34 protein-coding genes and 23 pseudogenes (1 of these 57 running past the window's edge) are annotated in these 57,671 nt (G+C 59.1%); 40 read left to right on the top strand and 17 right to left on the bottom strand.

What is annotated here, in order from left to right; genetic code table 11:
• The 4 genes and pseudogenes from tgt to secF all read left to right on the top strand — a co-directional run.
• Positions 1 to 1,056, top strand: a pseudogene (gene tgt, locus B4967_RS11145) (tRNA guanosine(34) transglycosylase Tgt); it begins 71 nt to the left of the window's first position.
• Positions 1,057 to 1,133: 77 nt separating this feature from the next.
• On the top strand, positions 1,134 to 1,460 hold the full coding sequence (gene yajC, locus B4967_RS11140; protein WP_083025241.1) for a preprotein translocase subunit YajC: 327 nt from the start codon (positions 1,134 to 1,136) through the stop codon (positions 1,458 to 1,460).
• Between the two features lie 134 nt (positions 1,461 to 1,594).
• Positions 1,595 to 3,449 (top strand): annotated as a pseudogene (secD, locus tag B4967_RS11135) (protein translocase subunit SecD).
• A gap of 49 nt (positions 3,450 to 3,498) precedes the next feature.
• Positions 3,499 to 4,425, top strand: a complete 927-nt coding sequence (gene secF, locus B4967_RS11130; RefSeq protein WP_083025240.1) for a protein translocase subunit SecF — start codon at positions 3,499 to 3,501, stop codon at positions 4,423 to 4,425.
• Positions 4,426 to 4,508: 83 nt separating this feature from the next.
• Here the strand turns inward: secF and B4967_RS11125 are convergent.
• Positions 4,509 to 5,304, bottom strand: a pseudogene (locus B4967_RS11125) (inositol monophosphatase family protein).
• A 140-nt stretch (positions 5,305 to 5,444) separates the two neighbouring features.
• On the opposite strand from B4967_RS11125, the pseudogene trmJ reads away from it, so the two are divergent.
• The 15 genes and pseudogenes from trmJ (at position 5,445) to B4967_RS11045 (ending at position 19,741) form a co-directional block, all read left to right on the top strand.
• A pseudogene (gene trmJ / locus B4967_RS11120) lies at positions 5,445 to 6,225 on the top strand (tRNA (cytosine(32)/uridine(32)-2'-O)-methyltransferase TrmJ).
• A 164-nt stretch (positions 6,226 to 6,389) separates the two neighbouring features.
• The gene (cysE, locus tag B4967_RS11115; RefSeq protein ID WP_083025239.1) at positions 6,390 to 7,253 is read left to right on the top strand and encodes a serine O-acetyltransferase; all 864 of its coding nucleotides are present in this window, start codon (positions 6,390 to 6,392) and stop codon (positions 7,251 to 7,253) included.
• A gap of 77 nt (positions 7,254 to 7,330) precedes the next feature.
• Positions 7,331 to 7,798, top strand: a complete 468-nt coding sequence (locus B4967_RS11110; protein WP_083025238.1) for an Rrf2 family transcriptional regulator — start codon at positions 7,331 to 7,333, stop codon at positions 7,796 to 7,798.
• A 31-nt stretch (positions 7,799 to 7,829) separates the two neighbouring features.
• Positions 7,830 to 9,000 (top strand): annotated as a pseudogene (locus tag B4967_RS11105) (aminotransferase class V-fold PLP-dependent enzyme).
• 54 nt (positions 9,001 to 9,054) lie between these two features.
• Positions 9,055 to 9,381 carry a HesB/IscA family protein gene (locus B4967_RS11100; protein ID WP_058579867.1) on the top strand — a complete coding sequence of 109 codons (327 nt, stop codon included), beginning with the start codon at positions 9,055 to 9,057 and terminating at the stop codon, positions 9,379 to 9,381.
• A 178-nt stretch (positions 9,382 to 9,559) separates the two neighbouring features.
• A complete protein-coding gene (gene ndk, locus B4967_RS11095; protein ID WP_083025237.1) occupies positions 9,560 to 9,985 on the top strand; it encodes a nucleoside-diphosphate kinase in 426 nt (141 codons plus the stop codon).
• An 83-nt stretch (positions 9,986 to 10,068) separates the two neighbouring features.
• Positions 10,069 to 11,253, top strand: a complete 1,185-nt coding sequence (gene rlmN / locus B4967_RS11090) for a dual-specificity RNA methyltransferase RlmN (protein WP_083025235.1) — start codon at positions 10,069 to 10,071, stop codon at positions 11,251 to 11,253.
• A 118-nt stretch (positions 11,254 to 11,371) separates the two neighbouring features.
• The gene (pilW, locus tag B4967_RS11085; RefSeq protein WP_083025234.1) at positions 11,372 to 12,106 is read left to right on the top strand and encodes a type IV pilus biogenesis/stability protein PilW; all 735 of its coding nucleotides are present in this window, start codon (positions 11,372 to 11,374) and stop codon (positions 12,104 to 12,106) included.
• A gap of 40 nt (positions 12,107 to 12,146) precedes the next feature.
• Positions 12,147 to 13,130, top strand: a complete 984-nt coding sequence (locus B4967_RS11080; protein ID WP_083025232.1) for a RodZ domain-containing protein — start codon at positions 12,147 to 12,149, stop codon at positions 13,128 to 13,130.
• A gap of 8 nt (positions 13,131 to 13,138) precedes the next feature.
• Positions 13,139 to 14,254 (top strand): annotated as a pseudogene (gene ispG, locus B4967_RS11075) (flavodoxin-dependent (E)-4-hydroxy-3-methylbut-2-enyl-diphosphate synthase).
• A gap of 69 nt (positions 14,255 to 14,323) precedes the next feature.
• Positions 14,324 to 15,631 (top strand): histidine--tRNA ligase, encoded by a 1,308-nt coding sequence (gene hisS, locus B4967_RS11070; protein WP_083025231.1) that lies wholly within the window; start codon positions 14,324 to 14,326, stop codon positions 15,629 to 15,631.
• 80 nt (positions 15,632 to 15,711) lie between these two features.
• Positions 15,712 to 16,370, top strand: a pseudogene (locus tag B4967_RS11065) (YfgM family protein).
• Positions 16,371 to 16,411: 41 nt separating this feature from the next.
• Positions 16,412 to 17,552, top strand: a pseudogene (gene bamB / locus B4967_RS11060) (outer membrane protein assembly factor BamB).
• A pseudogene (gene der, locus B4967_RS11055) lies at positions 17,549 to 18,951 on the top strand (ribosome biogenesis GTPase Der). Before bamB ends, der begins: the two co-directional pseudogenes overlap by 4 nt.
• Positions 18,952 to 19,125: 174 nt before the next feature.
• Positions 19,126 to 19,741, top strand: a pseudogene (locus B4967_RS11045) (hypothetical protein).
• A 15-nt stretch (positions 19,742 to 19,756) separates the two neighbouring features.
• On the opposite strand, the gene B4967_RS11040 reads toward B4967_RS11045, so the two are convergent.
• Positions 19,757 to 20,629: an ATP-binding protein gene (locus B4967_RS11040; RefSeq protein WP_083025227.1), complete on the bottom strand. Its 873-nt coding sequence runs from the start codon at positions 20,627 to 20,629 to the stop codon at positions 19,757 to 19,759.
• A 97-nt stretch (positions 20,630 to 20,726) separates the two neighbouring features.
• On the opposite strand from B4967_RS11040, the pseudogene B4967_RS11035 reads away from it, so the two are divergent.
• A pseudogene (locus tag B4967_RS11035) lies at positions 20,727 to 21,538 on the top strand (M48 family metallopeptidase).
• A gap of 8 nt (positions 21,539 to 21,546) precedes the next feature.
• Positions 21,547 to 21,732, top strand: coding sequence for a hypothetical protein (locus B4967_RS11030; protein ID WP_243470527.1), 186 nt, complete (start codon positions 21,547 to 21,549; stop codon positions 21,730 to 21,732).
• Positions 21,733 to 21,868: 136 nt separating this feature from the next.
• Here B4967_RS11030 and aroE read toward each other — a convergent pair whose 3' ends face one another.
• From aroE to B4967_RS21350, 5 genes and pseudogenes are all read right to left on the bottom strand, one after another.
• Positions 21,869 to 22,687: a shikimate dehydrogenase gene (gene aroE, locus B4967_RS11025; RefSeq protein ID WP_083025225.1), complete on the bottom strand. Its 819-nt coding sequence runs from the start codon at positions 22,685 to 22,687 to the stop codon at positions 21,869 to 21,871.
• 9 nt (positions 22,688 to 22,696) lie between these two features.
• Positions 22,697 to 23,628: pseudogene (hemF, locus tag B4967_RS11020) on the bottom strand (oxygen-dependent coproporphyrinogen oxidase).
• Between the two features lie 101 nt (positions 23,629 to 23,729).
• Positions 23,730 to 24,276 (bottom strand): annotated as a pseudogene (gene tsaC / locus B4967_RS11015) (L-threonylcarbamoyladenylate synthase type 1 TsaC).
• A gap of 61 nt (positions 24,277 to 24,337) precedes the next feature.
• Entirely contained in the window at positions 24,338 to 25,459 is a 1,122-nt protein-coding gene (gene dprA, locus B4967_RS11010) for a DNA-processing protein DprA (protein WP_083025223.1), read from the bottom strand.
• A 34-nt stretch (positions 25,460 to 25,493) separates the two neighbouring features.
• Positions 25,494 to 26,542, bottom strand: a pseudogene (locus B4967_RS21350) (LysM peptidoglycan-binding domain-containing protein).
• Between the two features lie 174 nt (positions 26,543 to 26,716).
• Here B4967_RS21350 and def point away from each other — a divergent pair.
• The 8 genes and pseudogenes from def to B4967_RS10965 all read left to right on the top strand — a co-directional run bounded on the left by def (position 26,717) and on the right by B4967_RS10965 (position 34,861).
• Positions 26,717 to 27,229 carry a peptide deformylase gene (def, locus tag B4967_RS11000; RefSeq protein WP_044628953.1) on the top strand — a complete coding sequence of 171 codons (513 nt, stop codon included), beginning with the start codon at positions 26,717 to 26,719 and terminating at the stop codon, positions 27,227 to 27,229.
• A 149-nt stretch (positions 27,230 to 27,378) separates the two neighbouring features.
• A pseudogene (gene fmt / locus B4967_RS10995) lies at positions 27,379 to 28,359 on the top strand (methionyl-tRNA formyltransferase).
• The gene (rsmB, locus tag B4967_RS10990) at positions 28,356 to 29,690 is read left to right on the top strand and encodes a 16S rRNA (cytosine(967)-C(5))-methyltransferase RsmB (RefSeq protein WP_083025222.1); all 1,335 of its coding nucleotides are present in this window, start codon (positions 28,356 to 28,358) and stop codon (positions 29,688 to 29,690) included. The pseudogene fmt and the gene rsmB overlap by 4 nt, the downstream one beginning before the upstream one ends.
• 73 nt (positions 29,691 to 29,763) lie before the next feature.
• Positions 29,764 to 29,946: a dodecin gene (locus B4967_RS10985; protein WP_243470532.1), complete on the top strand. Its 183-nt coding sequence runs from the start codon at positions 29,764 to 29,766 to the stop codon at positions 29,944 to 29,946.
• Between the two features lie 112 nt (positions 29,947 to 30,058).
• Positions 30,059 to 31,185: pseudogene (gene trkA / locus B4967_RS10980) on the top strand (Trk system potassium transporter TrkA).
• A 32-nt stretch (positions 31,186 to 31,217) separates the two neighbouring features.
• Positions 31,218 to 32,665 (top strand): annotated as a pseudogene (locus B4967_RS10975) (TrkH family potassium uptake protein).
• Between the two features lie 39 nt (positions 32,666 to 32,704).
• Entirely contained in the window at positions 32,705 to 33,958 is a 1,254-nt protein-coding gene (locus B4967_RS10970) for a TraB/GumN family protein (protein WP_083025220.1), read from the top strand.
• Between the two features lie 102 nt (positions 33,959 to 34,060).
• Entirely contained in the window at positions 34,061 to 34,861 is an 801-nt protein-coding gene (locus B4967_RS10965; protein WP_340638747.1) for a DMT family transporter, read from the top strand.
• Between the two features lie 5 nt (positions 34,862 to 34,866).
• On the opposite strand, the gene B4967_RS10960 is transcribed toward B4967_RS10965, so the two are convergent.
• Positions 34,867 to 35,628, bottom strand: a complete 762-nt coding sequence (locus B4967_RS10960; protein ID WP_083025219.1) for a tRNA-uridine aminocarboxypropyltransferase — start codon at positions 35,626 to 35,628, stop codon at positions 34,867 to 34,869.
• A gap of 171 nt (positions 35,629 to 35,799) precedes the next feature.
• On the opposite strand from B4967_RS10960, the gene bioB reads away from it, so the two are divergent.
• The 7 genes and pseudogenes from bioB (at position 35,800) to bioA (ending at position 41,503) form a co-directional block, all read left to right on the top strand.
• Positions 35,800 to 36,888 (top strand): biotin synthase BioB, encoded by a 1,089-nt coding sequence (bioB, locus tag B4967_RS10955; RefSeq protein ID WP_083025217.1) that lies wholly within the window; start codon positions 35,800 to 35,802, stop codon positions 36,886 to 36,888.
• Complete coding sequence (bioF, locus tag B4967_RS10950) at positions 36,875 to 38,020, top strand: 8-amino-7-oxononanoate synthase (protein WP_083025215.1); 1,146 nt, start codon at positions 36,875 to 36,877, stop codon at positions 38,018 to 38,020. The genes bioB and bioF overlap by 14 nt, the downstream gene beginning before the upstream one ends.
• Positions 38,017 to 38,478 (top strand): alpha/beta fold hydrolase, encoded by a 462-nt coding sequence (locus B4967_RS20910; RefSeq protein ID WP_340638746.1) that lies wholly within the window; start codon positions 38,017 to 38,019, stop codon positions 38,476 to 38,478. Before bioF ends, B4967_RS20910 begins: the two co-directional genes overlap by 4 nt.
• Positions 38,435 to 38,737, top strand: a complete 303-nt coding sequence (locus B4967_RS20905; protein WP_340638745.1) for an alpha/beta fold hydrolase — start codon at positions 38,435 to 38,437, stop codon at positions 38,735 to 38,737. Before B4967_RS20910 ends, B4967_RS20905 begins: the two co-directional genes overlap by 44 nt.
• Complete coding sequence (locus tag B4967_RS10940) at positions 38,734 to 39,519, top strand: methyltransferase domain-containing protein (RefSeq protein ID WP_083025214.1); 786 nt, start codon at positions 38,734 to 38,736, stop codon at positions 39,517 to 39,519. The genes B4967_RS20905 and B4967_RS10940 overlap by 4 nt, the downstream gene beginning before the upstream one ends.
• A pseudogene (bioD, locus tag B4967_RS10935) lies at positions 39,516 to 40,237 on the top strand (dethiobiotin synthase). Before B4967_RS10940 ends, bioD begins: the two are co-directional and overlap by 4 nt.
• Positions 40,234 to 41,503 (top strand): annotated as a pseudogene (bioA, locus tag B4967_RS10930) (adenosylmethionine--8-amino-7-oxononanoate transaminase). The pseudogenes bioD and bioA overlap by 4 nt, the downstream one beginning before the upstream one ends.
• 185 nt (positions 41,504 to 41,688) lie before the next feature.
• On the opposite strand, the pseudogene B4967_RS10925 reads toward bioA, so the two are convergent.
• The 6 genes and pseudogenes from B4967_RS10925 to B4967_RS10900 all read right to left on the bottom strand — a co-directional run bounded on the left by B4967_RS10925 (position 41,689) and on the right by B4967_RS10900 (position 48,727).
• A pseudogene (locus tag B4967_RS10925) lies at positions 41,689 to 42,401 on the bottom strand (SIR2 family NAD-dependent protein deacylase).
• A gap of 32 nt (positions 42,402 to 42,433) precedes the next feature.
• Complete coding sequence (aceK, locus tag B4967_RS10920; protein ID WP_083025212.1) at positions 42,434 to 44,200, bottom strand: bifunctional isocitrate dehydrogenase kinase/phosphatase; 1,767 nt, start codon at positions 44,198 to 44,200, stop codon at positions 42,434 to 42,436.
• Between the two features lie 82 nt (positions 44,201 to 44,282).
• On the bottom strand, positions 44,283 to 44,792 hold the full coding sequence (locus B4967_RS10915; RefSeq protein ID WP_083025210.1) for a CIA30 family protein: 510 nt from the start codon (positions 44,790 to 44,792) through the stop codon (positions 44,283 to 44,285).
• Positions 44,793 to 44,862: 70 nt separating this feature from the next.
• Positions 44,863 to 46,322, bottom strand: a pseudogene (gene eat, locus B4967_RS10910) (ethanolamine permease).
• 155 nt (positions 46,323 to 46,477) lie between these two features.
• Positions 46,478 to 47,266 carry an ethanolamine ammonia-lyase subunit EutC gene (gene eutC / locus B4967_RS10905; RefSeq protein WP_243470531.1) on the bottom strand — a complete coding sequence of 263 codons (789 nt, stop codon included), beginning with the start codon at positions 47,264 to 47,266 and terminating at the stop codon, positions 46,478 to 46,480.
• 54 nt (positions 47,267 to 47,320) lie between these two features.
• The gene (locus B4967_RS10900) at positions 47,321 to 48,727 is read right to left on the bottom strand and encodes an ethanolamine ammonia-lyase subunit EutB (protein WP_083025208.1); all 1,407 of its coding nucleotides are present in this window, start codon (positions 48,725 to 48,727) and stop codon (positions 47,321 to 47,323) included.
• 212 nt (positions 48,728 to 48,939) lie between these two features.
• On the opposite strand from B4967_RS10900, the gene B4967_RS20900 reads away from it, so the two are divergent.
• The 3 genes from B4967_RS20900 to B4967_RS10890 all read left to right on the top strand — a co-directional run bounded on the left by B4967_RS20900 (position 48,940) and on the right by B4967_RS10890 (position 51,963).
• The gene (locus B4967_RS20900) at positions 48,940 to 49,296 is read left to right on the top strand and encodes an AraC family transcriptional regulator (RefSeq protein WP_340638744.1); all 357 of its coding nucleotides are present in this window, start codon (positions 48,940 to 48,942) and stop codon (positions 49,294 to 49,296) included.
• 5 nt (positions 49,297 to 49,301) lie between these two features.
• Positions 49,302 to 49,901 carry a helix-turn-helix domain-containing protein gene (locus B4967_RS20895; RefSeq protein WP_340638743.1) on the top strand — a complete coding sequence of 200 codons (600 nt, stop codon included), beginning with the start codon at positions 49,302 to 49,304 and terminating at the stop codon, positions 49,899 to 49,901.
• 400 nt (positions 49,902 to 50,301) lie between these two features.
• Positions 50,302 to 51,963: a methyl-accepting chemotaxis protein gene (locus B4967_RS10890; RefSeq protein ID WP_083025206.1), complete on the top strand. Its 1,662-nt coding sequence runs from the start codon at positions 50,302 to 50,304 to the stop codon at positions 51,961 to 51,963.
• 109 nt (positions 51,964 to 52,072) lie between these two features.
• Here B4967_RS10890 and B4967_RS10885 read toward each other — a convergent pair whose 3' ends face one another.
• The 3 genes and pseudogenes from B4967_RS10885 to B4967_RS10875 form a co-directional block, all read right to left on the bottom strand.
• Positions 52,073 to 53,212 (bottom strand): HD-GYP domain-containing protein, encoded by a 1,140-nt coding sequence (locus B4967_RS10885; protein ID WP_243470526.1) that lies wholly within the window; start codon positions 53,210 to 53,212, stop codon positions 52,073 to 52,075.
• Positions 53,155 to 54,122, bottom strand: a pseudogene (locus B4967_RS10880) (FecCD family ABC transporter permease). The gene B4967_RS10885 and the pseudogene B4967_RS10880 overlap by 58 nt, the downstream one beginning before the upstream one ends.
• Positions 54,123 to 54,178: 56 nt before the next feature.
• Complete coding sequence (locus B4967_RS10875; protein WP_083025205.1) at positions 54,179 to 55,114, bottom strand: ABC transporter substrate-binding protein; 936 nt, start codon at positions 55,112 to 55,114, stop codon at positions 54,179 to 54,181.
• 289 nt (positions 55,115 to 55,403) lie between these two features.
• Here B4967_RS10875 and B4967_RS10870 point away from each other — a divergent pair.
• A pseudogene (locus B4967_RS10870) lies at positions 55,404 to 57,533 on the top strand (TonB-dependent receptor domain-containing protein).
• Positions 57,534 to 57,671: the final 138 nt, after the last annotated feature.

Below are 57,671 nucleotides of genomic sequence, written 5' to 3'. Positions count from 1 at the left end.
GGAAACCCCTGCCTTTATGCCCGTAGGCACCTACGGCACGGTAAAAGGCATGACGCCTGAGTCGGTCAAAGAGATTGGCGCAGAGATCATCCTGGGTAATACGTTCCACCTTTGGCTGCGCCCCGGCACAGATGTCATTGAAGCCCACGGCGACCTGCACGACTTCGCCCAGTGGGATAAACCAATCCTCACCGACTCCGGCGGTTTTCAGGTGTTCTCGCTGGGTGAAATGCGCAAAATCACCGAGCAGGGCGTGCATTTCCGCTCGCCGGTGGATGGCAGCAAAGTGTTCATGGGGCCGGAAGAGTCCATGGCGGTTCAGCGTCGCTGGGCTCTGACGTGGTGATGATCTTTGACGAGTGCACCCCCTACCCGGCCACCTTTGAGGAGGCCGAAAAATCCATGGAGCTGTCGCTGCGCTGGGCCAAGCGCTCCCGCGATGCCCACGGCGATTCGCCTTCCGCACTGTTCGGCATTATCCAGGGCGGCATGCACCCTGAGCTGCGTGAGCGCTCGCTGAAAGGGCTTATGGACATTGGCTTCGACGGCTTGGTCATTGGCGGGCTCTCGGTGGGCGAACCTAAAGAGGAGATGATCAAAGTCCTGGATTATCTGCCTACCTGGATGCCGGACGACACCCCGCGTTACCTAATGGGTGTGGGCAAGCCGGAAGACCTCGTTGAGGGCGTTCGCCGCGGTGTGGATATGTTTGACTGCGTGATGCCCACGCGCAATGCCCGCAACGGCCACCTGTTCACGTCAGATGGCACCGTTAAGATCCGCAACGCCAAGCACCGCTTTGACACGCGCCCGCTGGATGAAGAGTGCGATTGCCATACCTGCCAGAATTTCTCTCGTGGCTATCTGCACCACCTTGATCGCTGTAATGAAATGCTGGGTTCCATGCTCAATACCATCCATAACTTGCGCTACTACCAGCGTGTGATGGCTGATTTGCGCGCGGCAATCGAAGCGGGTACATTGACGACCTTTGTGGAAAGCTTCTACGCAAGGCGCGGCCTCCCGGTGCCTCCCCTTGCAGAATCTGACACCTAAACAATAAAAGCCACTGGCTGAGGCGAGTGGCTTAATCCGTTCACCCATTGAGTGTTCTAACCCAGGAGTTCCCTGCAATGCTGGATTTCTTCATCTCACCAGCCCATGCCCAAGAAGCCGCTGCTGGCGGCGGCATCGCGCCAATCCTTATGCTGGTCGGTTTCGTACTGATTTTTTACTTCCTTCTGTGGCGTCCGCAAGCTAAGCGTGCCAAGCAGCACAAACAGCTGGTGTCTGGTCTCGCCAAAGGCGATGAAGTCGTGATCGGTGGTGGCCTGGTTGGCCGCGTATCCAAAGTCAGCGATGAGTTCCTGAGCCTGGAAGTCTCTGAAGGTACCGAAGTGAACGTGCAGAAGAACGCCGTTGCTGCCGTACTGCCTAAAGGCACCATTAAGTCCATCTAACGCTTGCACTCCCCCCTGCCGACCCAGTGCCAGCCACCCCGGCAGGGGTGACATGGTAGCGTCGATGGTGAACGTTGCTGTGACCAGCCTGTCTGTGCACAGCGATTCCGTTTGTAATTGAAGGCAGGGCTTGCATGCTCAACCGTTACCCCCTGTGGAAGTATCTGCTGATACTGGTCGTCCTGGTGGCTGGCCTTATCTACTCGCTTCCCAATCTATTCCCCGCAGATCCCGCTATTCAGGTTAGCGATGCCCACGGCAACGCCCTGGATGAACGGCAAATTACCCGCGTTGAAGAAGCGCTCAGCGAGCGCGATATCGCCGTCAAAGCCGTTGAAGAGAACAATGGTCAATGGCTGATTCGTCTGCAAAGCGACGATGACCAGCTCGACGCGCGGGATATTGCCGCCGAGGTGCTTGGCCCCAACGCGACCGTGGCGCTCAACCTTGCCGATGCGACACCTGGCTGGCTGCAAGCTTTTTCTGCTTCCCCGATGACGCTGGGCCTCGATTTACGCGGCGGCGTTCACTTCCTACTGGAAGTGGATATGGATGCCGCGCTGACCCAGCGCCTTGAGGTGAACGCCAGCGACAGGCGCGCACTGCTGCGTGGCGAACGCATTCGCTACCGCAACACCACCATTGAAGAGCGCTCGCTCTCTATCGACTTCGCCAGCACTGAAGACCGCGATACCGCCCGCCGCTTGATCAGCCGCGACTTCCCGAACTTCGAGTACACCAGCGAAGGGGATGGCCGTGCTTCAAGCCTTGTCATGACGCTGAGCGATGTCACGGTCAACGAAATCCAGGACTACGCCATCAACCAGAACTTGACCACGCTGCGCAACCGCGTGAACGAGCTGGGCGTGGCCGAGCCCATGGTACAGCGCCAAGGGCCGAGCCAAATCGTGGTCGAGCTACCCGGCGTACAGGACACCGTGGCCGCCAAGCGGATCGTGGGCGCGACGGCCAACCTCGAGTTTCGTCTAGAAGCGCGCAACGATACGCCGGATGCCGAAACCGAACGCTTTGAGTTTCGTAACGACCCGGCCCGCTCAGCGGAGCTGATGCGGGATGTGATCATTACTGGTGACAGCGTCTCCAGCGCCAGCAACAGCTTCGACGAAAACGGTCGCCCCCAGGTCAACATCAACCTGGATGGCACCGGCGGCACGCTGATGAACCGCGCAACGCGCACCATCATTGGCCGCAACATGGCGGTGCTGTTTATCGAGCATAAGAGCGAAGACCGCATCCGAAGTCGACCCGGAAACGGGCGAAGAGACCATTGTTCGCGAACCGTATACCGAGCGCGGCCTGATCAGCTTGGCGACGATTCAAAGTGCGCTGGGTAACAGCTTCCGCATCACCGGCCTTGATTCCCCCACTGAAGCCGCCGAGCTTGCCCTGCTACTGCGTTCCGGTTCGCTAGCAGCGCCGATTTACTTCGTGCAAGAGCGCACCATTGGACCAAGCCTAGGCGCTGAAAACATCGAGCGCGGCCTGCTATCGGTGCAGATCGGCCTGCTGCTAGTCGTGCTGTTTATGCTGGTGCGCTACAAGGTGTTCGGCGTTTTTGCCAACATCGCCCTGGCGCTCAACCTCACGCTGCTAGTCGCCGTGATGTCGATGCTGGGCGCCACGCTCACGCTACCCGGTATTGCCGGTATCGTGTTGACGCTGGGCATGGCGGTAGACGCCAACGTGCTTATCTTTGAGCGGATACGCGAAGAACTGCGCAACGGCATGTCGATTCAGCAAGCTATTTACGCGGGTTATGAACGGGCGTTCACCTCGATTGTGGATGCCAACATCACCACGCTGCTGGTGGCGGTGATTCTGTTCTCGATTGGCACCGGCCCGGTGAAGGGCTTTGCCGTCACGCTTTCAATCGGCATCCTGACATCGTTGTTCACTGCGCTGCTGGTGACGCGCGCCATGGTCAACCTGACCTATGGTGGCAAGCCCGTCAAAAAGCTGTGGATCTAATCTCGATGGGATCTCAACACGCGCTCAGCACAGAATTTAAGAGGTGGTAATGAAACCCCTATCACAACTGCGCATCGACTTTATGGGACGGCGCAACCTCGCGTTTGTCGTCTCGGCCGTGATGCTGATTGTCTCTATTGGCGCCGTTCTATTTCAGCAGCTCAATCTGGGCCTGGACTTTACCGGCGGCACCCTGGTGGAGGTGCGCTACGGTGCCGCGCCGTCGCTGGATGCCATTCGTCAGCTGCTGGAAAACAGCGGTTTCCAGGATGTCTCGGTACAAACCTTTGGCGCTTCAACAGAAGTATTGATTCGCCTACAGCAAGCGTTTGATGGCGACGTGGGTAACGAGGTTGTCAATCTGCTGCGTGCCAATGGCGATAGTGTCAACTTAGTGCGCGCCGAGTTCGTGGGCGCCCAGGTCGGCGACCAGTTGCGTGACCAGAGCGGCTTAGGCCTGCTCGTCGCGCTGGGCGTGGTGATGCTTTACGTAGCTTTCCGCTTCCAGTACAAGTTCGCCCTTGGTGCCCTGCTTGCCCTGCTGCACGACGTGATCATCGTCGTAGGCGTGTTCGCGCTGTTCCAGCTCGACTTCGACCTCACGGTGCTGGCGGCCATTCTGGCGGTCATCGGCTACTCGCTGAACGACACCATTCTGGTCTATGACCGTATTCGCGAGACGATCCGCACCTCGCGTATCGACGATATGCCGCAGATTTTCAACGAGGCGATTAACGCTACGTTGTCGCGCACATTAGCTACCTCAGGCACAACCGTGCTGGTACTGCTAGCGCTGCTGCTGCTCGGTGGCGATATGATCGAGAACTTCGCGATCGCCCTACTGGTGGGTATCGTGGTGGGTACGTTCTCGTCTATCTATATCTCCGGTGCCCTGTTGATTCCGCTGAAACTCTCTCGGGAAGACCTGATTCCCACCAAGAAAGAAGTGGATGAAGAGGAAGAAGAGCTGCCCTAAACGCGTTATAGCAGCCAACGAAAAGGCCCTGCCGGAATCAACCGGCAGGGCCTTTTCATATCTTCACAGCTAACGCGCTCTTCTTAGAAGTGCGGCGCCAGCTGCTTAATCAGCGCTTTGTAGAGGCGCGGGCCAGCGGCCATTAGTTTGCTTTCGGCATTCACGGTCGGCTTGCCATCCGGGGTTCCCATCAGCGCGCCCGCTTCTTTTAGCAGCAGCGTACCTACCTGCATATCCTGCTCTTCTAGGCCCAGCACAAAGACGCTGTCTACACGTCCTGCGGCCAGCTCGCACATATCCAGCAGGCCGCTGCCGGTCGCTACCAGGGTCTCTACCTGCGGCGCGAGCTGCTGGGTAATGGTTAAGTAAGCAGGCAGATGGCTCGGGCGCAGCCAGGTTTCTGGCAGGCTCATCGCCATGCGTGTGGCAGGAATAGCGGTTGGTTTGCTAACCCGCATGCGCTTGTCGTTGTGCTGAGCGCCGCGGCCGCGACTGGCGATATATTCGTCATCACCAAAGGGAGAGATCACCACCGCGTGTTCGGGGCGACCTTTAACGAGACACACCACTGAGAGTGCAAAGCCCTTTCCCTGCTACCGCCAAGTTGGAGTAGCCGTGCAGCGGTTCAATTTTCCATACGGTATCTTCACCTTCGCCTTCACCCGCTTTGTAGGGCGTATAGCGACCGGAGAAACCATGGAGAGGATAACCACGCTGCAGCTGTTGAACGATGGTCGCCTCGGCTTTACGCGCTGTGTCTTCTAGCACGCGGTCGAGGTTAAATTCTTCATGGGCGTTTTCGATACGTTCGCGAACGCGTAAAAAGTGTTCAACAGCGCCACGCGCAGCGCGCAGCGTAAATTGGACCATCGGATTCATGATCGGGCCTTGTCACAGTGATGTTAAAGAACGGGTCAGGCGCAATACGCCTTTTGGCGGGCAATTCTACCAGAGGCCCCTCGGGCATGCCATCGACTCATGCTAAACTGCGCGTTTTACGCACTTACACCGGGCCTACTATGCTTGAGCGCATTCGAATTGTTCTAATTGGCACCAGCCACCCAGGCAACATTGGCGGCGTGGCACGCGCCATGCATAACATGGGCTTAGCGGATTTAGCCCTGGTCGCTCCTCGCTGCGACATCATCACTCAAGACAGTATTTCTCGCGCCTCAGGTGCCGATCACCTGCTTCACCAAGCCACCGTGCACGCCACACTTGAAGAAGCCGTGGCCGATTGCACGCTGGCTGTTTGCCGCCAGCGCCCGCTCGCGCACGCTGCCCTGGCCGATGATATCGCCTCGGGAACTTGCCGAGCGCCTACCCGGCGAATGCCAGCCAGAAAATGCCCGTGTGGCGCTGGTGTTTGGCCGTGAAGACAGCGGCTTAACCAACGCCGAGCTGCAGCGCTGCCATGCCCATGTGCATATTCCGACCAACGCTGATTTTAGCTCGCTCAACCTTGCCGCGGCGGTTCAAGTGGTGGCCTACGAGTGTCGCATGGCGTGGCTAAGCCAGGCAGATGCCCCAACTGCTGCCGATGATAATGACGAGCTAGCGACCCACGAAGAGCTTGAGCGCTACTTCGAGCACTTAGAGCGGGCGCTAATCGCCATCGAGTTTCACGACCCTGCCCAGCCGCGCCAGCTCATGGCACGCTTGCGACGCCTCTATTTACGGGCACGGCCTGAAAAGATGGAGATGAACATTCTGCGCGGCATTCTCTCGGCGACTGAAAAAGCCGCTAAAAAGAGTGGAACCGGTAGTGTGAACCAAGAGAACGCCGACAAATCCGCATAGCACATAACGGCGTACTAATCACAAGAGGCGCCAGCAAAGCGGCAATGGCCTAAACTTGAAGTTACAACAACGCGCCCCAACATCGCCTTTTCGACTGCCGCTTTGCACTCACCATATTCCAATACTGTATTGCTGCTGCCTCCCTTAACGCCCAAGGATCACCCATGTTTCAACGCCTGCGTGAAGACATCAATAGCGTATTTGACCGCGACCCAGCGGCACGTAACTTTCTTGAGGTGCTGACCAACTATCCCGGCCTACACGCCCTGCTGCTACACCGCTGCGGCCACTGGCTGTGGAAAAAGAACTTTAAGTGGCTGGCACGGACGCTATCGACCTTCTCCCGCTGGCTCACCGGCATTGAAATCCACCCAGGTGCAACCATTGGGCGGCGCTTTTTTATCGACCATGGCATGGGCGTGGTGATTGGTGAAACCGCACAGGTGGGCGATAACGTCACGCTCTACCAAGGCGTGACGCTGGGCGGCACCAGTTGGAACAAAGGCAAACGTCACCCTACGCTGGAAGATGGTGTGATTGTTGGTGCCGGCGCCAAGATACTGGGGCCGTTTACCGTGGGCGCAGGCGCCAAAATTGGCTCTAACGCAGTGGTGACCAAAGAAGTACCGGCTGGAGCGACCGTAGTCGGCATTCCCGGCAAAATCGTCAAACGCGCCGACCCGGATGTGGAAGAGGCGCTGGATATCGACCCGGCCCGACGGGAAGCCATCTGCCAGAAGTTTGGTTTCGATGCCTATGGCGTCAGCCAAGACATGCCCGACCCGGTGGCGCGTTCGATGCAGGCCATGCTCGATCACATGCACGCCGTGGACGAGCGTATCGAGCGCATGTGCTCAACGCTTCGCAAGCTCGATGCCAACTACCGCGATGGCCAGTTACCGGCTCTGCGAGATGAGGACTTTGCCGATATTCTGGATGAAAACGATACCGGCTGCCCTGGCCTTGGTCATACTGCCCAGGAGCGCAGCAGCCCATCACCGGAAAGCAGCACCACGCGCAATAGTTGACCAACGCACTCAGGATTTCCATAATGGCGCAACATTTGCTGCCAGCGCGCTGAAAGCTCAGCGACGAGGTACCTGCTATGCGCTTGACGACAAAAGGCCGTTACGCCGTTACGGCCATGCTGGATTTGGCGCTTAACGCCCCCAGCGGCCCTACCAGCCTGGGAGATATCTCCCAGCGACAGGAGATCTCGCTCTCTTACCTGGAGCAACTCTTCGCAAGGCTGCGCCGGGCGGGGCTAGTTAGCAGCGTGCGCGGGCCGGGTCGCGGTTACCTACTGGCCAAAGCACGAGAGGAGATCAGCGTCTCTCTGGTGATTGATGCAGTCAACGAAACCGTCGACGCGACCCGCTGCCAGGGGCTATCCGACTGCCAGCAGGGCGACACCTGTTTAACGCACCATTTATGGTGCGAGCTATCCGGGCAAATTCGCAGTTTTCTCGACGATATTACGCTGGCGCAGTTGATACAGCGCCCTGATGTGATCCGCATCGCTACCCGGCAAAAACAGCGGGTCGATGCTGGCATCCTCGCGTCTTCCCTTTGAAGGTATTTACTGCACGCTGGAATCTATGACGATGACCTCCACTCCCGCGCGGCCCATTTATCTCGATTATGCCGCCACGACGCCGGTCGATGGTCGTGTGGCTGAGGTTATGCAGCGCTACCTCACGGTAGACCAGCTGTTCGCCAACCCCGCTTCCCGCAGCCATATGCTGGGCTGGCAGGCCGAGCAGGTGGTGGAACAGGCGCGCCGCCAAGTGGCCGATATGATCGGCGCTGATCCGCGTGAAATCGTCTGGACCAGTGGCGCCACCGAAGCCAATAACCTAGCGCTGATTGGCTTTATGCGTGCTAACCGCGAACGTGGCATGCACCTTGTCACTTCCAGCATTGAGCATAAAGCGGTGGTAGACACCGCCAAGGCACTGGAGAGCGAAGGCTTCGAGATCACCTGGCTAACCCCAGGGCGCGATGGACGCATCACCCCTGAGCAACTGCGTGCCGCCATGCGCGACGACACGGCACTGGTATCGCTAATGGCGGTGAATAATTAGCTAGGCAGCATTCATGATATTGCCGCCCTAGCGGAAGTCACCCATGAGTTCGGGGCGGCGTTCCACACCGATGCCGCCCAGGCGGTGGTGCGTATTCCGCTCGACGAGGTCGCCTCCGCATATTGATTTGATGTCGCTATCAGGCCACAAAGCCTACGGGCCTAAAGGGGTCGGCGCTCTGTATGTGAAACGCCACCCGGATATTCGCGTCGAGGCACTCATTCATGGTGGCGGCCACGAGCGCGGCATGCGCTCCGGCACGCTGCCTACTCATCAGATTGCCGGGATGGGTGAAGCGTTTAACGTCATGCAACAGCAGCAGGACGCGGATCAGGCCCATATTGCGGCGCTACGCGAACGCTTTCTAAGCGGCTTATCAAACCTGGAAGGCATCATCCCCAACTCCCCACTGGAGAACGCCGTTCCCAACATCTTGAACTTGGCGTTTGAAGGCGTGGATGGCGAGGCACTGCTGATGGCGCTACGGGATGTGGCCGTGTCTACCGGCTCTGCCTGCAACTCGGCAAGCGTTGACCCGTCTTATGTACTATTGGGCATTGGTACGCCCCGTCGGCTCGCGCTCTCATCGCTGCGTATTAGCTTTGGGCGCTTTACCCAAGAGGCCGATATCGACCACGCATTAACCCTACTGCGCCACGCGGTGAGCGGCTTACGTGCGACCGCACGTTAGGCGGCTGACGCTCTCCTGACGCACTGCTAACGACTTCTTAAAGGAGAACGCTCCATGGCAACACTAAACATTACGCCCGCTGCAGCTGAACAAATTCAGCGTGTGCTCGACGAGCGCGGCCAGGGTCTAGGCCTGCGGGTATCCGTTAAACCCAGCGGCTGTTCCGGCTACAGCTATGTGCTTGATTTTGCCGATGAAGCACAGGATGACGATGTGCGTTTCGAAGATCACGGCGCAAGCGTCTACGTGGCTCCTGATGCCGTCGAGATGCTAGACGGCAGCGAAGTGGATTACGTCAACGAAGGCTTGAATCGCTTTTTCCGCTTCAACAACCCCAATGTAAAAGACCAGTGCGGCTGCGGTGAAAGCTTCACAGTCTAAGCTATCCGCCGTGGCTGTTGCGCATATAACCGGTATTCATACCCCCCGGGAGGCGCTATAATCGCGGCCACTCGGCAGCCGATGCAACATACGGCCCTAGCCGACCAACTTTTTCCTGCGCCGCCCCGGCTTTCCGGGGCGGCAATTTCTGCTTTATCCCTTTTAAGGAGATTTCTGCATGGCGACTGAACGTACTCTTTCCATCATCAAGCCCGATGCCGTTGCTAAAAATGCCATTGGCGACATCATTGCACGCTTTGAAAAAGCGGGCCTGAACGTCGTAGCCGCTAAAATGATGCACCTCTCTGAAGAGAAAGTGGGCGGTTTCTACGCTGAGCACAAAGAGCGTCCCTTCTTCAAAGACCTAGTTGGCTTCATGACCTCTGGCCCGGTAGTGGTACAAGTGCTGGAAGGCGAAGGCGCCAGCGCTAAAAACCGTGAGCTGATGGGTGCTACCAACCCGAAAGAAGCCGCTCCGGGCACCATTCGCGCTGACTTTGCGGAAACAATCGACGCCAACGCTGTCCATGGCTCTGATTCTCCGGAAAGCGCTGAGCGCGAAATTAGCTACTTCTTCGGTAACGACGAAATCTGCCCGCGCTAAACCAAGCGCCGCCGTTTCAACCTTCGTTGCCGGCCATTTTCCGCGGGGGCTTTGCCCCCGCCTCTTTCTGAACGCTGACCGCCATGACCACCACCGTAGCTCAACATACGCCTGCCCCCAACACGACTCCTGACCGCGCGACTGCCCAACAAGCGGCACCGGCACGCCAGAACCTGCTGGGGCTTTCCCGCGAGCAGATGGAAGCTTTCTTTTTGTCAATTGGCGAAAAGAAATTCCGCGCCACTCAGGTGATGAAGTGGATTCACCAGGAAGGCATCGACGACTTCACGGCGATGACCAACCTGTCGAAACCGCTGCGCGACAAGCTCTCCCAAGTCGCTGAAATTCGCGGCCCGGGCGTTGTCTACGAAGGCACTTCCAGCGACGGCACCCGTAAATGGGTGTTAGAGGTTGAGGATGGCAGCTACGTAGAAACGGTGCTGATTCCCGCTGAAAACGGTAAGCGGCGCACGCTGTGTGTCTCTTCCCAAGTGGGTTGTTCGCTGGACTGTAGCTTCTGCTCTACCGGTAAACAGGGCTTCCAGCGTAACTTAACCGCCGCCGAGATTATCGGCCAGGTGTGGGTTGCCCAACGCAGTGTTGGCCCGCGCCGTGATACCGCCAATCGCCCGGTGACCAACGTGGTCATGATGGGTATGGGCGAACCGCTGCTCAATTTCGATAACGTCGTGCCCGCCATGAAGCTGATGCTCGACGATAACGGTTATGGGCTCTCCAAGCGCCGCGTCACGCTCTCTACATCGGGTGTTGTACCGATGATTGACAAGCTGGGCGATGAGATGGATGTGAGCCTTGCTATCTCGCTGCACGCCTCCACCGATGAGCTGCGCAACGAGCTAGTACCGATCAACCGTAAGTACAATATTCGTGCGCTGCTGGATGCCTGCCACCGTTATCTGGCCAAGTGCCCTGATAACCGTCAGGTCACGATTGAGTACACGCTAATCAAAGACGTCAACGATCAGCAAGAGCACGCCGAACAGCTGGCCGCTTTGCTCAAAGAGCTGCCGTGTAAAATCAACCTGATTCCGTTTAACCCTTTCCCGAACTCAGGTTACGAGAAGCCATCGCGTAACCAAGTGATGCGCTTCCAACAGTGGCTGTACGACTTAGAGTACAACGCTACCGTGCGCATGACCCGTGGTGACGATATTGATGCCGCCTGTGGTCAGCTAGTGGGCCGCGTAAAAGACCGTACCAAGCGTAGCGCACGCTATATTCAGTCCGTTCAGCTTGACGCTGACTAATCGCTGCTGTCTTGACATCCACCTGACACAGCGCTTTGATGGACACGCTTTTGCCGGGTGCTTACAAAGCATCCACCTTGCAGCACTGGCTCAATAGTTTCGACTCAAGAGGGCGTAGATGATCGGTCACCGCAGGCGCATTACCCTTTTTAGGATGCCCATGCTGTCCGTGCTTGCTGGCAGCCTGCTGCTGGCGGGCTGTGCCACCTCTGGCCAAGGGATCAGTGACGACGCCAACCCCGGCGCGGCAGAAGCCTACACCCAGCTTGGCGTCGCCTACCTAGAGCGTGATAACCTGCCCCGCGCGTTGAATGCCCTTGATCGTGCTCTTGAACTGGACCCGCGCCACCCTGAGGCACTTCAGGCGCTCGCGCTGGTCTATCAACAGCAGGGAGAGAGCGATCTTGCCAACCGCTACTTCCAGCAGGCGTTGAATGCAGCGCCCTCGTTTACTCGCGCGCGTAACAACTACGCCGCGTTTTTGTATCAGCAGGCGCAGTTTCCACAGGCCTGCGAACAGTTAGAAATAGCATCTCAGGATGCCCAGTACGCCAATCGTGCCCAGCTATTTACCAACCTGGGGCAGTGCTATTTGGCAATAGACGAATTTGATAAAGCGCGCGAACGTTTGCAACGCGCGCAAAATATCGACCCGCGCAACCCACGCGGGTATTTAATGTTAGCCGAACTGGAAGTTTCACAGGGCAATTATGATCAGGCCTGGGCACCGCTGCAGAACTATCTGCAGTTAGCCGGCCCAGACCCAGCGGCACTGGAACTGGCGATTGATGTCGCCCTCGCCCGCGGTGACGACGCCGCGGCTGCCGACTACCAGCGCTTGCTAAACAACTGATTGCCGCCCTGATCACCACATTATTGAAGGATGCTCAGCTATGAGCGACACACAGTTACAAGATAGCGTTACTACGGCCCACAGCACAGCAACCCCCGGTGAGTTGCTTTCTCGTCAACGCGAATCGCTGGGCGTCCCGCTGACGGATGCCGCCCGAGCACTGAACCTGCGCCCTGCTGTGGTGGATGGCCTAGAGCGCGATAATTACGAAGAGATTCCTGTCGCTGCGTATCGTCGCGGCTACTTGCGCGCCTATGCCAAATATTTAGGCATGGACGAACGTGTGGTGCTTGAGGCTTACCAGGTTCGCCACGGCACCAGTGATGCCGAACGCAAGGTGGCCCCGGTTACCGTGACTAAGCCGCCATCCAAAGTAGGCGCATGGCTCTTTAAGTTAGTCACTCTGCTGGTGATTGCCGGGCTGATTGCCGTGACGGTTGCTTGGTGGCAAAGCAGAGGTGGCAGCGAGCCGCCGAGCATCGGCGCCTCACCCGCTATGGAAGAGAACGAAGCGCCCATCAGCGAACCCGAGCCAGCTCCAGAGCCTACTCCGGTGGTCACACCTGAGCCCGCCGCAACGGAGGAGTTGACTAACGATGTGGTCAGCGACGAGCCCGCCGACAGCGATATTAGCGATAGCAGTGCGCCCGCTGCTGACAACGATGAGCCAACCGCTGCCACTAGCGACGAACCCGCGGCCCCAGCGGTTGACGCCGACGCAGCGACCGATGTAGCTGAGGCGCCTGCTGAAGAGGTGACCGATGCCGCCCCCGCTGCTAACCCCAACTTGCTGGAGCTGACGTTTAACGAGCAGTCCTGGACAGAGATTTTCGATGCCAACAACCAGCGTGTGTTTGTCGGCCTACAAACCCCCGGCACCACCGCGAGCGTTGAGGGCGAGCCGCCTTTTCGTTTAACCGTCGGCAACGCCACCGGTGTAGAACTGCGCTACCAAGGTGAGGTCGTGAACCTTGCCGAGCGCGCCGGTGCTAATAACGTTGCTCGTTTTACCCTGGGAGAGTGACCCGTCTTATGCACGCCCCTTCTCCGATTAAACGCCGTCTGTCACGCCAAATTCATGTTGGCAATGTGGCCGTGGGCGGCGATGCGCCGATTTCCGTACAGAGCATGACCAACACCAATACCCTGGATGTGGACGCCACTGTCGGCCAGATCCAACAGTTGGAAAAAGCCGGGGCGGATATCGTACGCGTCTCCGTGCCGGATATGGACGCCGCTGAAGCCTTCGGCAAAATCAAGCAGCGCGTAGCCGTCCCCCTCGTTGCCGACATTCATTTCGATTACAAAATCGCCCTGCGCGTGGCCGAACTGGGGGTGGATTGCCTACGCATCAACCCCGGCAACATTGGCCGGGAAGACCGCGTGCGTGCGGTAGTGAGCGCCGCCCGCGACCACGGCATTCCAATCCGTATCGGGGTGAACGCCGGGTCGCTGGAAAAAGATCTGCAAAAGAAGTACGGCGAGCCTACGCCCGCCGCGCTGGTCGAGTCTGCCATGCGCCATATTGACCACCTGGACCGCCTCGATTTCCAGGAATATAAAGTCAGCGTAAAAGCGTTGATGTGTTTATGGCGGTGGCCGCCTACCGCGACCTTGCCACCCGCATCGAGCAGCCGCTGCACTTGGGCATTACCGAAGCGGGCGGCCTGCGCTCGGGCACAGTGAAGTCCTCCATTGGCCTAGGCATGCTGTTGATGGACGGTATCGGCGACACCATCCGCGTCTCGCTGGCTGCCGACCCGGTGGAAGAGATCAAGGTCGGATTCGATATGCTCAAGAGCCTGAAGCTGCGCGCCAAGGGCATTAACTTCATCGCCTGTCCCAGCTGCTCGCGACAGAACTTTGACGTCATCAGCACCATGAACCAGCTTGAAGAGCGCCTGGAAGATGTGATGACGCCGCTGGATGTCTCGGTGATTGGCTGTGTGGTCAACGGCCCCGGCGAAGCTAAAGAGACCGATATCGGCCTAACCGGCGGCTCACCAGCCAACTTGGTCTACATTCGATGGCAAACCGGCGAGTAAGCTGCGCAACGATCACCTGGTGGACGATCTGGAAAAGCTGATCCGCGATAAAGTGCGCCAAAAAGAGCAGCAGCAAGAGAATACGATTGCGCGCAGCGTTTAACGCCTACCTCGCTGGCAGAGGCGGTGTACCTCCCGCCTTCTGCGCTGCCGCCCCTAAAAGGAGTTTTCATTGAGCAAGTCCGCCGCTAAAAAGATTCAAGCCATCCGTGGTATGAACGACCTATTGCCCAGCGACAGCCCTCGCTGGCAATTTTTTGAGGGCAAAGTACGCCAATTGATGCACCGCTACGGCTTCGATGAAATTCGTACGCCGATCGTGGAACAGACGGCACTGTTTGCCCGCTCGATTGGCGAAGTCACCGATATCGTCGAGAAAGAGATGTACACCTTCGACGACCGCAACGGTGACAGCCTGACGCTGCGCCCTGAAGGCACCGCCAGCTGCGTGCGGGCGGCAATGGAACACGGCTTGCTGCATAACCAAACCCAGCGGCTTTGGTACCAAGGCCCGATGTTCCGCCACGAACGGCCTCAGAAAGGGCGTTATCGTCAGTTTCACCAAGTGGGCGTGGAAACCTACGGCTTTGATGGCCCGGACATCGATGCCGAAGTCATACTGCTCTCGGCACGGCTATGGCAAGAGCTTGGCTTGATGGAGCACGTCACCCTGGAGCTGAACTCCCTGGGTTCCGCTGAAGCGCGGGCCGCCTACCGCGACAAACTGGTGGCCTACTTTGAGCAGCACCAAGATGTTCTCGATGAAGACTCCAAACGACGCTTAACCAGCAATCCGCTGCGCATTCTGGACTCCAAAAATCCGGATATGGCCGAGATGCTCAACGCGGCCCCGCAGTTGATGGATCACCTGGACGACGAGTCCCGCGCGCATTTCGAGCAGCTCAAAGCGATGCTGGATGCCGCCGGTATTCCGTACGTGGTCAACCCGCGCTTGGTGCGCGGCCTGGACTACTACTGCCGCACCGTATTTGAGTGGACCACCACTGCTCTAGGTAGCCAAGGCACCGTATGTGCCGGTGGCCGCTACGATGGTTTGGTCGAGCAGCTCGGTGGCAAGCCCACGCCCGCGGTGGGCTTTGCCATGGGTATTGAGCGCTTAGTACTGCTGCTGGAAACTCTGAATTTGGTACCAGCGGATGCCATGGGCGGATGCGATGTCTATCTGGTGCCCATGGATGACAGCGCCACTGTTGCTGCACTCATGCTGGCAGAGCAGCTGCGCAGCGCGCTGCCATCTCTACGCTTACAGCTACACTGCGGCGGCGGAAGCTTTAAAAGCCGAATGAAAAAGGCGGATAAGAGCGCTGCACCGGTGGCGATTCTGCTGGGTGAGGACGAGCTTGCCAACCAAACCGCCACGTTGAAATTTCTCCGCGATGATCGTGAGCAGCAGCAGGTCGCCCAGGCAGCGCTGGCCGAGACGCTTCACGAGTTACTGCCAAACGTATCGTCTCATTAACGTAACTGCCCGGCTCTGCCTGGGCAGCTGAATACTCGTTAGCCGCATATGCGGCTGACTCATGGAACAGGAGGCCGCCCGTGGCGGAGCTGAGAAGCGAAGAAGAGCAGCTAGAAGTCGTCAAACGCTGGTGGAAAGAGAACGGGACCTCGCTGATTGCCGGTGCCGTTCTCGCTGCGGCGGGCGTCTTTGGTTGGAACACATGGCAGAACTACCAAGAGGGTAAGTCAGAGGCAGCTTCTGCCCGTTACCAGCAGCTCATCAACATGACCGCTGGCACCACCTTGGAAGGGGATCAGTTAAGCGCGGCACAAACGCTGATTGATGAGCTTACCGACGACTACGGCAACACCCTGTATGCCGAACTGGCACAGCTGTTGGAGGCCCGTCTCGCAGTACAGCAAGACGACCTTGCGGCGGCCAAGCAGGCACTGCAGGACGTGGCCAGCAACTCCTCACGCCGCTATGTGCAAAGCCTGGCATGGCTGCGCTTGGCACGCATTGAAGTGGCTGAAGTAACCCGGAAGCCGCGCTAGCGCTTCTTGATCAGCCTATTTCCGATGCGCTGGCCGCTCAACAAGCCAACGTGCGAGGCGATGCTTTCCTGGCTCAGAACCAGCCAGAGCAGGCTCGCGATGCATGGCAAACCGCGCAGTCTATCGCCCAAACGCAGAACCAGCCGCTTTACGGCGTGCAGTTCAAGCTTGACGATCTCGGCGCCGAGGAGGCGACACAGTGATAACGACTAGCCTGTCAAAACCGCTTTTTTCTAAACATCTGATGCGCACCACGCTCGGCGCCATGGCGCTGGCGCTATTGGCTGGCTGTGCCAGCAAAGGTGAGCCAGCGTTCACGCCCAAAGAGCTGCGCAGCTTTGATGAAACCTCTTCGCTGGACAGCGTTTGGGATCGCCGCGTTGGCGATGGCTTTGGCCCCGCTCGCTACCCCATCGCCCCATCCCGTGAAGGCGATACGGTCTTTGCAGCAGACACCAACGGTCTAGTGGCCGCGTTCAATGCCAACAGCGGCGAAGCGTGAGTGGGAAGTCGAGCTGGATACCCCTATTTCTAGTGCGCTGAACGCGATTGCAGGCCAGGTGTACTTGGGCACCCGCAACGGTGAAGTGATCGCCCTCGACCAGCGCGACGGTAGCGTTGCCTGGCGTTCGCGGGTCACCAGCGAAGTACTGGCAGCTCCGCAAGCCAACCAGCAGCTACTGCTGGTTCAGAGCGTGGACGGCCAAATTACCGCTCTGGACCGCGCCAGCGGCGAAGAGCGCTGGGTCTACACCAGCTCTCAGCCTGCTTTAACGCTGCGCGGCACCGGAACGCCGATGGTCATCGACCCGGTCACCTTCGTGGGCTTGGCCAACGGCCGCCTCGCTACACTGGATAACCGCAGCGGCCAGGCCCTGTGGGATATGCAAATTGCCACGCCACGCGGACGCAGCGACGTTGAGCGCCTGGTGGACCTGTCTGGCCAGCCGGTACTTAGCCCGGATGGCCGCCTGTTCGTGACTAGCTACAACGGCCGTGTGGTTGCGCTGGAAGCGACCCGTGGCGGCGTGCTGTGGGAAACCAACCTCTCCAGCCGCCACACGCCGATTCTGGTGGGCGACTTCTTATTTGTGGTCAGCGACGACAGCCACATCGTTGCCTTGGACGCCAACAGCGGCCAAGAGGTCTGGCGTAACGATGACCTGGAAGATCGCTGGCTCACCGCCCCCGCCTTTGCCGATGGGCGCATCGTCGTGGGTGATTTTGAGGGTTATGTCCACCTCATCGACGCCCGCGAAGGCAACCTGGTCGGCCGCACCCGTATCGATGATTCGGGCATTAGCGTGCGCCCGGTGACTGAAGGCAGCACCATTCATGTCCAGGCCAACAATGGTCGCCTGGAAACCCTGGAAGTAACTCCATGACACCCGTCATTGCATTAGTCGGTCGCCCCAATGTGGGCAAATCGACGCTGTTTAACCGTCTGACCCGCTCGCGCGATGCGCTGGTGGCAGACTTTCCTGGCCTGACCCGCGACCGTAAATACGGTAACGGCATGCTGGGTGGTAAGGCGTACACCGTCATCGATACCGGCGGTATCAGCGGTGACGAAGAAGGCACGATGCCGCGATGGCCGAGCAGTCCCTCGCGGCCATCGACGAAGCCGATATCGTGCTGTTCCTGGTCGATGCCCGCGCCGGGTTGAACGTCGCCGACGAAGCGATTGCCAACCACCTGCGCGTCAACCAGAAGAAGACCTGGCTGGTGGTCAACAAGACCGACGGCCTGGAAGAGCACTCGGCCATGGCCGATTTCTGGAAACTGGGCCTGGGCGACCCTTGGCCGATTGCCGCCGCTCATGGCCGCAACGTATCGCTACTGATTGATACGGTGCTTGAACCCTTCCCCGAACGGGATGCCAGCATTCCTGCCGACACAGGCAGCAAAGGCATTCGCATTGGCGTGATTGGCCGCCCGAACGTGGGTAAATCCACGCTGGTCAACCGCCTGCTCGGTGAAGAGCGCGTGGTCGTGTTCGATGAAGCGGGCACCACCCGCGACGCTATCGAAATCCCTTTCGAGCGCAACGGCAAGCCGTACGTGCTGATCGACACCGCCGGCATTCGGCGGCGTAAGAACGTGCGTGAAATCGCCGAAAAGTTCTCGATCATCAAAACGCTGGATGCGATCAAAGAGAGCCACGTGGCGGTCATGGTATTGGACGCCCGCAGCGGCTTGGTTGAGCAGGATCTGCACCTGCTGGACTACGTACTCACCACCGGCCGTGCGCTGGTGCTGGCCGTGAACAAGTGGGACGGGCTGGAGAGCGAAGCCAAAGAGAAGATGCGCGCCGATATCAAGCGCCGTCTGGGCTTTGCCGACTACGCCGAGTTGCACTTTATTTCAGCACTGCATGGCACCGCAGTGGGCGACTTGTACCCCTCCATTGAGCGGGCGTTTAACGCCGCCAACGCGCACTGGTCGACCAACCGTCTCACCACGCTGCTGCAGGATGCGGTCAGCCAGCATCCGCCCCCCATGGTGAATGGACGCCGCATCAAGCTGCGTATGGCTCACCAGGGTGGCGGCAACCCGCCGATTATCGTGGTACACGGCAACCAGACGGCATCGCTGCCTGAGGCTTATCGTCGCTACCTGACCAACACCTTCCGTAAAGTGTTGAAGGTGCGCGGCACGCCGATGCGCTTCGAGTTCCGCTCGGGCAATAACCCGTTCGACCATATGGCGGGCGCCAGCGATAAAGGGAAAGCCAAAAAGCGCGAGCTTAATCGCACAAAAGGGGCGCGCAAAAGCCGCCGCTAAGCGATGCTCCGCTGCTCAACGCCCGCCGACGATTCAGCGGGCGTTTTTATTATCCTCTCCAACCGCAAATCTGCTTGACAGTCACTCCCGCCCGCTCTCAAATAGCGGCGCTTTTCGGCACCTGCCCAGTAGATACTTGCTCTATCACTCTTGCCCTTCTTAGGAGGGACGTACATGCACTACGCTTTTCGTCGCGGACGCGGCTTAGTTTTACTGCTGCTGGCGAGCCTGCTAACCGGCTGCTTGGCGTTGCCTCAAACAGGGTTGTTTGCGTTTCGTCTGGCGGTCACATCGCTGGGGATCGAGGACTTACGCATTTGCCCTTACAGCGTCAATGCCGGATTGGACACCAGCGATCTATCGAGTTTGCTGGCCTCTAGCCTGGGTGCTGGCAGCTTGCCGGTGCAAGCCACCCTGGCGATGGGGCTTGGCCTGCCCGCTGGCATGCCTCCGGTGGAGATGTCTGGCTTGCGCTGGACGCTGGACATGCCCGGCGTAGACCCAGTGCAAGGCAATTATGAGCAGAACGTTACCCTCACGTCTGGGGAAGCCGCCAATCTCCGCCTGCCGGTGGCCTTTGATGTTCTGGCCGCCGACCACCAGAAAATGACGCCGATGCTGGAGCTGGCGAGCCAAACTCGCCAGCCAAGGGGAGCTGCCTGCAGGCAGTGAACTGGCCATTACCCCAGGGGATTTGCGAGGCCTGGGCATGACACTACCCTCTGGCCTGCTAACGCCCACCATTCGCTTGAACGTGGGCGCCGACGGGCAGCTCATCCCCCAACGCTAAGGCTTGCCCAGAGCGCTACTCACCGCGCTCATGAAGGCGTTTGCGGCCCGCGTACGGGGCCGCAAACTGCCACGCCGTCCGGCCGCTACGCCCGCCGCGCAGCTTGGCAAAGCGAATCGCTTCCGCCCGAGCCGCGTCATCCCAGTCCTGCTTCCCACCAATACGCCCCACCCAGTGTTCGCATACTTCAAGATAGGTCGCTTGGCTAAACGGATGGAAGCCGAGCCACAGGCCGAAACGGTCTGACAGCGAGATTTTCTCTTCCACTGCATCGCCGTGATGTAACTCTTCGCCTACCAACCGTGAACCGCTGTTGTCATCCATCGACTCCGGCAGCAGGTGGCGACGGTTGGAGGTGGCATAGAGCAGTACGTTGTCCGGCGGCCCCGTCAGCGCGCCATCCAGCACGCTCTTAAGCGCTTTATAGGCATCGTCGTTGCCTTCGAACGACAAGTCGTCGCAATACACCACAAAGCGGTGCGGCTGATGACGCAGTTGTTCCACCAGCAGCGGGAGGCTTGCCAGGTCATGGCGATCGACCTGGATCAACCGCAGGCCTTCACTGGCCAGCGAGTTCAGCAGCGCGCGTACCACTGACGACTTACCACTGCCACGGGAACCCCAGAGCAGCGCATGGTTAGCTGGCAGCCCCTGCAAAAATGCCCGGGTGTTATCGACCAACGCCAGCTTTTGGCGCTCAATGCCCAGCAGGTCGTCCAGCGTCATGGTGTCTCTCGGGGGTACCGGCACTAACCGCCCGCCCAGTGGGTGGCGCTGCCAGATGGCCGCTACATGGGTGTCCCACTCAACCGGCGTGGGCGCTGGCGGCAGCCAGTGGTCGACATGATCGAGTAACCGCGCTAGGCGCTGGCTTAATTCAGCATCCATCGTCATCCTCAGAGTGCGTTATGATATGGGTTGATTTACCACTGTCAGTGGTTATCTTGTGTGCAAGGATCCCCACTCGTCTATAAGGAAACTGTCTATGCGTTGGCTTCGCCCATTAGCGGTTACGGCGCTCTGCGCCTCAATCGCCGCCTGTACGACCTCCCCCACCGGCCGTTCGCAGCTATTGCTGCTCTCTGATAGCGAGCTGAACGAGATGGGCCGTCAGGCGGTTACCCAATATCAGCAGGAACTGCCCACAGCGGGCCAGGCAAGCCATCGTTATGTGCAGTGTATTGCGGATGCCATTGTGTCGGAACTGCCTGCCGAGCAGCAGCAGTTAGACTGGCAAATCCGGGTGATTGAATCCGAGCAGCCCAACGCCTTTGCCCTTCCTGGCGGCTACATGGGTGTGAACACGGGCATGCTGGATATTGCCACAACCCAGGACCAATTAGCCTCTGTGATTGGTCATGAGATTGGTCACGTGCTGGCCAACCACGCCAATGAGCGCGCCTCAACCGAGAGCGCCACGTCATTAGGCCTATCGGTACTCTCCAGCACCTCCGGCATGCAGTCCGCCGGTGGCCAGCAGCTGATGGGGTACTCGTCATGGGCGCTCAGTACGGCATCGTACTGCCATTCTCCCGCGCCCATGAGAGCGAGGCCGATGTGATTGGCCTAGACCTCATGGCCCAAGCAGGCTTCAACCCACGTGAAAGCGTCACCCTGTGGGAGAACATGCAGGCAGCCACAGGCGGCGGCGCGCCCCCCGAGTGGATGGCTACGCACCCTGGTCAGGGCCAGCGCATTCAAGGCCTGCCAGGCAACATGGACCAAGCCGTGGCCCTCTATGAGCAAGCCCGCAGCAATGGTCGTACGCCAAACTGCCCGCGCCCATACAGCACTTAGAGGTTTCAATGATTCGATTGGGTTTACTGCTGTTAGTCCTGCCGATTTTAGTACTGCTGGGCGTCTATTTTTGGGAGCTAGGGGACGTTCGCGCCTGCCAGCTTGAGGGCGGCTACTGGAACTATCTGGAAGGGCCTCGCTACGATACGCCACAACCTTTTGTGTCGTGGCTGCAGCGTCGCCGCTGCTGGTGAATGGCGGCATGCTGTTATCCGTGGTGGGGCTGGTGATGTGGATGGTGGGGTTTTATACCAAACCGCGTTAGCCCAAGCACAACCTGAATGGGGGCGTTCGCCCCCATTGCCTCAACTATCTCCTATTCCCTACCGCCTAATAGTTGAGCGATTGCCGCAGCAGCGTGCGCACGCTGGCCATCTCAGGCCGAACGGTGCGCCATAGAAAAAACGACTCGGCGGCGTGCTCGACCAGCATCCCCAAACCATCCAGCAGCTTGGCGCCTCGCGGCCCCGCCCACTGTAGAAACACCGTCGGCTCTGAACCGTACATCATATCGTAGGCCCAGGCACCTTTGGCAAACAGTGTCTCCGGCAGCGGCGGCAGCTCGCCTGATAGGCTGGCACTAGTGCCGTTAATCACCAGATCAAACTGCCCGTCGATGGATGCAAAACCGCCGCCCTGGATATTGCCCAAGTCGGCAAACGCTTGGGCCAACTGCTCGGCTTTCTCCGCCGTGCGGTTGACGATAACGACCTCACTGGGCTGCTCCGCCAGCAGCGGTTCCAATACGCCACGCACCGCGCCGCCTGCGCCGATGACCAGCACACGCTTACCCGTCAGGGGGACGCGGTGATAGGCCAAATCCCGCACTAACCCGATACCGTCGGTGGTATCGCCATAGGTACGCCCGTTACCGCCCACAATCAGCGTATTCACCGCCTGGGCGCGCCTGGCGCGGTGGCTCAGGGTATCGCAAAGCGCAAAGGCATCGCCTTTGAAGGGAACGGTCACGTTGGCACCACGGCCACCATCGGCGATAAACGCCCGCCATGCGTCGGCAAACCCCTCTACCGGCGCCAGCTCGGCGGTGTAACTCATGGCCTGATGAGTCTGGCTGGCAAACTCACCGTGGATCAGCGGCGATTTAGAGTGTTTGATTGGGTTACCAAACACACAGTAGCGGTCAGTCATCGAAGCTCCTTAGGTGTTGTTCTGCTGGGTGGCCTCGGCCAACCAACCGCGTGGCACCAAGTAGTCGTGCAGCGTCGCTTCGCGACTGCCCGGCTCAGGGGTAAAGGCGTACTCCCAGCGGGCCAGCGGCGGCATGGACATCAGAATGGACTCCGTGCGCCCGCCGCTTTGCAGGCCAAACAGCGTGCCACGGTCCCACACCAGGTTGAACTCCACGTAGCGGCCGCGGCGGTAAAGCTGGAAGTCACGCTCGCGTTCGCCCCACGCGTCCTGCTTACGGCGCTCGACAATGGGAAGGTAAGCGTCCAGAAAGCTATCCCCCACCGCCCGCTGGAATGCAAAGCACTCCTCGAAGCTGCCTTCGTTCAAATCGTCAAAGAATAGCCCGCCGACGCCGCGGGTCTCTTCGCGGTGCTTCAGGTAGAAGTAGTCGTCGCACCACGTTTTGTAGCGCTCATAAACACCCTCACCAAAGGGGGCGCAGGCCTCGCGGGCCACTTGGTGCCAGTGCACCACATCTTCAAACACCGGATAGTAGGGGGTTAGGTCAAAACCGCCACCAAACCACCACACCGGCGGCTCGCCCTCTTTTTCGGCAATAAAGAAGCGAACGTTGCCGTGGCTTGTGGGCACATTGGGGTTTTCAGGATGCATCACCCAGGAGACTCCCACCGCGTGGAAGCTGCGCCCGGCTAGCTCGGGCCGGGCAGCAGTCGCAGACGGCGGCAGCTGCGCACCGTGGACATGGGAAAAATTGACGCCGCCTTTTTCGAAAATAGCGCCCGACTCCATCACCCGCGAGCGCCCCCCGCCGCCCTCTTCACGCCGCCAGCTATCCTCTTTGAACGCGGCAAGGCCATCAGCAGCGGCAAGGCCTGCACAGAGCCGCTCCTGAAGGTCGAGAAGGTAGCTTTAACGTCGTCTAGGTGCTCGTGGGCCACGGTAACTCCTGAAGGGGTGGGTCGTGATTTGTCGGTAGTGAATAGTCAGTAATAAATAGTAGGTCGTGCTTAGGCAGTGACGATTAGAAACGCGCTGGATACTAAGCGCGCATCACTTTGCCGGACGCCAAATCCCTAATGGTGCTGGGCTTGGGCATTGCCACCCAACTCACCTGCCACGATGGCGGCTACGTCATCGCCAAAGATCGTGGCGACTTCTTCCGCGCTCATGGCGGGCGGATCGCCTGCACGGTTAGCGGAAGTGGAGACGAGCGGCCCGCCAAAGGCTTCGCACAGTGCTTTCATCAGCGGATGGTCGGTCACCCGCAGGGCGACGCTTTGGTGGGCACCACGCACCAAGCCGTGGCTGCGACCATTGTCCGGCACCAGCCAAGTATTCGGGCCTGGCCAACTGGCCGCCAACGGCGCATGGAGTTTCAACGGCAACTGGTTCAACCAGGGCTGAAATTGCTCGATACTCGCCGCCACCAGAATCACGCCCTTGGCAGGGTCGCGCGCTTTGATACGCATTAAATGCGCTAGCGCTTCGTCATTGTCGGGGGCGCAGCTTAGCCCCCACACCGCTTCCGTGGGGCATGCAATGACGCCGCCCGCGCGCAGTGCGCCCACCGCCGCCTTCACGGTCAACTGCCGGTTTCATAGACGCTCCTGATAAGCTCTCAGCCAATCACAAAATTGAGCTTGCATCTTACCATGGCGCTGCCAGCCGCACCCAACCACCCGCCTGCTGCGTCACTTTGCCATCCAGCTCCAGCATCAATAGCCGCTGCTGGCACTCGCTGACCGAGATACCGGTGCTCTGCACCAACACATCAATGGGGGTAGGCGATGGGCCTAAGGCATTTAACAGATTATCCGCCGACGGTACTTCAACACTCGGTTGATGAGCCAACGGTTCATCGGCTGCAACTGCTAGCGGCGCAGGCATAAAGCGCGACACCCAATGCTGTAACTCTTCGAGAATATCGTCCACATGGCGCACCAGGGTGGCGCCGCTACGCAACAGCTGCAGGCAGCCACGAGCCTGGACATTGTGCAGCGAACCCGGCAGCGCAAACAGCTCGCGACCCTGCTCTAGGGCGAGGCGGGCGCTGACGAGCGAGCCACTCTTCTCGGTTGCTTCAACCACTAAGGTGCCTAGCGAAAAGAGCGTTGCAATTCGGTTGCGCCGGGGGAAAAAGGCCGGACGGGCCACGGTGCCTGGTGGATGCTCAGAGAGCAGCAAGCCGCCGGGTAGCGTACTGAGCTGTTCATACAAATCCCGATGGCGGGCGGGGTAGATGACATCAATACCACAGCCAAGCACGGCAATGGAGCTTCCACCTGCGGCGAGTGCCGCACGCTGAGCCACCCCATCCACACCCAGCGCCATCCCGCTGACAATGCACCAGCCTCGGTTGGCCAGCTCCCGTGCAAACGCCTGGGCATGTCCACTCCCTTCCGAAGTTGGGCGACGAGTACCTACCATGGCAAGGCCTGGGGCCTCTAACGCGCGAAGATCGCCCTGGGCCCATAGTACTGCTGGCGGGTCAGGAAGTTGGTTTAAAAGGTCTGGCCATGCAGGATGGTCGCGGTGAAGCAGATGGCGGTTGGGGCCTTCTTGTAACCAGGAGAGGGTGTCATTGACCGTTTGTTGCAGCGGGCTGCGTTCTGGCTGCGCCAGCCACAATCGCAGGGCATTGGCGGCATTGCTGGGCAAAGTCGCTAGCCACCCTTGTGGCCATTGAGGCTTGCGCGCCACCATTTGCGCAATCCCCGCAGCGCCCATACCGGGCAAAGCATTTACCGCCAGCCGCTCCTTAGCGTCCATAGAGCTCCCCTTATATCAAATCTTGATGCACACCTTAGCGCGTCGGCGTGCGTACACTATCTCCCACTGCCAGCACCCTTGAGGCCTGCATGACCAAGGCGTAACTCATATGGTTATAGGGCCTGAACACCATCACCAATCCTGCCTCGGTATTGGGCAACCGCAGCAGTTCTTTGGTTACGTGGGTAAGTTACCAACTCCCCTTGCTGGTCTACGCGCAATACATGGCCCGGTTGTAGGCCGTCTTGCGTTCCCAGGTCCAGTGCCACCACTTGCAGCCGCCCAATAAATCGTACTCCGCCCGGTACCGCAACAATCTGGCCCGACACGTTATTCAACGGAGCGCGGGGAACAAAGGCATCGCTTAGCTCACGATCTTCCAGACGCAGCAGGATGTCGTTATTACGCACTTCTTGGTAGGCGCTAAGCACTTCGATGCGAGCAATATCGCCCTCGCTGCCCAGGTAGCGCGCCTCGCCAATATTGATCAACTCATCGCCCAACAGTACGCCATTGGCTGATACATAGGGCTCGCCTGGACGGTAGATGCCCAAGGCGCGTTCTGGCGGGTACGTTGCCACGCACGTACAGGGTATCGCCTGCGCCGCTAATCAAGCGCTGGTTATCGCCGCCCACCACCTACGCGAGCTCCTGCGGGCTCTCTCCTGGCTCCACCACGCGATGCTCCCGTAGAAAGGCGCGCACCACCTCCATCGGAATAGGAGTAATCGCCTCTCGTTTAGGCACTGTACGCATCTGCGGCGAGAGCTTTACGACCCCTTGGCCCCGCTCCACAGAAAGGCACGGTTGGCCTTGGCATGTCCCCAATACCAGCACATCGCCGGGGTAGATAAGGTGCGGGTTACGAACTTGCGGATTCGCCTGCCATAGCGAAGGCCACTGCCAGGGCGAGCGTAAATAACGGGCGGAGATATCCCACAGCGTGTCGCCAGGCACTACTTCGTAGCGCTGTGGCGCATCGTTGCGCAGCCCTTCCACGGCTAAGGCTGGCTGGCTGACCGACAGCACCCACATTAAGAGCACGCCAAAGACGCTATAATACAGAGGCTTTAGAGCCACCATCCGATTCTCCCCGGGCAGTCGTTGGTGAAGCGGTTTAAGGGGCTGCACGGTGTCGCGCGTGCCCAGGATCGCTATCAGCATGATATAGTGGTCAATAGTAAAGTAGTTAGGCTCGCCGACACAGGTGGCAGCCAGCTCATCTTAAAGACTCAGCATAACGGTGATTGTAACGCCATGGCCAAACTTCCTATTCTCGAATTCCCCGACGAGCGCCTGCGCACCAAGGCGGTACCGGTGGAAACCGTTGACGACGAGGTCCGCCAGCTCGTCGACGATATGTTGGAGACCATGTACGACGCGCGCGGCATCGGCCTTGCCGCAACGCAAATCGATGTCCATCGCCGCGTGGTGGTGATGGATGTCAGCGACGATAACTCCCAACCGCTGGTGCTGATTAACCCGCGCTACGAGCCCATTGGCGATGCCAAAGAGCCGCTCTCCGAGGGCTGTTTGTCGATCCCTGAATACTACGCCGAAGTACCGCGCTACCTGAAAGTGAAGCTCAACGCGCTGGATCGTAACGGGGAGCCTTACGAGCTGGAAGCAGATGGCCTACTGGCCCATTGCATTCAACATGAGTACGACCATCTGGAAGGCGTACTGTTTGTGGATTACCTATCGCCGCTTAAACGCGACCGGGTGATGAAAAAAATGCAAAAGCGCCACAAGCTGATGAACGACGCCTAATCCGCGCTTTTCCATCAGGCCACTGGCCGAGCTGACACGCTGCCCCGCAGGCACTCGCCTGTAACAACAGCGCTGCCTCTCGGCCTTTATGCGTTTCATACACGGCATCTTTCTCTCGTCATCCTCTCGTCACTTAAGGGCACACCACCATGTCACCGTTACGCGTTGTTTTTGCTGGCACGCCAGACTTCGCCGCCTCCAGCCTTGCTGCCGTTCTCGACAGCGAACACGAAGTGGTGGCGGTTTACACCCAGCCCGACCGCCCTGCTGGGCGTGGTCGCAAGCTCACTCCCAGCCCCGTCAAACAGCTGGCTCAAGGCCACGGGCTGCCGGTGTACCAACCCGCCAGTCTCAAAGACGCCGATGCTCAAGCCGAACTGGCGGCATTGAACGCCGATGTGATGGTCGTCGTCGCCTATGGGCTCCTGCTGCCCCAAGCGGTGCTGGACACGCCGCGCCTAGGCTGCATTAACGTGCACGCCTCGCTGCTGCCTCGCTGGCGGGGTGCGGCGCCGATTCAGCGTGCTATCGAAGCGGGCGACAGCGCCTCCGGCGTTACCATCATGCAAATGGATGCGGGGCTGGATACCGGCGCCATGCTGTATGAAGTGCGTACCCCAATTACCTCCCGCACCACCGGTGGCGACCTCCACGACCGGCTGGCCATTCAAGGTGCTAATGCGCTGGTGAACGTGCTGGACCAGCTGGACAGCGACAGCCTAGAGGCAACGCCTCAGCCGGAAGAGGGCGTGACCTACGCCGCCAAGCTCAGCAAAGCCGAGGCCGAGCTAGACTTTACTCAGTCCGCCGAACAGCTGGCGCGCAAAATCCGCGCCTTCAACCCGTGGCCGGTGGCTTGGTGCACGCTAGGTAACGACCGCCTGCGCCTACTCATGGCCAGCGTCGAGTAAGGTGAGCAGCCGCCATCGCCCCCCGGCACGCTGCTGGAACATGGCGATGATCACCTGCGTATTGCCTGCGGAGAGCAAGGGCAAGAAGTGCTGTGTGTCAGCCGTGCCCAGCTACCTGGCGGCAAAGCGATGGCGGTACGCGACTTATTAAACGCCCGCCAAACCTCACTCACCGTCGGCGTTCGCCTTGGGCAAACCCCGCAAGGAGCTAGCCAATGAGCCAGCAACGCCCAGCCAAAGGCGGCAGCGGCCTAGATGTCCGCGCAGCCGCCGCCCGTAGCCTCGTCCCGGTTCTCACTGATAAAGCGTCGCTGGCCAGCTTGGATGAACATAGCGTAGTGGCCCGAGACCGTGGCCTGCTGAAAGAGCTCTCCTACGGCACCTGCCGCCGCCTTCCACGCCTAGAAGCACTGGCTAGCCAACTCCTCAAACAGCCATTTAAAAAGCGCGATGCCGATATCCACGCTCTGCTGCTGGTAGGTATTTATCAGCTGCTTTATATGCGCATTCCTGCCCACGCAGCGGTAGGCGAAACCGCCGGGGCAGCACGCCTGCTTGGCAAAGAGTGGGCCACCCGAGTATTGAACGGCTGCCTGCGACGCCTGCAGCGTGAAGCCGACGCGCTGCAAGAAGTCGTTGATCGTGACGAAAACGTTGCCCTGGAGCATCCGCCCTGGCTGCTGGACGCCCTGCGCCACGCTTGGCCCGAACAGTGGCGTGCCATTGCCCAGGCCAATAACGAGCCAGGACCGATGACCCTACGCGTCAACCAGCACTATAACGACCGTGAAGCGTATCTCCAGCAGCTGACCGAGCAAGGCTTAGACGGGCATCTCTGTTGTCACGCTCCAGACGGCATTACGCTAACAACGCCCTGCGACGTTGCCATACTGCCCGGTTTTGAGCAGGGCCACGTTAGTGTGCAGGACGAAGCAGCACAGCTCTGCGCCGCGCTGCTTGGCCCAGCGCTCGCCCCACGCCCCGGTGCCCACGTATTGGATGCCTGCTGTGCCCCTGGCGGCAAAACTGCCCACTTGCTAGAACAGTTCGATATTGGCCTTACCGCGCTGGATAGCGACAACCAACGGCTAGCGAAGGTAGACGACACGCTCAGCCGCTTAGGGCTCAGTGCCGAGCTGAAACATGCCGATGCCACCACCCGCGACTGGTGGAGCGGCAAGCCGTTTGACGCCATTTTGCTGGACGCCCCCTGCTCGGGCACGGGCGTGATTCGTCGCCACCCGGATATCAAAGCGCTACGCCGTAAAGAGGATATTCGTCAGCTCGCTAAACTGCAGCGCCAACTGCTGGATAACCTCTGGCCGCTACTGCGTCCTGGCGGCACGCTGCTCTACGCCACTTGCTCAGTGCTGCCCGAAGAGAACGCGGCACAAATCGATGCGTTTCTGGCCCGCACACCGGATGCCAACGCCACCACGCCCCACGATGTGGCCTGGGGAGAGCAGAGCGGTCAGGGACGCCAGCTGTTTCCCGCGCAAAGCAGTCACGATGGCTTTTTTTATGCCAGACTAGAGAAGCGGACGGCCTAGACGATGATATCGCTCTAAGCCATTCTTTAATGACAAGCAAGGAGATAGCATGAGTCATCACACCTAGAAGCACATTGAGCTAACCGGTTCATCCGAAAAAGGGATTGAGGAAGCCGTGCAGAACGCCCTGGCGAAAGCCTCCGAAAGCGTTCAAAACATGCGCTGGCTCGAAGTCACCGACACCCGAGGCCATATTGAAGATGGCCGCGTGGCCCACTGGCAAGTGACCGTCAAAGTTGGCTTCACTCTGGAGTAATTCCCTACCTGCTTTTCGACGGCGGCTGGTTTACACTGGCCGCCGTCTTTATTGCAGCGCACACCGCAAGCCGGAAACGCGCTGGCGCTTATAACGGAACCGATGCTCAGCGATGAAAATCATCATTCTTGGCGCCGGCCAGGTCGGCGGCACCCTAGCGGAGCACCTCGCCCGCGAGGAGAACGACATTACCGTCGTCGATACCGACGGCGCAAAACTGCGCGAACTGCACACCAAGCTGGATATCCGCACGGTGACAGGTGCAGGCTCCTACCCCATTGTGCTACGCCCAGCAGGCTGCGAAGACGCCGATATGCTGATCGCGGTGACCAACACCGACGAGATCAATATGATCGCCTGTCAGGTGGCCCATACGCTGTTTCGCACCCCTACCAAAATTGCCCGCGTGCGCTCCACCGCTTACCTCACCCGTAAAGGGCTATTCGCCCATGAAGCGATTCCCATCGACGTGCTGATCAGCCCCGAGCAGGTGGTCACCGATCACGTGCGCCGCTTGATCGAACACCCCGGCGCGCTGCAGGTGCTGGAGTTTGCCGGAGGGTTAGTGCAGTTGGTGGCGGTGAAAGCCGTCTACGGCGGCCCGCTGGTGGGCCAGGATCTGGCCTTTTTGGGCAAGCATATGCCCAACGTGGAGACCCGTGTGGCGGCCATTTATCGCCGCGACCGGCCGATCATTCCCCGGGGCGACACGGTGATTGAAGCTGACGACGAAGGTGTTCTTTTTGGCCGCCCGCCGGGATATCCGCGCGGTGATGAGTGAGCTCCGCAAGGTGGAGCGGGACTTCCGTCGGGTAGTGATTGCCGGGGGCGGCAATATCGGCGAACGGCTGGCGGAGCACTTGGAGCACAGCCATCAGGTGAAGATCATCGAGCACAGCCTGGAGCGCTGCACCACGCTCTCCGAGCGGCTGGATCGCACAGTGGTCCTCCACGGCAGCGCCACCAGCAAGCGGCTGCTGGAAGAGGAGAACATCGAAGACTGCGATATCTTCTGCGCACTGACCAACGACGACGAGGTGAACATCATGTCGTCGCTGCTGGCGGAACGGTTGGGGGCGAAGAAGGTGCTTCGGTGCAATCGTACGCGGTAAAGAAGTGCTGATTGCCCATGGTGACGTGCGGGTGGAAAGCGGCGACCATATCATTCTGTTTGTGATCGATAAGCGGCGTATTCGCGACGTTGAGCGCCTGTTCCAGGTCGGATTAACATTTTTCTAAGGAGCCGGCCAGCGTATGAGACAACCACCACTATGAGTTTGCGGGTCATTCTACGTATTTTAGGGCTGCTACTGATGCTCGTCAGCCTCACCATGCTGCCACCTATGCTGATGTCACTTTGGTTTCGCGACGGCGTTTGGCACGCCTTTATGAGCGGTATTGCGATTACCGTCATCACCGGGCTCTTGCTCTTCTTACCCAACCGCCGTGCCCATAAAGAGCTGCGTATCCGTGACGGCTTTATTATCGCCGCGATGTTCTGGACGGTACTGGCCCTATTTGGTTCGCTGCCGCTCATGCTGTTTGGCGAAGGCTCACTGAGCATTACCGATGCGGTCTTTGAGTCGTTTGCCGGCCTGACCACCACCGCTGCCACAGTGATTACCGGCATCGATTTTTTACCGGAATCGGTACTCTACTATCGCCAGCAGCTGCAGTGGCTAGGCGGTATGGGGATCGTGGTACTGGCCGTGGCCATTTTGCCCACCCTGGGCGTCGGGGCGATGGCCCTTTACCGCACCGAAATTCCAGGGCCATTGAAAGACTCCAAGCTAACCCCACGAATTACCGAAACCGCTAAAGCGCTCTGGTATATCTACGCAACGCTCACGTTTGCCTGCATGGTCGCCTATATGCTGGCGGGGATGAGTTGGTTTGATGCGCTAGGGCACAGCTTCTCCACCGTCGCCATCGGCGGCTTTTCAACCCACGATGCCAGTATTGGCTACTTTAATAGCGCCGCCATCGAACTTATTTGCATTAGCTTTATGCTGATCTCGGCCTTCAGCTTTAGCCTGCACTTTATTGCCTGGCGAGAAAGCGCTTACTGCACTACTTCCAAGACCCGGAAGCGCGCTTTCTTATGCTGTTTTTAGCCGGACTCACCACGATTACCGTGATTACCCTGTGGCTCACCGACACCTACGATGACATCGTTGGGCTGCGCCATGCGCTGTTTGAAGTCGTCTCAGTGGCCACCACCGCAGGCTTCGCCGTGGCGGACTTTTCCGGGTGGCCGGGCGCACTACCGTTTCTGCTGTTTGTGGCCGCTTTTGTCGGCGGATGCTCCGGCTCTACCGCCGGGGGGATGAAGGTCATCCGTATTATCCTGATCTTGAAACAGGGCATGCGCGAAGTCATGCGGCTCATTCACCCCAATGCCGTGATTGCCGTTAAAGTCGGCAAAGTGAGCGTTCCCGATAGCATCGCCCAGGCCGTGTGGGGATTTTTCTCTGCCTATGTGATGCTGTTCTTTTTGATGCTGGGGGGCGTGATGGCGACGGGAGTCGATCAGGTAACGGCGTGGTCCTCCGTAGGCTCGGCGCTGAACAATCTTGGCCCCGCCTTAGGAGAAGCCAGCAGCCACTATGGCGATCTGCCCAGCCTCGCCAAATGGATTTTAGTGCTTGCCATGCTGCTGGGCCGCTTGGAAATTTTTACGGTACTGGTGCTGTTTACTCCGGCTTTTTGGCGCCGTTAAACGCGCATCACTCGTTACTTTTTTTGTTGAGACTTTTTAATGAATCAAGATGATGCAACACCGCTGGCCCAGGAAAGCAGTTCCCTCCCAGCTACCAGCGGCCCGCTGAAAACCATTCAGGTGGGCGGCACGTACTACACCCTGCTAGGCACCGCCCACGTCTCTGCCGAGAGCGCCAACGACGTTCGCCAACTGATCGACAGCGGTCACTTCGATGCCGTCGCCATTGAGCTGTGTGACGCCCGTCACCACAGCATGGACAACCCAGACGCCATGGGCGAGCAGGACTTGTTTCAGGTGTTCAAGCAAGGCAAAGCGGGCATGGTGGCGGAGAGCCTGGCGCTCGGTGCCTTTCAGCAACGGATCGCCGAGCAGTCCGGTATTCAGCCGGGGGCTGAGATGCGTGCAGCCGTTGAAGAGTGCCGTACGCGCAACCTGCCGCTACTGCTGGTAGACCGAGATGTCGGCATCACTTTGAAACGCATTTATCGCAACGTGCCTTGGTGGCAGCGCTTCTCGCTCTTCTCAGGGCTGATTGGCAGCGTGCTTTCTCGCCAGGATGTCTCCAAAGAGGACATCGAAAAGCTCAAAGAGGGCGACATGTTGGAGGCCACCTTCAGCGAGTTTGCCGCTGAATCGGAAGCGCTCTATACGCCCTTAATTCGTGAGCGTGACCGCTACATGGCGCTACGCTTGGCGGAAGAAGCGCCGCCAGGGCGCTACCAAAATGTACTGTTGGTATTGGGTGCCGGGCACTTGAAAGGCACCAGTGAGCACTTAGAAGCGCCGCTGCCGGAAAACCCCAAAGTCGAGCGCGAATCGCTTGAAGCCTCGCCGCCGCCCTCCAAACTGTGGAAAGCCGCCCCTTGGCTGATTACCGCCCTGGTCATTACCGGATTTGTGGTGGGCTTTTCACGCAATACCGACCTTGGCTGGCAGTTGGTCATCGAGTGGTTTTTGATCAACGGCATCCTGTCTGGCGGTGCGACGATTGCAGCGCTTGCTCACCCGGTCACGGTGATTGCCACCTTCTTCGCTGCACCGCTTACATCACTTAACCCCACCATTGGAGCAGGCTTTGTAGCGGCGGGGGTCGAGCTGTATATGCGCAAGCCCAAGGTGCGCGACTTCTCCACCCCGCGCCATGATGTGACGCAGCTGAAGGGCTGGTGGGAAAAACGCGGCTCTCGCACCCTGCTGGTATTTATTCTCGCCACGCTGGGTTCGGCGGTGGGCACCTGGGTAGCTGGTTTTAGAATTGCCGGCGCTCTGTTTGGTGGCAATGCGGTATGAACACGATTAGACAGGCACCCTGGCAAGCCGATGCGCTGCTCCTGCTAGTCACTGTATTAGCCGCAGGCGGTTGGATCTTTTCCAAAAGAAGCACTAGCAAGCATGCCGCCTTTGCTGTTTATCGGCCCGCGCTTCTTACTCGCCGGGCTGATATTGCTGGGATTCTCTTGGCCTGCTCTGCGACGTATGCCGATACCCCGAATACGCCGCGGCCTGCTGATCGGCGTTTTGCTCAGCGCCGCCATCGCGTTTTGGGTGCTCGGGCTGCACTACTCCGACCTCCTGGGGGAAAGCGCCTTCATCAATAGCTTGGGCATTCTGCTGGTGCCCGTGGTGGCCCGGCTACTGTTTGGCGACCGCCCACCGCGCAGCACCTGGATCGCGCTGCCCATCGCATTGCTCGGCTTTGCCCTGCTCTCGCTCAATGCGGGGTTTCGAGTGGAAGCCAGCCAGCTACTCATGGTGTGCGCCGCGATCTGTTTTGCACTGCTGCTCAACGTCAATACCCGGGTGGTGCGTAACGTTCCCGCACTACCTCTCACCACGCTACAACTCATCTCAGTGGGCGTGGTGCTGACCAGCCTATCACTGGTAGTGGAACACCAGCCGCTGGCACTGAGTTCGTCGATTCTCGGCTGGTTTATGGCCAGCGTCCTGCTGGCGAGTTCACTGCGCTTCTTCTTGCAGATTAAAGCTCAGAGCATGACCACGCCAAGCCACGCAGCGGTCATTTTGACGTTAGAAGCAGTATGGACTGCGCTGCTGGCAGCGTGGTGGTTTAGCGAAACCATGACTCTACTTCAGTTGCTGGGCTGCAGCCTGATTTTCGCCGCGCTGCTGATTAACCGCTGGTACTGGGTGCGCAAAGTCCTGTTACGCTGGCTGCCAGGCCAAACCCCTTAATGCTCCTACTCTTGCCTGTCTAACAGCCGCTGCATAGCAGGGGTGGGCTCGGCAATCTTGCGATAGTAGCGACTTTCCGCATAGCTATCGTTGAACACGTCAAAGTAGTCATCCAGCACGCTTGCCGCTGTTTCATCACCGCTCTGGCGCAGCAGCTCAATGGCCACCTCGGCGGTGCACAGATGCGCTTTCGAGGCGGGCTTGCGCAGCCGGTAGCGGGTCTCCCCCTCGGTGCGCAGCGGCAGTACCGGCAGTACATCCAGGGAAGGGGTTTTGCGGAACATGCGCCGCGCCTGACGCCACGTGCCATCCAAAATGATGAATACCGGTATGCGCGCCTGCTGCTTGGCGGCATGCACCGCGTCAATATCCACCACGCGGTCGGCGTAATCCGGCTGATCGTCCGGGAAAATCACGAACGGCGCGTAGCGCGGGTCTTCCAGCAGCGCCGCCAGCGTGTCGTCCGGCGCGGTGCGATACCAGGTAAACACGGGGGTATTGGTGAGCACGTCGCCAATCAAACGCCCGGTGTTGGTCGGTTTGTAGTGCTCGATGGAGTGGGTCAACAGCCATACCTGAGTGTCGCTCTCCGCCTTGACCTGATACGGGCAGAGGCAGTTCAGCTCGGGCAAGTTGCAGCCTTCGCAGCGTTTGACGAAGCTGCCCCGCGCTTTGAATTCACGCCGAGGCGGGCGCGGATGCCCGGTGGCCGGGTCGCGGTCGGTCAATGCATCGTGCTCGGGGGGCAGCGAGGTCGCGTCAGGCATCTGCGCTCCAGTGGGTCGTCAAAGGGCGCAGAGTATAAAGCAGGCCATACATCCTGACGAATACTCCCTACAGTCAAGCACCATGGTAAACCAACATTCTTCAAAAAGTTGACATCCTCAGCACAGCCCCGCTAGAGTCCTGTCAACTTTCAAAATAATATAGGTTTACCCGTGACCGCTACCTCGACTGCTTCTCACGCGGCGGATGCCGCGCCGCGCCACGACTGGACGCTTGACGAGATCAACGCGCTGTTTGCGCTGCCCTTTAACGACCTGCTGTTTCAAGCCCAGCAGGTGCACCGGGCACATTTCGATGCCAACGCGGTGCAGGTGTCTACTCTACTGTCGATTAAAACCGGGGCCTGCCCGGAAGACTGCAAGTACTGCCCGCAGTCGGGCCACTACAACACCCAGTTGGAAAAAGAGAAGCTGCTAGAAATCGAGAAGGTAGTGGCCCAGGCCCAGGCGGCCAAAGAGGCCGGTGCCAGCCGCTTCTGCATGGGGGCCGCGTGGCGCAGCCCGCGGGATAAAGATTTAGTGGTGGTGGAAGAGATGGTGCGCCAGGTGAAAGCGCTGGGGCTTGAGACCTGCATGACGCTGGGTATGGTCGACGGCGAGCAGGCCACCCGGCTGGCCGCTGCCGGGCTGGACTACTACAACCACAACCGCGACACCTCCCCCGATTACTACGGCGAAATCATCACCACCCGCACCTACAGCGACCGCTTAGAGACCCTAGCCACCGTGCGCGACGCCGGTATGAAAGTGTGCTCTGGCGGTATTTTGGGCATGGGCGAAGGCGCGCAGGATCGCAGCGCGCTGCTGCAGCAGCTGGCTAAGCTCTCTCCGCACCCCGAATCCGTGCCTATCAACATGCTGGTCAAAGTGCCAGGAACGCCACTGGAGAACGTGGAGGATTTAGACCCGCTGGAATTCATCCGCGCCATTGCCGTGGCGCGCATCATGATGCCCCAAAGCCATGTGCGCCTCTCGGCGGGCCGCGAGCAGATGAGCGAATCCACCCAAGCGCTCGCCTTCTTGGCCGGTGCCAACTCCATTTTCTACGGCGACAAGCTGCTGACCACCAGTAACCCCCAGGCAGAGCGCGACCGTGCGCTGTTTGCCAAGCTGGGCCTGCATCCCGAGCGCCGCGATACCTGCGAAGACGATACACAGCGCGCCGAGCGGCTGGCCCAACAGGCGCAGCGTAACGCCCAGGCAGAGCGCGCTGCGGCGCTGGCGGTGGATGCCAGTGTCTGAGGTGTGGCACCAGCGCTTAGCGGTAGCCCGCGATGAGCGCGAGCGCCAGCAGCGCTGGCGCAACCGCCGCGTCTCTGCCCATGGGGCACTCGACTTTGCAGGCAACGACTATCTGGGCCTTGCCCAAGACCCACGGGTTCAGGCGGCCCAGGCCGAAGGCGCGAAACGCTTTGGCGCAGGGGCAGGGGCGTCTCACTTAGTCAGCGGGCACCTGGGCATTCACGATGCCTTGGAAGAAGCGCTGGCGGAGTGGACCGGACGCGAAAGAGCGCTACTGTTCTCCACGGGCTATATGGCAAACCTGGGCGTACTGCAGGCGCTAGCGGATTCGAACACCGCGATATTTCAGGACCGATTTAACCATGCCTCGCTGCTTGATGGTGGCGCGCTGAGCGGCGCCCGCTCCCGGCGCTACCACCACCGGGATGTCCACGACTTACAGCGTTTGCTTGCGCGCAGCACGACCACCCATAAGCTGGTGGTGAGCGACGGCGTGTTTAGTATGGATGGCGATATCGCTGACGTCGGCGAACTTGCCAACATCAGCCAGCAGCACGGCGCCTGGCTGATGATCGACGATGCCCACGGGCTCGGCGTGCTCGGGGAGAGCGGCGCAGGCTGCGTGGAGGGATTTGATAGCCAGGACGTGCCGATCTTGGTCGGCACCTTGGGCAAAGCGCTGGGCACCGCCGGGGCGTTTGTGGCGGGGGACGCCGCGCTGATTGAGCACCTGATTCAGTTTTCCCGCAGCTATGTGTACACCACCGCCCAACCGCCCAGTATTGCCGCCGCCACGCTAGAAGCGCTCACCATTGTCCAGCGGGAGCCGGAACACCGCCAGCGGCTCGCTCGCCATATTGACTACTTCCGCCAGCAAGCCAACGCCTTGGGGCTGCCGATCGGCCACTCACACACGCCGATTCAACCGCTGCTGCTGGGCAGCGAGCAGCGCACCCTGGCCTGGGCGGCCACATTCGATGAGCACGATCTCCAGGTAGGGGCGATTCGACCACCCACGGTGCCCAACGGCGAGTCGCGGCTGCGCATCACGTTAAGCGCCCGCCATACTCAACGGGATATTGATCGGCTACTGGAGGTCGCCGCCGCCTGCCTGAACGAGGAGCAGCGATGAAGCTCATCCTACTCTCGGGCTGGGGCGTCGACCGCCGTATATGGCAGACGCTGACGGAGCATTGGCCCAATACGGTCGTCCCCAGCGCAGTGGAGTGGCCCGGCTACGGCGAATCTCCTGCGCTACCTTCTCCCACGAGCATTGCAGCGCTCGCCGAGCGTATGGCACCCAAGCTGCCCAGCGATGCCGTCTGGGTGGGCTGGTCGCTAGGCGGGCTGCTGGCCACAGCGCTGCGCGATCACTTGCCGCCGCCCAAGGCCCTGCTGCTGCTGGGCGCAGGCAGCCGTTTTTGCAGTGACAAGGAAGATGGCGGTGTGACGAGCCAGGAGCTTGCCAGCTTTCAGCGCGCTTTCCGCCGCCACCCCGTTGCCACATGGCGGCACTTTCTACGCTGGGAGGCCCAGGGCGAACCCAATGCCCGGCGAGGCCCACCGCCAGCTACGAGCACGGTTAGATGAGACACCCCACGCCGATACCGACACGCTCGCGCAAGGGCTCATGTGGCTTGAAACGCTGGATAACCGGGCACTGCTTGCCAACCCTCCCTGCCCTATCCGCCTATTAGCAGGCGCCCACGACCCGCTACTAGCAAGCAGCACTCGCCAGCAAGCGCTTCGGCTGGAAGCCGCAGGACACTGCCCCATACTCTCCCAGCCCGCCCTACTGGCGACACGGCTGGTCGAGCAGGCCACGCGCGCGCTCCAGGAGTCGCGATGAACACGCCGGTCACCTCGCTGCCACTGCCCCGTTGGCAGGAGCGTGGTGCTCGGGCTTTTTCCCGAGCGGCACCACGCTACGATGATCTCGCCAGCGCCCAGCGCGACATTGGCGAAGCGCTCTGGCAAAAGCTGCCGGAGAGCGCCCAGCATGTGCTCGACCTTGGCTGCGGCACCGGCTACTGGACCCAGCGGCTGACGACCCACTACCCAAACGCCACCATCACCGGGCTCGACCTGGCGCCGGGTATGCTCGCCCACGCCCAGGCGCAATATGGCGATGCCATACGCTGGCAACAGGGAGATGCCGCCGCGCTGCCGCTGGACGACGCAAGCGTGGATCTCGTGTTCTCTAACCTGGCGATTCAGTGGTGCCCGGATATCGGCGCGGTGATGCGGGAGTTGGCGCGGGTGCTCGCCCCTGACGGGCAGGCGCGCATCACCACGCTGCTGCCCGGCACGCTGAGCGCAGTCGCCACCGCCTGGCAGCGCCCCGAGGCCCTGTTGCAAACGCCGGATGCCAGCGCCGTACAGCGGGCGATTCAGCAAAGCGGCCTGATCCTTACCCAGCACGCCTGCGATCAGCGGCGTTTTTTCTACCCCGACCTGAATGCCGTGATGGCCTCCATCAAAGGCGTGGGCGCCCAAGTAGCCAGACCCAACGCTCGGCTGACCCGCCAAGCGCTTGCCACCGCTCAGGCCCGCTATGAATCGCTACGCACGCCGCAGGGGCTGCCGGTGAGCTACCACTGCCTGACGCTACAACTGGAAAGCGCGAGATGAACAACACCTATTTTGTCACCGGTACCGACACCGACGCGGGCAAAACCCTGGCCACCAGCGCGCTGCTGGGCGCCGCCCGCCAGCGCCAGCTCACCACGCTAGGGTTAAAGCCCATCGCCTCTGGCAGCGAGGCAACACCCAGCGGCCTGCGCACCGCGACGCCCTAGCGCTACAGGCGCAAAGCTTCCCGCCGGTGGATTACCCAACGGTCAATCCGTGGGCCTTTGCTCCCGCCATTGCGCCGCATCTCGCCGCTCTGGAAGCAGGTGCCATGCTTAACGTGGCAAGCGTTACTCAGGCGCTCAGCGACACGTTAACCGGCACGCCACGGGATCTAACGCTAATCGAAGGCGCAGGCGGCTGGCGAGTGCCGCTGAACGAGGCGGAGGACTTTTCCGACCTGCCCCGCGCACTCGGGCTGCCGGTGATTCTGGTGGTTGGGCTGAAACTGGGCCGCCTTAACCATGCCCGGCTCACCGCCGAGGCCATCGCCGCCGATGGCTTAACGCTGGCGGGCTGGGTAGGCAGCGTGGTGGACCCCGCCTTTGCCGACGACAGCCCGCGCTTTGCGGCCAATGTGGCACTGCTAAAACGCGCCCTTCCCGCCCCTTGCTTGGGCATCATTCCTCATTTGGCTACGGCGGATGCGACCCCCGCGCAGTGCTACCTCTCCCTTGATGCTCTGCTCCCCCTCGCCACCCAGGAGGCGACGCCATGAACTCCCCCGTTTGGCACCCCTATGCCCATCTCAAAACCCAAACGCCTGCGCCAAAAGTGGTCGGCGGCAGCGGCAGCTACTTTACGCTGGAAAGCGGCGAGCGCCTGCTGGATGCCACCTGCTCTTGGTGGTGCATGATTCACGGCTACGGCCATCCGCGCCTCGTCGCCGCCATCCGCGAGCAGGCTGGGGAGCTTTGCCATGTGATGCTGGGCGGCCTGACCCACGACCCCGCCGACCAGCTGGCAAGGGCGCTGGTACGCATCACCCCGCCGGGGCTGAACCATGTGTTCTTCTCCGATAGCGGCTCGGTGGGTATGGAAGTGGCCATGAAGATGGCGCTGCAGTATCAGGTGCTGAGCGGCCACCCCGGCAAGCGCAAAATGCTCTCGCTCATGAAGGCGTACCACGGCGACACCACCGGCTGCATGGCGGTGTGCGACCCCGAAGAGGGCATGCACAGCCTGTTCGCCAGCCTGCTGCCTCAGCACCACTTTGCCCCGGCCCCCACGGCCCCGTTCGACGCGACGCCGGAGCAGGTTGAGCAGGACCTCGCCGCGCTGCGGGAAGTGCTAGCGCGCCACCACCATGAAATTGCCGCGCTACTGATGGAGCCGCTGCTGCAAGCGGCGGGCGGGCTAAACATGACTTCACCCCACTACCTGCGCGGTGCGCGAGCGCTATGCGATGAGTTTGGCGTGCTGCTGATTTTTGATGAAGTCGCTACCGGCTTTGGCCGCACCGGCAAGCTGTTTGCCGCCGACCACGCGGGCGTCACGCCAGACATCATGGTGCTCTCCAAAGGGCTGACCGGCGGCTACTTGGGCCATGCGGCCACGCTGGCTACCGACCGGGTTCACGGGGCGTTCATTGGCGACAGTGAGCACCACGCTTTCATGCACGGCCCCACCTTTATGGGCAACCCGCTGGCCTGCCGCGTGGCGCTGGAGAGCCTGAAGGTGTTCGAGGAAGAGCACTACCTGGAGAAAATTGCCGCGCTCAGCCAAACGTTACAGCGCGAGCTATTAGAAGACGTAGCGCTGCGCGCACATCCCGCCGTAGCGGACGTGCGCGTATTAGGCGCAACGGCGGTAATCGAAGCCCACAGCAGCGAGGCGCTGAAAGGCGTTGCCGCATTTGCCCGAGCGCGGGGCGTGTGGCTGCGCCCCATTGGCCGCTGGCTTTACACCATGCCCGCCTATATCGCGACGGACGCCGAGCTCACCACAGATTACCGGGGTAATGAAAGCGTGGTTTTTAGAATAGCGCCTCTAGTGTGCTATCGGCCGGTTCGAACAACCCGTAGCGGGGGTCTTTCGCCAGGGCCGGCCAATGTTCCCAACAATACCGGCATTTCCGCCATCCAGGGCGGTCAGATGGCAAAAGTAGCGCCCATGGAGGGGTTCACAGCGCCCCCGCCTAGGGTTGAGCGAAACTACCCAGTCGTTAAATCAAGGTAAGATCAAATTCCCCTGCTTACGCCACTGGTTAACCAGCGCCGGCACGCCTTCCCCCGCCGTGGTATTGATCGCCAGCACGCCGGGGGGGCTAATCTCATCGGCGTCGGGGTCTACCAGCGCGCAGGGGGTGTCGTAATCGATATAGGTGAGCAGCGATGCGGCGGGCATCACCGCCAGCGAGGTGCCCACCACTAGCAGGAAATCCGCCTGGCTCACCAGCTCGCAGGCCTCTTCGAACAGCGGCACCGCCTCGCCAAACCACACCACGTCTGGGCGCAGCTGGCTGCCCTTATCGCACACATCGCCCAGGGCAATCCCACCCTTCGCCAGCGGGTAGCGCAGCCGCGCATCCACCGATGAGCGGGCCTTCAAAATCTCACCGTGCGGTGCAGCACGTGGCGGGAGCCTGCCCGTTCGTGCAGGTCATCAATATTCTGGGTAATCACGCTGACCTTAAAGCCATCCTGCTCCAGCGCTGCCAGCGCTTTATGGGCGGCGTTGGGCTTTGCACGGCGAATCTGCTCACGGCGCTGGTTATAGAACGCCAGCACACGCTCTGGGTCTTGCCGCCACCCTTGCGGCGTGGCGACCTCTTCCACCGGGTGATCCTCCCAGAGGCCATCGCTGGCGCGGAAGGTTTGAATGCCGCTCTCCGCGCTGATTCCCGAGCCGGTAAATACCACCAAGTGCGGGGCTGATGTCATGCTGTCCTCGGCTTACGTCGTCCAGTAAACGCCTAATGTACCAGTTGCCCCACGGTGCCCGCGAACCGCTGCTTGTTGCGATACGGGTAAACGTCAATCACTCGCCCATCCAGAATCGCCCGCTGTAGCGCCAGCCAGTAGTCCGGGTCGAACAGCTCCGGGTGCTGCTCTGTGAACAGTGCGCGAAGTTCCGGGTTGGCAAACATAAACGGGCCAAACTCTTCGGGGAAGATATCGTTGGGGCCAATCGACAGGCTGGCCCCGCCATCCATGTAACTGTCGTACCCCTGGGATTTGGGAATATGGCGAAAGCGGCACTCGGTGAGATAGCTCACCTCGTCGTAGTCGTAGAAAATCACCCGCCCGTGGCGGGTAACACCAAAATTCTTCAGCAGCATATCGCCAGGGAAAATATTCGCCGCCGCCATCTGCTTGATGGCGTTGCCGTAATCTTTTAGCACCATCCTCCGCTCATCGGCACTGCACTGCTCCAGGTAAATATTCAGCGGCGTCATCATTCGCTCGGTGTAGCAGTGCTTGATGATCACTTTGTCCTCTTTCAGCGACACCGTGGAGGGTGCGACCTCTAACAGGTGGGCCAAACACTCCGGCTCGAAGTGGTCCTGGCGGACGATAAAGTTGGAGAACTCCTGGGTATCGGCCATCCGCCCCACCCGGTCGTGGCGTTTTACCAGCCGGTACTTCTCCCGCACGATGGCGTGGGTGACCTCTTTGGCGGGGTCGAACTTATCCTTGATGATCTTGAACACGGTGCGAAAGCTTGGCAGCACAAACACCGCCATCACCATACCCCGCACCCCCGGCGCGATCATGAACCGCTCTTCGCGCTTGGCGACCTGCTGGTTCAGCGCGCGGAAAAATTCGGTTTTGCCGTGTTTGAAAAAGCCAATGGCGGCGTACAGCTCGCCCTCGGGCTTGTGGGGCATGAGCTGTTTTAGGTAACCGACGAACTCCCCCGGCACCGGCACCTCTACCTGAAAATAGGCGCGGGTGAACGAGAAGATGATCGACACTTCATCGGTTTCAGTGAGAACCGTATCCAAATGCAGGCAGGGGTCGCCCCCCTGCTGCTCGCCATACCCTTCGCCATGCAGAACGGGCAGCACCAGCGGCACCTGCTCGCCGCCGCCTAACATACGCCCAACGAGGTACGCGCCTTTATTGCGGTAGAACACACTGTTGAGCAGCTCCACCTGGGCATCCTCCGCCTGCCAAATCGCGGCGGGAAGCTGGGCTTCCAGCAGGCTAGCGCCGAGCTGGCTATCGCGTTCCAAACTGGCAAAGGAGGACTCAAACGGGGCTTCACTCAGCGCCCAAGCGAGTGCCCCCGCCCAGTCGCCGTTGACGTAATGCCTGCGGCACAGCTCAATGCCCGAACGGTGCGCGGCATCCTCCCGGGAGCTGTACACAAACATCCAGTCGTTGCGGATATGTCGATGCTGAAACACCGAGCAGAACAGCGAATTAAAGAAGGTTTCCGCCAGCTCGTAATCCAACCGTTGGCTAATCAATTGAGCGTAGTGCCCTCGTGCTTCCCGCCACGTCTCACAGTGAGCCAGTACATCTGCGGCAAAGGTGCGTTGTAATCGGCCGAGCGTCTCTTGGACTTTTTGACCGTACAGGTTGATCCGCGCGGCGGAGGCTTGCTGCGCTTCACGCCAGGCGGCGTCGCGAAAGCGGCGGCTGGCATCTGAGGTGATCTGCTTAAAGCGGGCACGGTACTCATCGAAACCGTGCAGCACAGTGGCCGCTAGGCGATACGCGGGGGAGTGTTTCATCACGCTGGCTCACGTCGAAAGAGGGCTTCTCAGATTCCGTGAACGGCACACTACATACGAGACGACCTTAGTCCTGTGAGTGTCAGCCCTGTGAATAAGGCGCAATGGAGGCTATCTCCAGGCGAAACGGCCCGGCAGTGCGGTCGGCAATCAAGAAACCGAGCTGGTGAATAGAATCCGGGGCGAGAGGCGGCGCGCGGGAAAGCAGCGTGCCCCGGCGCACCGCCTCGAACTGTGCCCAGGTGAATTGATGCGTTTCCCACTGGTGAGCCGTAGGCGTGAAGGCGACGCGGTAGGCGCTTGCTTCGTCCAGCGCGCTGCTTTTGAGCCGTAGCTGATAGGTGCGACCATCGCCGCGCACGCGAAGCACAATTCCTTGGCCATGGGCCATGGCCGGCTCGAAGCCGTCAGGCTCACGGCGCACCGAGGCAAAGCCACCGCCGCTTTCCAGCGACACCTCGCCATAAAAGCAGCCAGCGCCCGCTTCCACGCGAAAGCCGCTTTGGGACACGCCGCCCATCACGCCATCGTCCACGGCGTACCAGCGCCGCTGCTCTGCCTCGGCCATGTTTGATTCGGTAAAGTTCAACATCCTTCAAGCTCCTCCTTGCCTGCCCATAACAACGCCTATGAGCGAAAGCCCAGAGGCGCACTGCTGTGGTTCAGACTAGGCGATCTGCCGTGGTGATTACAATTTTGGCGGAGGCGACCTTCGGTGCGACAGGGTCGAGATCCTCTCGCGCGGCGGTGACCAGCGCGAACTCCTCTTCTGCGGTTTTCGCGACTAAATGGTTTTTGCTGTAGAGGAAGTAGTAAGCCGCTCCGGCAATGAACAGCACGATGGTGTAGTTGAACGCGCGAGGGTCAAACGCGTAGACACCGGTCAACGCGACGAGCGAGAGCACCAGCGCGATGCCGGAGGTCACCACGCCTCCCGGCGTTTTATAGGGGCGCGGCAGGTCGGGCTGTTTCACGCGCAGCAGAATATGGCTAAGCGCCATCAGCGCATAAGAGATAGTCGCCCCCACAACGGCCATGCCTAACATCAGATCGCCTTCCCCGCTCAGCGATGCGAGAAAGCCCAAAATACCGGGCACAATCAGCGCTAAGTAAGGCACTTTACGCTCGCTGGTGAGCGACAGCGGTTTGGGTAGATAACCCGCCCGAGAGGGCGCAAATACCAGGCGGCTATAGCCATAAATAATCGAGAAGAACGACGCGATCAAACCCGCTAAGCCCAGCACGTTGACCAGGGTCGCCAGCGGGGGTTTACCCGCCGCATTCAGCGCATCCACCAGCGGCACACCGCTTTGGCCAATCATCTCAGCGCCCGCCGCACCGGCCAGCAGCACGACTACGAGCAGGGCGGTGAAGAGCAAGAACAGCAGCGCCCCAATGATGCCTTTGGGCATATCCCGGGCGGGGTCTTTCGCCTCTTCGGCCGCCAGCGGCACCCCTCTACCGCCAGGAACAGCCACATGCCAAAAGGCAGCGCCGCCCAAATACCGTACCAGCCGAATGGCATGAGGGTGCTCGCCCCCGCCGCATCGGTGGGTGCAATATCAAACAGGTTGGCCGAATCGAAATCGCTGATCAGCGCCACGGCGGTGGCCAAAATGGCCAAGACCGCCAAACCGCTAATCACCATCATCACTTTCAGCGCTTCCCCCACGCCCGCCAGGTGAATGCCGATAAACACTGCATAAAACAGCAGATACACCAGCGGCCCGTTAACGCCTAATAACGCTTCCACCGCCGAGCCAATAAAAATCACGATGGCCGCCGGGGCCAGCGCGTACTCAATCAACACCGCAAGCCCAGTCAAATAGCCGCCCGCAGGCCCCATGGCTTGGCGGGCAAAGCTGTAGCCGCCCCCTGCCGCGGGAATGGCGGCGGACATTTCTGCCAGCGCCAGCACTAGCGCGAGGTACATCAGCGCCATCAAACAGGCGGCAATCGCAAAGCCGCCCCAGCCCGCTTCGGCAATGCCAAAGTTCCAGCCCGCAAAGTCACCGGAAATCACGTAGGAGACCCCAAGGCCCGCGAGCAGCATCCAGCCTGCCGTACCTTTACGCAGCTGGCGCTTGGCCAGATACGCCTGATCAACCGTTGGTTGTGTCATCGTTTTGCCCTTTTCAGTGTGGAACGCAATGGGTGTCAGCGGCGTGCTGTGATCCTGGTTCCGTCTTGTTATTGGGAGAGCCGTCAGCGGTGTTATTGAAAATGTCGTCAGCGTTGTTATTAAAAGTGTCGTCCGCGTTTTTGCGGCTGTTACCGTCAATCAGCCACAAGGAAATTACTAGTTGAACCGCTGCCGCCCTCCAAGACGTTGTCTTCGCTGCGGTCTTTTAACTTCACGCCGGAGAGCTTGCGCTCCCGCGCCTCGGTTAACAGCAGCAACAAGCGCCGGGCCGCCTCTTCATACGCAAGCCCGGCCGGCCGCACGTTGGAGATACAGTTACGCCGGTCATCTTTTAACCCCACTTCGGGGCCCCAGGTCATGTACAGCCCCAAACTATCTGGGGAGCTTAGGCCGGGGCGCTCGCCCACCATGACCAGCACTGCATCTGCGTTGAGCAGCGCGCCTACTTCGTCGCCAATCGCCACGCGCCCTTGTTCCACCAGTGTCAGCGGTGCGAGCTGCAATTCGTACTTGTCGCGCCCGAATGCGTCATACAACGCGGTGAGAAACGGGGTGCTGTTCTGCTGCACCGCAAGGGCAGAGAGGCCATCGACGATCGCCACCGCCAGATCAAACCGTTGGCCGCTCTCTGCCGCCTGCTGCAGCGTTTGCCGGGATGCCTCGTTAAGGCGTCTGCCGTAGTCGGGCCGCTGCAGGTACATCGCGCGGTCCTCTGCACGGCTGTGTACCGCAAGCGGTTCGGTGCTCAAGCCAAGCGCCTGGGTCAGCTCATCGGCCAGTGTTTGACACTCCAGCGGGCAGTGAACCGCATCTTGAGCTTGGGCATGGGCGAGTGAAACGCGAGCAACTGCTTGGTGGGCAGGCTCACCCCCGCGCGCCCCAAACCAATGCGCGCATCGGTAAAGGCGCGCAGGCGCTCCCAGGGGTTCTCAATGACGATCGGCGCAGTGGTTTCCTGCGTGGGTTGCTTAGGCATTTCAGTCGCTCCCCTTCGGCAAGTGGCGCAGGCTGTTGGCAAAGGCGGCGGGCAGCTGGTCGTTAAGACGATGGGTGCTCACATCTTGGAAGATCTGCATCTTGGCCAGCCACTGCTCAAACTCTGGCGCGGCTTTTAGCCCCAGCACCCGACGGGCATAGAGCGCATCGTGAAACGAGGTGGTTTGATCGTTGAGCATGCTGTCGTCAGAGCCGGGGATGCCCATCACGAAGTTGCAGCCCGCCACGCCCAGCAGCGTCAGCAGGTTGTCCATATCGTTTTGATCGGCGTTGGCGTGGTTGGTGTAGCACACGTCGCACCCCATCGGCACACCTAAGAGCTTGCCGCAGACGTGATCCTCAAGGCCGGCGCGAGTGATCTCTTTACCGTCGTAGAGATATTCAGGGCCAATAAACCCCACCACCGTGTTGACCAGCAGCGGATTGAACTTGCGCGCCACGGCGTAGGCCCGGGCTTCGCAGGTTTGCTGATCCAGCCCGTGGTGGGCGTCGGCGGAGAGCGAGCTGCCTTGGCCGGTTTCGAAATACATCACGTTGCGACCCACGGTGCCTCGGTTCAACGTTTGCGCGGCGGCTTCAGCTTCCGCCAGGGTGCTCAAATCGAACCCAAAGCTGCGGTTGGTGGCTTCGGTGCCACCAATGGATTGAAACACCAGATCCACCGGTGCGCCCTGTTCAATGGCTTCTAGCGTATTGGTCACGTGGGTCAGCACGCAGGATTGCGTAGGGATCTCGTATTTCTGGATCACGTCGTCCATCAGACGCATCAGCTTGATGCTCTGAGCGACGTTATCGGTAGCCGGGTTGATACCGATCACCGCATCGCCGCTGCCATACAGCAGACCATCGAGAATACTGGCCGCGATGCCGGTGACGTCATCGGTGGGGTGGTTGGGCTGTAAGCGGGTCGAAAGCCGCCCCGGTAGCCCAATGGTGTTGCGAAATGCCGTGGTCACCTGGCATTTCTTCGCCACCAGCATGAGGTCCTGGTTGCGCATCAGCTTACTCACCGCCGCGGCCATTTCCGGCGTAATGCCGAGCCTTGCAGCGGCTAGGGCTTCACTGGTGGCGTGGTCCGAAAGCAGCCAGTTGCGAAAATCGCCTACGGTCAGGTGCTTCAGCGGCGCAAACGCCTCCGCATCGTGGTCGTCGATAATCAGGCGGGTGATTTCGTCCTGCTCGTAGGGGATCAGCGCGTCGTTCAAAAAAGTGGTGAGCGGCAGCTCCGCCAGCACCATTTGAGCGACGACCCGCTCTTCTGCGGACTCCGCCATCACCCCGGCCAGGCGGTCGCCCGAGCGCGGCGGCGTGGCTTTGGGCATCAGTTCGGCGAGCCCGCTAAAGCGATAGCGGCGGCTCCCCACCCTGGTGTGATAGGTCTTCGCCATAGGCCTTCCCTTCTCTTACCTGTTCGATACTCAAGGCACGGTATGCGCGTTGAGGAACAAAACTTGCTTGTTCTCACAATAGCGCTATCACTTAACGGGGAGTATCGAGATTTGGCAAAACACACCAAGGCTATAAAAACCAATAAGAAACAGCTGGTTAATAACAACAACAAGGCGTGGACGCGGTTGATTCACGCTGTCAGGAGCTGGTGATGACCTTGACGCCTACCCAAAGCGCACCAAAAAAGTGCATTCAAGAAGCGTTTGATGCTGACGAGCATGCGCAAAACCTCACCCACTGGCAGCAGCAGTATGATCAGCTCACGCCTGGGCGGTTTTATGGGCGGCTGGATGAAATTGCGTTGCCTGCCATCCAGGTCTTCAAAGAGCACACCGCCCAGGCGCTGCGTCAGTATTGCCGGGCGTGGGAGAACTCTTTATGGCTGGGCATTCCAACCCGACCAGCGGGCTCGCGTATCAATGGGCAGCCGCTCGACGCGCAGCAAGTGATGTGCCGCCCCGGCGGGCGCGATTTTGAATTGGTGACCCCGGAAGCCTTCGATATTTAGGGCTGGTGATACGTCTACCGGCATTACACGCCGCTGCCGAACGCCAGGGCATAACGCTGGATGAGCAGTGGATGACCGTGCCCCGCCGTCATGTGAACCCTGCCACGCTGCGCGCCCTACTGTTTCTATTGGAGCGGCTGTTAGGCCAACAGCAGGGAGCCATTGCTGAAAAGCTGCATCAGGATATTCTTTTAACCGGCCTGCTGGAGCTATTAGATGCCCAACAGCCCTGTGGCGAGCTGCCTCCCAGCTACGCGCATCGCAAAGCCGTGGCCGACCGGGTCAAGCAGTACGTCGACGCGCATGTAGACGCCCCCATCACCATGGACGCGCTGTGTGAACTGACCCATGTGAGCCGACGCACGCTGCAATATAGCTTTACGACGATTTTAGGGATCAGCCCATTGCAGTTTTTAAGGCTGACGCGCCTTAACCGAGGGCGGCGCTCCCTGCGCGCAGCTGAACCGCCACAAACAGTGACCGAGATTGCGACGTATTGGGGATTTTGGCATTTAGGGCAGTTCGCCCACGACTATAAGCGGCAGTTTGGTGAGTGCCATTCGCAGACGCTATATACAACAATGCAAAACGATCACAACCATTAATGCAAACTTATTGAGAAATCACTAATGGCATCAACCAATAAGCTTAACTCAAAAATTATAAAAAATTACTCAAAAACAAAAAAATAAACAAAACAGTCATTTAAATTAAACAAAGAAAAAATCTCTTTGATATTTCATTCAAACCTATCAATTTTTCTGGTTGTCTTCACAAAAAAGAATATTAGTAACAAGACATTGTCATACGCTAGCATTACAATTTTCAATCGAAAGCAACGAAATTAATTATTATTAATAACTGCGCACTTTATATATAAAGTCCAGCGTACTCAAGCAACTTATAAAAATTGAACTACTAGCCTCGGCTCCAGTGGGACTGCCTCCATCACCTACGGTGGTATGAGTCTCAACGAACTCTACTCAACCATTACCCAGAGGGAACATGAAAAACATCCGCATCCAACATAGCCTAACTGCCGCCATGGCGCTGCTTATCGTGATGGTATTAGCCATTGGGACTCTCGCCATTTCAGCTGCCCGCAACAGCTTGAGCGATATTAATGAAATATCTGAGCTAAGCGCCGATCAAGTTGCCGCAGCCAACCGCATGGAAGTGAACCTGATGGAACTGCGGCTGCGCATGGCAAGGTTTGTTGAATACAGCAGCAAAACCAACTCTGATACGTATATTCCCTTGGAGCAAGCTCGGCGCAGCTTAGAGCGAGCAATAGAACGCTTCGATGAACTAAGCGGCTACGATGTGACCGAAGGGCAGGAACGCTACCCGTACTACATAGAAGTCGTCAATAGCTTCCAGGAGTTAGTAACACCGGCCGTCATTCAAGCACTAGCAGAGGGCGATCCTATTCAAATCGCTGAACAAGAGCAGCGCCTTGACGTAGAAGCCGGCTCTCTCACCGATGCTACGCGTGAATTTGCCCTCTTTGCTGAAGACCTGGCAGATGAGATGCAGAGTGAAGCTAACACCGCTAATCAGCGCATCATTTGGACAGTCGCCACGGTGTTGGTTGTCTCACTGCTGCTGTTTGTAGGCCTACAGATTGGTTTACGCCGGTTCATAGTGTCGCCGCTTAGCCGTGCAGTCACCATCTGCGAGAATATTTCACAAGGGGACCTGACCAGCCATATTGAAGATGAAGGTCGCAACGAAATCGGTAAGCTGTATCAAGCCATGCAAGCGATGCAGATTAAGCTTACCGATATGATGGAAACGCTAAACCAAACGAGCCAAATGGTGGCTCACAGCGCCCGTGAAATCGCTAGCGGCAGCGAAGACCTAGCTTCTCGTACCGAAGAGCAGGCCAGCGCACTGCAAGAAACCGCCTCTAGCATGGAGGAGATGTCCTCAACGGTTACCCATAATAACCAAACCGCCAGCACTGCCAGCGAATTAACCTCTACTGCTTCATCAAAAGCCAGTGATGCACGCAAAGAGGTAGAGCAAACCACCGCACTCATGAAAGATATGGAGGAGCACTCTCAGCGCGTCCAAGATATTATCCGGGTGATTGAAAGAATTGCGTTTCAAACCAATATTTTGGCACTGAACGCATCCGTTGAAGCCGCCCGCGCCGGTGAACACGGACGGGGTTTTGCGGTCGTCGCGGGAGAAGTTCGTAAACTGGCCACGAAAACGTCCGAATCATCCGGGCAAATTCGCAGTATTATTGATGGCATCGCTACACGTATTAAGGAGGGCACTCGGCAGTCAGAGCTTAGCGGTGAAGGAATGGAAAGCACTGACGCGGCAGTGCAGCAAGTCTCCGAGCTAATGAAAGAGATCGCCTTGGCGGTTAATGAGCAAGAAAGCGGTATCAACCAGGTAACGACGGCTATTACGCAAATGGACTCTGCGACTCAGCAGAATGTCTCTTTAGTTTCAGAAACCAGTACCGCAGCGGCTTCTCTGCAAGATGAAGCGAACCGCCTCGCAGATTTAATCGCCACGTTCAAATTAAATGTAGCGCAGCCCACCACAGCACCCAAGCCCTTTACGGCTGCTCACTCACTGCCTGTCCAAAAGCACAGTCTTGGGCACAAACTGGTAAAAGATAGCGAGGAGCCGAGCTGGGAGGAGTTTTAATGAGCCAACTGCTTACTTCTAAACAATAATATTGCCTCTGAGGCAATATTATCCAGACTACAATGAATTACCTAAAAAACCGCCCTGAATAGCCAGGGCGGTTTAGAAATCATAACTTAAGAAATTTTACAACATAATCATTAGGATCAACAACGCCTTCTAACCTTCCTATCTGGGAAAAGTCCCCTGCATCCAAAATGCTATCAATATTGGTATCCATAAAGGCAAGATTCTTCACTACGTTCACCTTAACTGGCATTCCTTTACTGTCAATATCAATAATCCAAGCCAAAAAACAACCGGAAAACTTAGCCAGACTCCCGATAGGATAAAGTCCATAACACTGCATAAATTCAACCAATGTTGCCTTATCATAGCTCTGATAGCTATCACTTACTAAACGATAAGCATCAAGAGGGGTACGTGGCTTTATTCCATTACGTTCATAGGTAAGCTTATTAATTATTTTTATTACTGACAGTAAAATCACGTTTTCAGATAATTGAGGGCCTTTCAATCCCGAGGGGTAACCCGAGCCATCTAATCGCTCATTGGCATTTAATAGTATATCTTTACATACTGGGCTAGGTTTCCAGTTCAATGATACAAGTTTATCCCATAAAACATTTGGATGCTGCTTTAGTAACGTTTTCTGTCGAGGTGTCATATTAGACTTAAGCGATGGCAGTTCCTCGCTCACTAACAAAGGCTTACCCATAGTGTGCAATAGCGTGCCTACCATCACCTCTCGTACTTGGGTAGAGTGAGCATCGCGAATAAGCATAATATCTGCCATTTGCGCGGCAACACGCACAGCATGCCTAACCCACTCTGGCTCATTGTGAAGGAAAGTAAGTGCATATAGCAGCGCTTTACGATCCTCACGAACGAGATAGAGGATAGAGTCCGCACAGTCATATATCACTTGTTCGGGAAAGTGATTCCGGCTTTTGATCACGCAAGCGGCCATCAGTGCGGCACTCAACCCGATATTCACCGCCACAGCGCGCTTTTCCAGCAGCACGCTCACCCCATAACGGGGCAGCGCAGCGCGCCAGTAGCCCTGCGGGGCAGCCACCGCCTGGGCGCTCGGCTCTTCTTGATAAGCGGTGGATGTGCGGGGCAGTACCACACCGCTCATCGACTGTTTTGCCGTCATTTTCATAGCATCAGATAACCAAAGAGAGTGCGTTAGAGCATCGGCAGGCCCTTGGCCCGCACCACCGCAATCAGCACCGGCGCGCCGCATAGCGCGGTGAGCACGCCCAAGGGCAGCTCGGAGGGAGCAACGACGACACGGGAGATAATATCGGCGGTAAGCACGATCAGTGGGCCGACGGGCAGGCAGAACCAGAGCGTGCGGCGAATATCCGGCCCGGCGATGGCCCGCGCCACAAAAGGCACTACCAGCCCCACAAACGCAATCGGCCCGGCAATAGCGGTGGCCGCGCCGACTAATAGCGCCACGCAGCCCACCGCCAGCCAGCGAATCAGCCCAGGGTGGTGCCCTAAACCGCTGGCGGCCCGCTCCCCTAGCGCCAGCGCGGCCAGCGGCCGGGCAATCAATACAACGCCCACTCCTGCTACCAGCAGGCTGGGCAGCACGGCCCATAATTCGTCTAGCCGCCTACCCGCCAAGCTGCCCACCACCCAAAAGCGAATCTCATCGGCGGCGCGCTGGTCGTAGAGCAGCATCCGTGCGCGGAGCGAACCGAGCAGCCCGGAAAACGCTGCCCCCGCTAACACTAAGCGCACCGGGTCGCTCCCCACACCGCGCAGCCGCGCCACGCCGAGCACGCACACGCAGCCGATCAGCGCCCCTAACTGGGCCACGGGAATGCGTAAAGTGGCCGCGCTGGCCCCTAACACCAGCGCCAGGGAAACAGCAAACGCAGCGCCTGCGCTCACGCCCAACAAGCCCGGCTCGGCCAGCGGGTTGCGGGAAACGGCTTGCCGCCGCGCCCCCGCTACGCCCAGCGCCACGCCAACGGCAATACCATTAGCGTGCGGGGGGCGCGCAGCTCCCAGACGCTAAAGCGCGCTTCGGCGGGAACACTCCCGCTTAGCAGCCCAAACACTTGGCGGGGGCCAACGCTGCCTGCGCCTATCAACAAACTAACGACGCTCACCGCCACAAGGGCGGTGAGCAGAATCAGCATCCAGTGTCGGGATGAGCAGCGCCACCTGGCGCTACTTCCAGCCTTGGTAAGTAGCATCACGGCAATAACGCATTCTCGATGTCATCCAGAATCGCCTGGGCCGCCAGCGGGCCGTTGGCACTGCTCCAGAGCTGGCCGTTGACCGGCACCACTCGTTCGTTCTGTACCACGTTCAAGCGGTTGAAGGCGGGGCTCTGTTTGGCGCTATCTAGGGCGGCTTGGCCGTCATCATTTAGCGTGGCCAAAAACAGCCAGTCGCCGTCTACCTGAGAGAGGTTTTCAAGGCTTAATACGTCGCTGTGCACGCCCCGTTCACCGATCAGCTCGCCGCCTTGCACATCCAGGCCGACGCGCTCTAACAGGCCGGTGGCAGTCAGGTTTTCCGACATTACCATGGGGCCGCCAGGCATCCAGCGCACCAGATAGGCGTTGATGCCCACGTCGGCGTCAGCTACTGCGTCTGACATAGCGTCGACCCGCTGATCGACGGCGCTGATCGCTTCCTCAATGGCCTCTTCCTGGTTCAAAGCCTGGCCGAATAAGCGCGCTTCGGCTTCCCAGTTATCGGCCGCTAGCGGTTGCGTGTGGGGCACCACAGTGGGAGCAATTTGCGATAGCAGTTGGTACTGCTCCTCCGGAAGCTGTGCTGCGGCTAGAATCAGGTCCGGCTGCTGGGCCAGCACTGCTTCAATATTAATTTCCCGCACGACGCCCACAATTTCAGGGTGTTCGAGCTCGTTCGCACTGAGGTAGTCGGTCACGTACTCTGCCACGTTGTCGCCGCCACGGGTGGTTACCGCCCCTACCGGGGTCACGCCCGCCGCCAGCGCGGCATCCAGCGCACCTTCATTTAGGGTGACTACCCGCTCTGGGTGATCACCAACCTCAACGTTGCCGTAAGCCGTCTCCAGCGTGCGCGCTTGGGCGGTGCCCACCAGCAAGCCGCCCATCAACATTCCCAGTAAACCGCGCTGCAGTAACGTGTGTCGCATGTGAGCCTCTCCTGATTAACCGTTAATCCAATAGTAACGATTCTCAAAAACACTTGCACTCCTATTACATCGAATGCGGTGTTGCAGTTACTGCAACGTTAGGCTGCCCATATTAGCTAGCGGACTAACAACCTTTATAGGCAAGCGCTCCCCATCCGGCACTGTTCCATTAACAGCAACACCATGTTCGATCAAACCATCTCGCAAGTGGGAACTTTTCTTCTTAGAATCCGCAACTCATTTGATAATCAGCTTAATTAGCAAACAATACTCATATCAGGGGATCGCCATGCCACGCTTTACTCGCACCGCCCTCGCCAGTGCCATCGCGCTTAGCGTTACTGCGGCGGCTAATGCGCAAGAATCAACGCAACTGGATAACATTGTTGTCTCTGCCAGTGGGTTTGAGCAGGCAATGGTGGATGCTCCGGCGAGTATCTCGGTTATTTCCAGAGAAGAGCTTCAGCGCGAACGCATTACCAGCGTGGCTGATGCACTGCGTAATGTAGAAGGGGTAGATGTCGGCGGTTCGGTGGGCAAAACCGGCGGCAGCAATATCAGCATTCGCGGTATGCCCAGCGACTACACGCTGATCCTGATTGATGGCCGCCGCCAAAATGCGGCTGGAAGCGTCACGCCTAACGGTTTTGGTGAAACCTCGACCAGCTTCTTCCCGCCGGTTTCCAGCATTGAACGTATTGAGGTAATTCGCGGGCCGATGTCGACACTGCATGGCTCTGATGCCAGGGGCGGCGTGATCAACATTATTACCCGCCGAGTAGATCGCGAGTGGGTTGGCTCTGTCGGCGTCGAGAGTCCTTTTAAGGAAGATCGTGACTTTGGCGACCGCCGTGAATTCAATCTCTACACCAGCGGCCCGCTGGTAGAGGACACGCTGGGCGTTCAACTGCGCGGGCGTTTTTATGAGCGTGACGCATCAGAGCTTGTCTACACCGACGCTAACGGCAACCCGGTTGAGGTGAGCCAGCGCGGCCCTAGCCCGGTAGAGGGCGATGTGTACAACCTGGGCGGCAAACTACCCTGGACGCCTAACGACAGCCACGACCTTTGGCTGGATGGGGAGGTGAACCGCCAGCGCTACAACAACGACGAGTGCCAACTCGGTACGTTGGACGGCCGCACCCGCAGCTGTGCGCCCAACCCTGGCGTGGCAAACGGCTATGCCGACGAGCTACGTTTCGAGCGGGAACAAGTGGCTATCGGCCATACTGGGCGCTTTGCCTCTGGCACGCTGGAATCGAGCCTGATGCGTAACACCACGGAAACCACCGGCCGCACCATTCCCGGAGAAGAGGGTGTTGCCTATGAGGGCTTCCCCAGCATTATTGGCGGTGCCCCGCGTAAGCTGGAAACCGTCAATACGGTACTGGATAGCAAGTTTATTATGCCGCTGGGTAACCACATGACCACCGTTGGCCTACAGTGGTGGGATGCTGAGTTGGATGATGGCTTGGCCAATGAGACTTTCGAGCAATCCACCTGGTCGCTCTTTGCGGAAGACGAGTGGATGCTGCGTGATGATCTCGCGCTGACGCTGGGCGGCCGCTACGACCATCACGATGCGTTTGGCAGCCAGTTCACCCCCCGCAGCTATTTAGTCTGGAACACCACGCCGAACTGGACATTAAAAGGCGGTGTGAGCCGTGGCTACAAGACCCCGTCCCTGAATGACCTTCACTAGGGTATTAACGGGGTGACCGGCCAGGGCACGATCCTGACGATCGGCAACCCGGACCTTGAGCCGGAAACCAGCACCAGCAGCGAAATCGGCGCGAACTACGATAGTCAAACAGGCTTTACCGCCAGCGCGACGCTGTTCTACAACCAGTTCGACGATAAAATTGCCAGCGGCAACGATATCCTGATTGAAAACGACCCGCTTATCCCGGATGGCGTGTATAGCCAGGACGTGAATATCGATGAAGCGGCGACTCAGGGGGTAGAGCTCTCCACCAGCTATCAATTCACACCAGATTGGCGCTTATCCGCTAATTACACCTACACCGATAGCGAGCAGAAAAGCGGCAATAACCGTGGCGAACCGCTAACTGATACGCCCGAACACGCGCTGAACGCCACGCTGCGTTGGCAGGCGACAACGAAGCTAGATACTTGGCTCTCTGCCGAGTACCGCAGCGAGCGCTATCGCAACCGTGAACGTGTTAGGGGCGCGCCCTCCTTCGCTGACCTGGGGGATTTCAAAGCCTACTCGCTGTTTCACCTAGGCGGCAGTTACGCGTTTACCGACCAATTTAACGTCAGCGCCACCCTCTACAACTTATTTGATAAAGACTTTGTCGACTACCGCGCCTACGGCGATGGCACCAGCTTCGGCAACGTTTACGCCAACAGCGAAGAGGGTCGCCGCCTGTGGCTCTCTGCTCGCTATGAGTTCTAAACAGACGCCCATGTAGTTTCACTTACTGTTTCAATGCTCACTTGCTGCCCCGGCTACGCACCGGGGCTTTTTTATGTTTTTTGTGGATCGCCTCAGCAGTAGCTTCCCTCTATAGCGACAATTCATGGTTTTAATATA

The organism is Vreelandella lionensis (assembly GCF_002087295.1).
In the GTDB taxonomy this organism is placed as follows: domain Bacteria; phylum Pseudomonadota; class Gammaproteobacteria; order Pseudomonadales; family Halomonadaceae; genus Vreelandella; species Vreelandella lionensis.
This window is presented reverse-complemented; position numbering and strand designations above follow the sequence as displayed.

What these genes read in the sequence shown, in the direction of transcription:
- B4967_RS10940 (WP_083025214.1), top strand. Translation starts at nt 38,734, where the DNA reads ATGAACACGCCGGTCACCTCGCTGCCACTGCCCCGTTGGCAGGAGCGT.
- aroE (WP_083025225.1), bottom strand. Translation starts at nt 22,687, where the DNA reads ATGACTGACCGCTACTGTGTGTTTGGTAACCCAATCAAACACTCTAAA.
- B4967_RS20910 (WP_340638746.1), top strand. Translation starts at nt 38,017, where the DNA reads ATGAAGCTCATCCTACTCTCGGGCTGGGGCGTCGACCGCCGTATATGG.
- bioF (WP_083025215.1), top strand. Translation starts at nt 36,875, where the DNA reads ATGCCAGTGTCTGAGGTGTGGCACCAGCGCTTAGCGGTAGCCCGCGAT.
- B4967_RS11030 (WP_243470527.1), top strand. Translation starts at nt 21,547, where the DNA reads ATGATTCGATTGGGTTTACTGCTGTTAGTCCTGCCGATTTTAGTACTG.
- secF (WP_083025240.1), top strand. Translation starts at nt 3,499, where the DNA reads ATGAAACCCCTATCACAACTGCGCATCGACTTTATGGGACGGCGCAAC.
- B4967_RS10915 (WP_083025210.1), bottom strand. Translation starts at nt 44,792, where the DNA reads ATGTTGAACTTTACCGAATCAAACATGGCCGAGGCAGAGCAGCGGCGC.
- def (WP_044628953.1), top strand. Translation starts at nt 26,717, where the DNA reads ATGGCCAAACTTCCTATTCTCGAATTCCCCGACGAGCGCCTGCGCACC.
- rsmB (WP_083025222.1), top strand. Translation starts at nt 28,356, where the DNA reads ATGAGCCAGCAACGCCCAGCCAAAGGCGGCAGCGGCCTAGATGTCCGC.
- B4967_RS11100 (WP_058579867.1), top strand. Translation starts at nt 9,055, where the DNA reads ATGGCAACACTAAACATTACGCCCGCTGCAGCTGAACAAATTCAGCGT.
- ndk (WP_083025237.1), top strand. Translation starts at nt 9,560, where the DNA reads ATGGCGACTGAACGTACTCTTTCCATCATCAAGCCCGATGCCGTTGCT.
- aceK (WP_083025212.1), bottom strand. Translation starts at nt 44,200, where the DNA reads ATGAAACACTCCCCCGCGTATCGCCTAGCGGCCACTGTGCTGCACGGT.
- pilW (WP_083025234.1), top strand. Translation starts at nt 11,372, where the DNA reads ATGATCGGTCACCGCAGGCGCATTACCCTTTTTAGGATGCCCATGCTG.
- B4967_RS10900 (WP_083025208.1), bottom strand. Translation starts at nt 48,727, where the DNA reads ATGGCGAAGACCTATCACACCAGGGTGGGGAGCCGCCGCTATCGCTTT.
- B4967_RS10960 (WP_083025219.1), bottom strand. Translation starts at nt 35,628, where the DNA reads ATGCCTGACGCGACCTCGCTGCCCCCCGAGCACGATGCATTGACCGAC.
- B4967_RS11080 (WP_083025232.1), top strand. Translation starts at nt 12,147, where the DNA reads ATGAGCGACACACAGTTACAAGATAGCGTTACTACGGCCCACAGCACA.
- B4967_RS20900 (WP_340638744.1), top strand. Translation starts at nt 48,940, where the DNA reads ATGACCTTGACGCCTACCCAAAGCGCACCAAAAAAGTGCATTCAAGAA.
- B4967_RS10885 (WP_243470526.1), bottom strand. Translation starts at nt 53,212, where the DNA reads ATGCGGCGCGCCGGTGCTGATTGCGGTGGTGCGGGCCAAGGGCCTGCC.
- B4967_RS10970 (WP_083025220.1), top strand. Translation starts at nt 32,705, where the DNA reads ATGAATCAAGATGATGCAACACCGCTGGCCCAGGAAAGCAGTTCCCTC.
- B4967_RS20905 (WP_340638745.1), top strand. Translation starts at nt 38,435, where the DNA reads ATGCCCGGCGAGGCCCACCGCCAGCTACGAGCACGGTTAGATGAGACA.
- dprA (WP_083025223.1), bottom strand. Translation starts at nt 25,459, where the DNA reads ATGGACGCTAAGGAGCGGCTGGCGGTAAATGCTTTGCCCGGTATGGGC.
- B4967_RS10890 (WP_083025206.1), top strand. Translation starts at nt 50,302, where the DNA reads ATGAAAAACATCCGCATCCAACATAGCCTAACTGCCGCCATGGCGCTG.
- B4967_RS11040 (WP_083025227.1), bottom strand. Translation starts at nt 20,629, where the DNA reads ATGGATGCTGAATTAAGCCAGCGCCTAGCGCGGTTACTCGATCATGTC.
- B4967_RS10875 (WP_083025205.1), bottom strand. Translation starts at nt 55,114, where the DNA reads ATGCGACACACGTTACTGCAGCGCGGTTTACTGGGAATGTTGATGGGC.
- rlmN (WP_083025235.1), top strand. Translation starts at nt 10,069, where the DNA reads ATGACCACCACCGTAGCTCAACATACGCCTGCCCCCAACACGACTCCT.
- cysE (WP_083025239.1), top strand. Translation starts at nt 6,390, where the DNA reads ATGTTTCAACGCCTGCGTGAAGACATCAATAGCGTATTTGACCGCGAC.
- yajC (WP_083025241.1), top strand. Translation starts at nt 1,134, where the DNA reads ATGCTGGATTTCTTCATCTCACCAGCCCATGCCCAAGAAGCCGCTGCT.
- B4967_RS11110 (WP_083025238.1), top strand. Translation starts at nt 7,331, where the DNA reads ATGCGCTTGACGACAAAAGGCCGTTACGCCGTTACGGCCATGCTGGAT.
- B4967_RS10965 (WP_340638747.1), top strand. Translation starts at nt 34,061, where the DNA reads ATGCCGCCTTTGCTGTTTATCGGCCCGCGCTTCTTACTCGCCGGGCTG.